Here is a 57,671-nt window from a genome sequence, read left to right as displayed (position 1 = left end):
GCTACGCCGCTTTAACCTACGTTTTTCCGTGTTTGATGAAGACCGCTGTGTTGAAGCTTATGCCGATAACGACAACCCATTCTATACTGAACAGTTGGTGATTTGTTCACTTGAGCTACTGCGTAAAAAGCGTCGTTTAGAGCAAGCCTTAGATGCCGATTGGGATCTTATGGTAGTCGACGAAGCGCACCATTTAGAGTGGGCAGAAGATAAGCCGAGCCGCGCTTACCAAATTGTTGAAGCACTAAGTGAAGAAGTGCCGGGCGTGTTGTTATTAACAGCAACCCCAGATCAACTTGGTCACCAAAGCCACTTTGCGCGTTTACGTTTGCTTGATCCTAACCGCTTCTTTGATTATGAAAGCTTTATCAAAGAAGAAGACAGCTATAAAGCCGTAGCAGAAGCTGCTGAAGCACTAAGTTCAGGCGAAAAACTGCCTGACAGTGCGATTCAATGCTTAACTGAACTATTGGCAGAAAAAGACATTATGCCAAGCATCAATATTATCCAAGCTGATGATATTGATGATGAATTAAAACAGCAAGCTAGCCAAGAATTACTGCAAGAACTATTAGACCGTCATGGTACTGGCCGCGTGCTATACCGTAACAGTCGTGCATCAGTAAAAGGCTTCCCACAGCGTATATTCACTAGCTACCCACAAGCAGTACCTGAGCAGTATCGTACCGCTGCGCGTGTAAATGCGATGATGAGTAACTATAAAACACCAGCGCAAAAGCTGACTGAAGCCCTAAACCCTGAAAAAATCTATCAAGAATTTGAAGAGTCTGGTGCCAGTTGGTGGAAGTTTGATCCACGCGTTGATTGGCTAATTGAATTCCTAAAGAATAACCGCAGTAAGAAAGTCCTGATTATTGCTAGCCGCGCTGAAACCGCGCTGAGTCTTGAAGAAGCATTGCGTACCCGCGAAGGTATTCAAGCAACAGTGTTCCATGAAGGCATGTCAATTATTGAGCGAGATAAAGCGGGTGCTTACTTTGCTCAAGAAGAAGGCGGAGCACAGGCACTTATCTGTTCTGAAATTGGTTCAGAAGGTCGTAACTTCCAGTTTGCTAGCCATTTAGTATTATTTGACCTACCACTTAACCCAGATCTACTTGAGCAACGTATTGGTCGTTTAGATCGTATTGGTCAAAAGAATGATGTGCAAATTCATTTGCCATACCTAGCTGGAACCGCGCAAGAGCGTCTACTACAGTGGTTTGAGCAAGGTCTAAATGCATTTGAGCTAACTTGTCCGGGTGGTCATATTCTGTTTAACGAATTTGTGGAGCCATTAACCAATGTGTTAATGACTGGCGATGAAGACGAGCAAACAGAGCTATTGAATCAAACTCAGGCACGTTATAACGAGCTTAAGCAAGCGATGGAACAAGGTCGCGATAAGTTGCTAGAACTTAACTCTAATGGTGGTGCTCGCGCAGCAGCATTAGTGAAAAAGCTTGCCGACTTAGATAACGATACTCACCTAATTGGCTCTGTTATCCGTTTATGGGACATCATTGGCGTTGACCAAGAAGATCGTGGTGAGAACTCGATCATTCTACGTCCAAGTGAACATATGATGTACCCGACATATCCTGGCTTACCTGAAGATGGTATTACGGTAACTTTTGATCGCGAAACGGCATTATCTCGTGACGATATTGCACTAATTACCCAAGAACATCCGATTGTACAAACAGGTTTGGACTTAATTACGGGCTCTGAAACGGGTACGACCAGTGTTGCTATTCTAAAGAATAAAGCCCTGCCAGCAGGTACAATTTTCTTAGAGCTAATCTACATGGCCGACGCTTCTGCACCACGAGCTAGCCAGCTATACCGTTACTTACCACCTACACCAATCCGTGTGTTATTAGATAAGAATGGTACTAACTTAGCCGCTAACGTGACTTATGAAAGCTTCGATAAGCAGTTAAGTGCCGTTAACCGTCATATTGGTAGTAAGCTCGTGACGGCATCACAACCAATGTTGCATCCATTATTTGCTAAGGGTGAAGAATTTGCCCAGCAAGACTTGGATAAGCTCGTGGTTGAAGCACGTGAAAAGATGACGACTCAATTGACTGCTGAACTTGCACGTTTAGAGTCATTAAAAGCGGTCAATCCGAATATTCGTGATGAAGAGCTCGACTATTTACGTCAGCAAATGACTGAACTCAATGGTTATATGGATCAAAGCCTACTGCAATTAGATGCGGTACGTTTAATTCTAGTCAGTCACGCTTAATTGATATCTGATTATAGCTAAGCAAAGCCCTGTTTTTAACAGGGCTTTTTTGTATACTGAACACACAATCTACTTTATTGATATCAGCCTATGAATGGACTCTACAGACTGCTATTGCTAACGCTATTTAGCGGCATTAGTTTTATAGCTCAAGCACAAACCAATCCTGAACTTCAAGTCTCACCTTGGCAGGGCAAACAACAGTTTGGCAGCGTATTTATTATTAGCGCGCCCAAACAGCCTATTTTAAGCCAGAGTATGTTAGGTCATATTCAGCAACAACTGCCCACTAAAGGCTGGGCTAGTATCGCAATAACGCCGCCACTGAATATCAATAGTGAACCTGCAGCACAACAATCATGGCTCCAACAAGCACTGACACAAATGCAGCAAGCAAGTCACGAATATACGGGTAAAAAGGTGTTAATCATTGCGAATCAAAGTGCGGCAATGGCGGTTGAGTATTTTACCAAGCAACAAGACAGCGATATTGATTTACTGGTATTAATCGATCCATTTGATACACGCACTGAACATAATCGCACCCTGCTTAGTCAACTTGATCAGCTAACACTTCCGGTATTAGATATCGCCAATATTGATGCCCACCCGATTGCCCAAAATAACTATCCAAGCCGTTATCGAACCAGTAGCTCTGCAGACACAGCAAACTATCGATTAATGACGCTAACATTACAACAGCAGCAAATGGCATCATGGCAAACCGCTGTTGAGTGGATTAATAGTTATAGCCGCAAGCAACTCGGATTATTGAGTCAATAATAAAAAACCCAGCTCACTGAGCTGGGTTTCATTAATATTCTATAAATATTAATTAGTGCTGACGAGGAAAGCCATCTTCATCCATATCATCGTCATCATAATCTTCGTCGTCAAACTCGTCATCGTCACCCATAAAGAAGGTGCCCCAACCGTCATATTCAACTTTTTGCTTCTGTGCTAGCAGTAACATTTGCTCAGTTGCTTGATCTAGCAACTCAACCTCAAGCTTATGGTAAGCGACAGCATCAAAACAGCAAACAACGGTACCGTCGTCTAACTCCATCTCTTCTGCATCATTTACTTCAAAACCTAACTTGAACGCCTCAACTGCGGCTTTTTCTAAGCGATCAAAGCTTTCAGAAGAAAAGTGATGTTCAATAATATATTCAGCATCAGCTGCAGAACCATCATCAAGCAAAGCTTTAACGATTTCACGGTTTTCTTGTTGCTGTGCTTTAAATTGGCGTTCAAACGACATTGACTGTCTCCGTAACAAATAATCGACTTACTATCAGTAGTGATTATACGTGATTATCGTGCAGAGGTTTAGCCATTAATGCTTGTGCCTCTTCATTTAATTGATTCCAGCGAGTTTCCATCTGCGTATGGACCTCTGCAGCAAATGCTTTAATTTCTGACTTCTCAATACCTTGAGTTGGAATTGGGTCCATCATTTCAACAATCACCACGCCATTATCCCAGCGATTTAGATTGATGTTAGCTTGGCATGACGCCAATACTGGCACCATAGGCACACCGGCCTCAATCGCGGTATGGAACGCGCCTAATTTGAACGGTAATAAACCACGACCGCGTGAACGAGTACCTTCTGGGAAAATCCATACAGATAAGCACTTTTCTTTAATCTTTTTAGCTGTTTGCGCCATGGTGGCAAATGCGCGACGACGGTTAGTCCGATCGATTAAAATATTGCCAGATAACCAATATAGTTGACCGAATAATGGGATCCACACCAAGCTTTTTTTGCCTAAACTCACCGTACTTTTAGGCACCATACCGGTATGGGTAAACATGTCGTAAGTATTTTGATGGTTAGCAATATAAATATAAGGTTGCTGCACTGCTTGTGCTGATGGTCGTAATATGACTTTAATCCCTAAAATTGGGGCAACCCATGAAAACCATTTAGCAAACATATGTACATTATTGCGATGGCGAGGACGTAAAATACACAGTAATCCACCACACACAAAAGCCAAAATTAACAAAATAGCCAATATTATTGACCTTAAAACTAACAGCACAACAGACTCCGACAAGCTAATAGGCGGCCAGTATAGCGACAGCTAATAAAGAGCTCAATCTAATGTTTACAGCTGTAAGCTGTTTATTTATCAAGCTCACACTATAGGCTGCTATTTCATTAATACCTTACCTGTTAGCGTGTTGTATTCAATCAGAATTTGTTGATCAGCCATCAAAGCATAAGTACATAAGCCATTCACCGCGCTGACCACTTTAAATACACCGGAGGCTGTTGAATAATAAAATTGGTGAGAACCATCAGCAAGCTTATTGCCTGCTCCTGAATAATCGAGCGTTTGGTTATAGCCTAATAAACCATTCCACAGTCGACCACACATATTAGTATTAGGATTAGTGACAACAGAATGGCCGGGACTTTTTTTATCTTGAGACTCTATAGGGTAGCCATTTGCATTGAAATTAACACTGTCATCAAGAAAGCCTGGCATATCACCAACCGCTTGACCTTTTGCTTTTAATTGCCAAACCATATGGGCCTGCAAGACTGAAGTTTGCAAAGTTGCAGCAGTCATTTTTACTGAGGTATGCAGCGCTTCCTCTGAAATAAAGATCACTCTAGGCACCGCAATAACCGCGGCAATGCTAGAATAATCATCACTACAACTAACTCAATCAGTGTAAATCCTTTTACTGACACAATGTCATCCTAACATCGGTGTATTTATCAATTATTAAACTAAAATTAGCGTTAAATTTGTATTAGCTTAAAGCGTTAATCTTGCTTCTTTATTGATATTACTGACACCATTCGATAGACAATGGCATAAGCTGCTAAACACATTACAATCATGGCTCCACTTGGAAGATCAAATAATGCGGACAGCAATAACCCAGTAAAGTACCCTAGCAAACCAATAATATAGGCATAAAGCAGCGACCATTTATGCGACTGCCTTGCAACTGCTAATGCAGGGAAAATCAAGCTACTAAAAACGAGATAGACGCCAACTAACTGCACACTAATGGTTATCACAATGGCAAATATCACATAAAAGCCAATACCGCTGAGCAGTGTTGGTAGCATAAATAGCAGTATCAATATCAATGTATAGACCAATACCGGCAGCACTAATTGCGACCAACTGACCCATAAAATTTGACCTGACATTAGCTGTTTAATAATTTCACTGCCATGGGGATCATTAGCGAGTAACAGCACGGCTAATACCGCAGCAATCACATATAGCCCACCAATTAACGCTTCTAAATCTTGCTTAAAATAATGAGCTAACAACGCAATTAAACCTGCACCGGCCAATGCAAATAGCGTAGGTAGCCACCACAATACATAGGGCAAGTGACTAAGCTCATGATTCAGCTGTACCACCACAGTACCCAGTGCGGCAATTTGAGCAATGGCTAAATCAATAAAGATAATGCCGCGCGTCAGCACCTGCCGCCCTAACAACACATGGGTAGATAGCACGATGCTGCCAGCAACAAGTGCTGGCAACAAAATAGACCATAACGAACTATCAATCATGACTGGCTATCCAGTAAGAGCGCTATCACACTGTCATACAAACTGAACAGATCTTGACTTTGCTCATTACCACCCACTGACATCGGTAATACTACAACCGGTAAACCAGTTCGTTCAGCTAGCCAATTGGCACCACGATTATCTTGATACGAAGCCAATACAATCGCAGTTGGCGCCTGCTGTTCAACCACAGCTAACAATGTTGCTAAGTGACTACTACTTGGTGGTAAACCCGGCTTAGGTTCTAAATCCGCCACTTGCTCAATACCAAGCCAGTTATACAAATAACGAAAGCTAGAGTGATAACCGACGACTTTACGACCTTGTAGCGGTTTTGCTTGCGTTAGCCAACGATCGATAGCTTGCTGCCAACGCTGACTAAAATCCATAAATGCAGCTTGGTAATTAGCTTGTTGTTCAGGATCTAATTGGCTTAATTTTACAGTTAATGCCTGCGCAACCTGCAGTAATCGCTGAGGATCAAAATGAAGGTGTGGGTTACCTAATGCATGCACATCCCCCATACTGGCATCGACCTTGTCGAGTTTATCTAAAGTCTCGACCTGCATCGCCGCATAAAACAATCCCTGTTCGGTACTACGCACCTTAGCGTTAGCAGATTTCATCATTAACATGGGTAACCAGCCAATCTCTAAATCGGCCCCAGCACAAACCACTAAATCTGCTTGACGCATTTTAGCGATTAAGCTTGGGCGAGCTTGGATCATATGCGGATCTTGATAAGCTGTTGTCGCACTAAACACTTTTGCATTAGGCGCTAACTCTTTAACTAACGCAGCATATTCAGGCTCGCAACTAAATACATTTAATTGTGCTGCTGCTGGCATAGCAGCTAGTGCCATTGTCGCCGCAAATATTGACGCTATAAATTTAGAATTGATGCGCACCGTGAGCCCCCAGAGTCATAACATATTGTAGTGTCACGATATGATCGTCAGTGATATCAGCATACTGGTTACCTTGTTGATAACTGTATTGCAAACGTACCGTTGAAAAATGGCTATGATGCCAAGCCAGCATCACATCAGTTTCTTTAAACTCCTGCTGGTGTAAATGATCACCATGAGCTTGCCATACGTCAGCTTGACCATAGCGAACACCAGCACTCCATTGCGGCAAGAATTGATAAACACCACTGACATACCAAGCACGGTTTTGCTCTGATAATGTTTGTTCTATATGGCCGTCATGCTCAAGTGCAAACAGATCTTGTTGTAAGAAATACTCAGCGGAAAGGGTTAAGTTTTGGTACTTATAATTCCCCTCTGGCGCCCACTTAAATACGGCATCAGCAATATAGGTATTTTTCCCCGTATAAGCCGCATTATGACTGTGTCCCGAATGTTCATCATGGCCTGCTTCATGAATTTCAGCCTCATGCTCTTCGTGACCTTCATGTTCAGCGTGTTCTTCATGGATCATTTGAGTACCGGCTTCATTACGCAGATAACTCAGGCCAAACTGCCATGAACTACTTAAACCAATATCGCCGCCCCACTTACTGTATGCCGTCATCGCCCCAACCGTTTTATAATCAGGTAAGGCCTCTCCCTCATGAACATGCGCTTCACTACGCAATGATTTACCCGTGAATGCTTCAACACCTAATAACCAATAAATATCAGTGGGTGCCACATAATTAATCCGTAGACCATCATCAAAATAGTGACCGCCAACAAAAGCACGGTAAGCAAGTGGTCGCTGCACAAAACTATCACTGTGAGTATGTTGGTTATTTAAATAACCGATATCAGATAAAAATCGACCCGCTCGTAAACTGAAACCTGCAGGCAGTGCGAGTGTTTGAATAAACGCTTCTTCTAAACCTACTTCAATATCACCATCATGCTGTTCTATAACTGTAGTCAACTTACCAAAAAAGTAGTCATCGATATTGGCACTCATTGCCAACTCTGTATGCCCAAGCCCAAAGCCCTTTTCAGTTTCAGATAATGGACGTTCGCCCTCTTGATAATACCCCTCAAGCACACCACTAATGGCTGGATTAGAGATCATTGAAGATTGCGCAAATAATGGTGTTGAAAAAAATATAGCCGTTGTCATCCCAGCTAGATATGCAGGATATTTAATCATTTTCATAAAAACTCCGTATAACAAAACGCAGCTCGATGAATTTATCGAACTGTAATTATTTAAAATTTAATGTTTGTTAATACGGCGGGGCGCGGCTTTGATAATAACGACTAACAGTAGCAACATAGCTCAGTAATAATGGTGTTTCACTGATAAAAGTCTGTTTGTTAATCGCTAAGTTAAATTCAGCTGTACTGATAGCATGGCTAAAATTATGGTGATGAAAACATAATGAACAGTGCTGATTCACACCGTCACTGGTGTGCTGATGAGCTTCAACTACAAACGACGAAAACACTAGCATGAATGCTAGTAAAATCGTAATCATCTTGTAGCGAGAAGTTAGCACAGAGAATCAACCCATAGAGAAATGTGATTTAAGTGTAAATTTAACTTATGCAAGATGCAACTAAAGTAATGATAATCGTTATCTTATAGCAAGATTTAACTTATACCAATTTGATTAAAGATGTGACTGATTCAGAGCTTGTCAGCCTTTTCAGTTCTAGGCGCATTGACGCAGTAATGGCTATTCCCTTTCAAATCAATGCAACATCGAAATGGAAAGGCCTGAAAAGCTCACTTCGTGCGGGTTTCAAGGCACTTTATACTGCGTTGAACTTTTTCAAAATAGAATCACTATTCCGTTCAAATGTCCGCCTTGTCTACAGCACCTTGAACTCCCGCTGAATGATCACCTTCTTAATCAAGTTGGTATTACCCCTTAAAATTTAAGATTAACTTAAGCTGATATCGGTATGCTGTAGATATCAGGATATAAGATCCGGCGTTAATGCCCCAATGGAGATAAGAAAAATGTTAGCATTTCTTCGCGCAAATATTGGCTTAATTATTGGCACAATTCTATTTTTTGGATTTGTATTAGGCGGTATTTATTACGTTGAACACTCATTGGCGAGCCAAGTACAAGTAATTGAATAATTAATTTAAGAAATTAAGCCACTCGCAACGCATGCTAAGTGGCTTGAGCTTATAGCAATTCTATCGATTGATATGAATTAACGATATTTCTGTCGCTGCTCACTATCATCAGGTCGCTCTGGGGCTTCAACAACCCGTAGCTGATCCATCATATGACTCACAAATACTGTAATACCGGCAAAAATAGCCACCGGAATCGCCCAAGCTTTGCTTGTAGGCACAAAATAACAGTAAGCAATTGCTGCTACCGCAATATAAAATCCAATCAGTTTTAATTTAGATAAAGTCGGACTTTTAGCTAACCATGCCTCACAATGAGGACACTGAATTTGAGCACTAAAGCCCTTACCTCTTTGATGAGTTACCGCACCCGCTGCAAATGAACGACTACAATGAGGACAAATCACAATACTACCTCTACATAATTTTCCTACTTGAAGATACTATTTCAGACATTGGAAAAATTCCCGCTGAACCTCTGTAACTTCAAGCAGCTTAGAGACATAGTTTAGCAGAAAGCCTTATCTACATCTTTAATTTATCACGCGATAAATGACTCATATCAGCCAATTCCCTTAACCGATGCTACCACTTAAATCTGATTTACAGCATTAAGGGATAGCGCTAAAATCGCGCCCTAGGCAACTTTAGGGAAACCAATATGCATCGTTCGATAAGCGCAGCTGTACTCGTGCTGCTATCGTTATTTTCAACTGTTTCAATGGCGCAAACTGCACCCGTTACAGAACAAATTACACAACTTTCCAATATTATTGAAAAAGACATCGCCCAATTACCAATGGCTAAGGGTGAGCTAAAAGCATTAACTGAATATCGCATCAATCAAAAAACAGATGAGATGCGTGTATTAATTAAAGAGTTAATGGCGAAACCAGAAGCAAACAAAGCCTTTTTAACAAACTTAATCAGTAATCAAATCAAATTCACCGATCAAGCTTTGCAATATATCCGTCAAGATATTAAGCAGCTACAAGCTCAACTTGGTCAGAAAAATGATAATGAACTGATGATCCGCATCGCGAATCGCGAGCATCAGAATATTGATTACCAGCAAGAGCAATTGCAGAATATTCAATGGGCTGACAAATTAGGTATTGATACTAGTGCTGAAAAAACAGCATTAATTAATCAGTTAACTTATCGTGCCGATCGCTTAGCATCATTACTGACATTCAGCCAATCACAACTTAAAGCCGCCATTGTTGCTGCAACTGAAGCCGGTAAAGCGGTGACGTCAGCACAAACGGATAAAGTGGCACAGCTAAAAGTATTGATGACTACATCAAGTGACAACTTAGCAAAAACCATCGACTTACTTGATGTCTTAAAGCAAAACACTGCGGAATTAAAACAGACGCTATTCCAAGTTTCTGGTGATATTACTCACGACGTACTTAATTTTGCAGTGGCTTCAAGCCTAATTGAGCAGTGGTTCAATGTGGCACAAAAGCAGTTAGTAGAAAATGGCCCTGGACTGATGTTCAAAACCTTTATCTTCTTACTGATTTTATTCACAGCAAGTCTATTGTCTAAGGTCGCACAACGCATTGTGGCTAAGGCTGTAAGCAACTCAAAACTCAAGTTCAGCAAACTATTACAAGACTTCTTTATCTCATTGTCAGGTAAAGCGGTATTTACCATTGGTTTACTGGTTGCGTTATCACAACTAGGTATTGAATTAGGCCCATTACTGGCAGGTTTCGGTATCGCCGGTGTGATTATTGGTTTTGCTTTACAAGATACTTTATCAAACTTTGCATCAGGCATGATGATCCTTATCTACCGTCCATACGACGTAGGCGATCTGATCAATGCTGCGGGTGTCACTGGTAAAGTAAGCCATATGAGCTTAGTTTCAACGACCATTAAAACTCTTGATAACCAACGTTTAATTGTGCCAAATAATAAAATTTGGGGTGACACAATCAACAACATTACCGCTGAATTCCAACGCCGTGTAGATATGACATTTGGCATTGGTTATAGCGATGATATTGAGCACGCTGAAAAAGTACTAAATGAGATTGTACATAACCACCCTAAAGTACTTAAAGATCCTGAAGTGACCGTTAAGCTTCATAATCTTGGTGAGTCATCTGTTGATTTCGTGGTTCGTCCATGGACTAAACCTGAAGATTATTGGGATGTGTACTGGGATATTACTCGCGAAGTTAAAATGCGCTTCGATGCCGAAGGTATCAGCATTCCATTCCCACAACGCGATGTTCATATTTACCAAACTAAAGCCGAATAATGTTAATTTGATTCGAGCTATCAAAAAAGGCGCCACTGGCGCCTTTTTTATTTAATATCAATTAATTACTGATTAAGATAAACCGTAAATATTACCTTCAGCATCAATATCAATATTTAAGTAGCTTGGTTTAATGCCTAAGCCTGGCATGGTCATGACTTTACCAATCAATGCAGTAACAAAACCCGCACCCGCATTCACCTTTAATGAAGTAATTGGCACGATAAAGTTAGTCGGCACGCCTTTTAAAGCGGGGTCATGACTAATAGATAGTGGCGTTTTAGCAATACACACTGGTAAGTCACCAAAACCTAATTCATTCAAGCGCTGTAACTGGGTTTTAGCAAGCTCAGACAGCTCCACACCATCGGCACCATAACCCACTTCAGCAAGTGTCATTAATTTAGACTCAAGGCTTTGTTCATTTTTATATAACAGCTTAAATTCACTTGCTTGCTCAGTCGCTTTTAATACTGCAGCAGCTAGTGCCGTTGCACCTTGTGCGCCCTTAGCAAACGCCTCACTCACTTCACAACCAAATGCACCACTTTGCATCACTTGCTGTTGTAGCCATTCAATTTCGGCATCAGTATCGGTTGGGAATTTATTGATTGCGACCACGGCAGGTACGCCATAACGACGAACGTTATTAATATGCCACTCTAGGTTAGCAAAACCTGCTTCTAAACGCGTCATATCAGGGTCAGTAATCGCTAGCTCTGACTTTAAACCGCTATTTGCTTTTAATGCTTTTAAGGTCGTCACTAAGACTACAGCACTAGGTGCTTGACCTGATTGGCGCGCCTTAATATTACAGAACTTTTCAAAGCCCATATCAGAGCCAAAGCCAGCTTCAGTCACGACAAAATCAGCTAAGCGTAGTGCCATTTCATCAGCAATAATTGATGAGTTACCGTGTGCAATATTGGCAAATGGGCCTGCATGCACTAAACAAGGCGCGGCAGAGACAGTTTGCATTAGGGTAGGTTGAATTGAATCAGCCATAATGACCGTCATCGCACCAGCCACACCTAACATTTCTGCTGTAATAGGTTGGCCTGATGTATCTAACGCTAAAATGACTCGACCAATACGCTGGCGCATATCAGCAAGATCACGGCTTAATGCCAAAATTGCCATTAACTCAGATGCAGCTGTAATATCAAAACTTGATTCATGCTCTGGGCCATTACCCGCACCACGACCCACAATCACACTGCGCAAACTACGCTCGTTATGATCCATCACTCGCTGCCATAAGATTTGAGTCGGATCGATATTTAACGGAGTTAAGCCTGATTGCTTAGTAAACGCTTCTGCACCTAGACGAGTCTCATGATGCAATCTTGAGTCAATTGCAGCAGTTGCTAAGTTATGGGCACTTGTTACCGCATGGATGTCACCCGTTAAATGTAAATTTAACTCTTCCATTGGAATAACTTGCGCGTAGCCACCACCCGCAGCCCCACCTTTAACACCAAAAACAGGTCCCATACTTGGCTGACGAATACAAGCACATACTTTTTGATTAAGCGCTTGTAAACCTTGAGTCAAACCAATAGTCGTTACTGTTTTACCTTCACCAAATGGCGTTGGTGTAACCGCGGTCACTAATACTAATTTGCCTTTAGGGGCATCTTGTAAACGCTTTAATAGGCTTAAATTAACTTTAGCTTTGGCATTACCGTACGAAGTTAACTCTGAAGACTCAATCCCTAAATCTGCCGCAATTTGGCTAATAGGTTGGCGCTGAGTTTGGCGTGAAATTTCAATATCATCAAGCATGCAGGGTTCCTAGCAATATAGTTATTAGTTAGAACATCATAGGACAGCGGCATAGTAGGCGATTAAAGCAGCTTGCAAAAGCACTACTATGCTAGAAACAGTGTTTTTATTTAACACATCCCCATTTTGTGATCCTACCCACAAATCATTGTTTAATTTAACAAACAATGAATACTCATCTTCTCTCCAATTAAGAGATAAAAGTCACTTGGCCAGTTAAATGAGGCCGGCGGCCACGTTGATCTCTTAATTCAAAATGCCAGCCTTCAGTTTCAACTTGAGCACCAAACTGAACCGTTGCAGGCATAAATACGGGCAACTTAAACTCCACATCAATACGACAAGGTTTATCACCAATATGTGGCATTAATTGCGCAACACAACGCGCTTTAGACCACATACCATGGGCAAGAACCCGGTCAAAACCAAACCGTTTTGACAGTAATGGGTGCAGATGGATCAAGTTATAATCACCAGATGCCTTAGCATAGCGGCGACCAGTATCTTCATCTAGCTGCCAACATAGAGGTGATGACCAATCCATTTCAGCGGCTTTAGGTGGTCTAACACGACTTTTTTGCCCTTCAATCCGATATAGATAAGTAGAGCAAGCCTGCCATACAAGCTCACCATCAATGGTCGCTTCTGAAATAATGTCAAACTCTAACCCGGCAGATGCCATCCGACTTGTCTTAATACGACATTTCAGATCAAAAACATCATTAATTGTGAGTGGTCGATATTGGCTAATACTGTTCTTTAAATGGATCATTCCTAATAACGGAAAAGTGATCTGTTCATCAGTAAAAATAGTCGCATGCAAGCGAAATGCTTTAACATAAAGATAAGTTAGCGGCAAATTAATACCGTCAAATTGAAAACCGCATACTTTGGCGTATTGGGTAACTTTATCTGCATGAACTTTAACTTGCGGAACCTGTACCTGAATATGAGGTAGTGGTTGCTGATCCCAACCAGGTTTACGCACAAAGAAAATCTTGCGATATAATGACATTAATGAAGGCAAATTCTTCAATTCAATGCTAGCTTCTTTACTCAACAGACCACCCCGTAAATTCAATAAGCCGAATATTATATACTAGTAGCGCTATTTAAGTGTATATCAAACATTAAACTATGTTGTTTTTACGCCACGCGCGCGCGTCACTAAGTAATAAATAGCCATGTTAATTCACTATAATATTCGTGTTTAAACATCCCATATTGCTAATGCATAACAGCCATAGTTATGCCAAAATGACCGCCATTTTGGTCTAACTTGAATACTGCAGTGCACGACAAAAACTTTGACAAATTGGCACAAAAATTTGCCAAAAATATCTATGGCACCCCCAAGGGTGAAATTAGAGCCGCTATTTTATGGCGTGATCTACAGCAAACCTTAGCGCAATTTGGTAACAAAAAATTACGCATTTTAGATGCGGGTGGTGGTTTTGGCTTCTTTAGCCAAAAATTAGCGGCATTAGGCCATCAAGTTATTTTGTGTGATATTTCAGAGCAGATGCTCACTCAAGCACAAATGCATATTGATGCTTCTGATGTTCCACTTGATATCACCTTGGTGCATGCACCTATTCAAGATCTTAACCAAACAGAACATGGCAGCTTTGATTTGATCATGTGTCACGCAGTCGCAGAATGGCTCAGTAATGCGCAATCAGCGATCTACGGCTTAACTCAATTGTTAAAGCCAGATGGTCAGTTATCATTGATGTTTTTTAATAAAGAAGCGATGCGTTTTCATTCTTTAGTTTCAGGCAATTTCGATTACGTTCAAGCAGATTTCAAGGTGAAAAAGAAAGTGGGTTTAACCCCCACACATCCACTGTATATCGATGATGTAAGAGCATGGTTTAACGACTGGGAGATGACCATTAATTGTGAGTCTGGAGTACGAGTGATTAACGATTATCTGAAAACTAGCCTACCGCTGAACTTCGACTTTAATCAGCTATTAGAGATGGAACTTATCTATTCTAAGTTAGAGCCTTATTTATCATTAGGGCGTTACATTCATTTTGTTTGCCAACATAAGTCTCAATAAGGAAGGACTGTCATAATGAAGCGTATCATCTTATTACTCAGTTTATGTTTAACTTCAACGGTTGCGTTAGCGACCGAATTTACCACGCCAACGGCATTGGCAAAGCTTTTTAGCGCCAACTACCTTAACGGTACCATGGTGGTATTGGATGTCACTAAACAGCAGTACTTGGCGGTTAATCCACAACGTGCGCAGCAACCTTTTATACCTGCTTCTACATTTAAAATCCCTAACAGCCTGATTGGCTTAGCAACCGGGGCCGCTAAAGATGTTGATCAAATAATTTATCGCTATGACGGTACGCCGCTTTATCTTAAATCTTGGCAACAGGATATGAGTTTACGGCAGGCAATAAAAGTATCAAACGTACCTGCATACCAAGCATTAGCCCGTGAAATAGGCTTAAAAGCCATGCAGCAAAATATCGATAAACTGCATTATGGTAATCAAAAAATTGGTCATCAAGTCGATGATTTCTGGTTAAAAGGTCCATTAACAATCAGCGCGGTTGCGCAAACTCAATTTCTGGCAAAATTAGCACTTGGACAATTGAGTTACCCACAAAAATTACAGGCTGATGTTCGTGAGATCTGCTTATTAGAGCAAGGAACAAACTGGGCATTATATGGCAAGACTGGGTTAGCAAGTGCCTATACCCCTCGTCTAGGTTGGTTTGTCGGTTGGTTAACTGTCAAGCAACAAGGTAAGCAATCTGTCTATAGTTTTGCACTGAATATGGATATGACTAAAGGGACTGAATTTAACGACCGTATCACGCTCGCTAAAGAGGGATTGATGAATTTGGGTTTACTGCCTAAAACATAAATAGTGCCATCAACAATTCGCGCGCCAATAGGCGCGCTAATACAATATAAACAATTAATTAATCTTACAATCACTGTGCCAGCAATCCTGCACTTTCACCCGCTGCTGCTCTAGATAGTCAACCACACTGCGCTCCCCCACTAAGTGTCCCGCGCCAATCACAACAAATAGAGGTGATGACTGAGTTGTCATTAATTGCTTAATGCCTTGAGCCATAGTGATATTACGTTCAAATAAAATTTTATCATTGATAATTAACTGCTGTGGATCTGAAGTATCACCGAGCATCGCTTTAAATAGCGCCTGATGATCGCCACCGCGCCAAGCATCCACTAATTGCAGCATTAATTCATCCTCAGCCACCATTGACTCTTTTAACATGGCAAACTGTACAGCAAGTGGAAATTCAGCTAATAGTTTGAATTGTTGCTGCATCGATTCTAACTGATAAATCGTTTTATGCTGAGCTTGTGTCATAAAATACTGATCAACGCCATAGGCACTCGAATAGCCCAAATCAGCATAACGACTCATCGCAATTTGGGTCGCTTGTAACCAAGGTGCAAATGCAGCAATGGCTTGGCATGGTTGCTTGTGCTGCAAACAAAACTGCTGTTTTGCTAATACAATATCTGCAGGGAGCGGTGGTGATTGATAGCCGTACTGTTTGACTAAAGCCATCACATCAGCTTTAGTCGGATCAACTTCAACCACTAAACCTTTACTCGAATCAAAAGCTTGCTCAATTAAACTTGGTAGAGGATAAAAATCAGCCTTCCCTACATGCACAGAGCCTAATAGATAAACCGATTGCCCCTTAAAACTGGCTTTAAAAAACGGCGGTTTGTCAGTTGTGGCAGCTTGCACAGTCATCAGAACACTGGCACCCATTAAGACCGTTAACGCTACTTTAGTCAGGGTTTGGTAAATACTCATTGCGTTATATTCCTTTATTGAGTCAATCAATTGCCACAGGCTTAGCCTCTGGGCTGCATTTTAGAGTGAATATCCGTATAATATTACCCATTAAACAAGATTATAGGGGCAGTTATGCCATACGTTAAAGTTATTGAGCAGCTAAAAGACAACTTGCAAACGGCATACCGCCAAGCTATCGATGCTGATGCTAAGCTTAATGAATTACAAAAATCGGGTCACGCTAAATTTAGTGCCATTTTCACTGAAAATGAAGGATTTAATGGCCGCCACAATCGCTTTTTACCCTATGTACAAGAGCTAGCAGACGACTTAAATCTACTGCAACCTGAGCAGATGGATAAAGCCCAATTAGAGCTGTTTGTCAAAAAGCTGGGCTTGTTACTGCAAACCTTGCAAGTGTTCAAGCAACAAGCTCGCGATTAACATAAAAAAAGCTGGCCATCTAAAATGAGCCAGCTTTTTTATATTTACCCCTAAACAACCTAAAGTTGGGGGTTTTAAAACAGCTTAATAAACGGTTTTAACCATCTGCTCAAGCCACTTATCTAACATTTTAGCTTCATAATGAAATGCTTTTTGATGACCAGACTGAATGCCACCTAAAAAATTCATATCCGATAAATTCTCAGTGCCAGCGACCATCACCTTACCATCGCTCAATAATTTATAGCTAAAACTAATTCGCGGAGGGTAGATATTCTTAACCACTCTAAGATCATTTGCCGTTGCACCAAATGTCGGGCGCATATCACCAGCTAAATCAAGATTAGTCACAGTCAATTCAAGAGATTGACCTGTTTTAAGGACTTGTTCGGCTTGCTTATTCAAACTTGCAGTTAAAGCGTTGAATAAACGTTTTTCAAACCGTGATTGGATATCTGAGCCCGCTTTAATATCACGGTAACTATCAGGCTGCTGCCAAGTAATATTGACCATGCCATCTTTAGTTAATATATCTTGCGGCTCTGAGACATCAGCTTGCGCCATTGCCGCACTACTCGCTAATACACCTACTAACAATAGGTATCTCATTTTCATATTTGCCTCCTTAAGCAATACAACAACCTTTGCTAAATCAACAGCATAATCAACTGACAAATATGCTATTTAGCGAATACGAGAATTAGACCTTATGCACAACAAATAGTTTAATAAACCACCACCGAATCCAACAAAGGGTTGAATTGGTATTAAAAAGGAAAGCGTTGACTCAATTTAGGGTAAGTTAATTTAAGTTGCTTAGGCTTATCATTAAATTTCTTACCCGCAGGTTGGTGATGTCCAGACGGTATAAATGGTAATTCATCACCGGTTCTATCTTCAAAAATCTGCCCCGCAATTAAATCGTATTCATCAACAAATGGGTAAGCATAACCATTAACCATCGGCCATACTTCAATATCACCTAAACTATCAGCATCAACTAATGCGGCTTCAAAACGCTGCTGGCCTAAAGAGATTAGAAAACTACGGAACTCAGCAAATGCATACTCAGAATCACAACCAGCAATTACGTGTGCAGCCCCCCATAATGGCCATTGATAAGCACGGCGCATCTGCTGTCCGAAATGTTTATCAAACTCAGTTAACTCTTCAGCACTCAATGAAGAGAGTTTGCTGCGTAATACTTCTGAAAGTGATTGTTGATCTTGGTCGGCACTGGTGCGGCTCACGAGTTGCCAAAATTGTTCAATAGTCATAATAAATAAAGGCTCAATATTTTTGCGTAAATATTTTTGCGTATTATATACCCAAACAGCTTATTGGTGTGATATTCAGGTTATTTGGCTATCTACACCTTCTCGCTCAATGGTAAGCATAGACGGCTAAGAACAATTTTTTTACACTAGCCAATATAATGGATTAATACCTAGGCCAATGATGAACAGTTCAATGACGAACCCTCGCCCGCTATCACTCAACATTTTGATCATATTTTATATCCTCGCCACTACCCTAGCGATTTGGCGTGCCATCAGTGTGCAAACCTTAGATATATTTTCAATTGCCAGCATATTGGTACTCATTGGATTATTAAAGCCGATGAGTTGGAGCTATTTAGTGTTAAAGGTTTATGTCATTTTACAAACACTCGTTGTCGTCGCGTATGGGATAGTGGCGATTATTGCTTGGCAAGTTACCCCGGATAAACTCACAGATTCACTCAATGCCTTACCCATCTCGGCTAGCCTAGGCGTGACATTGCTCATCAGTTGGTTAATTTTGCAGTATGTCATTACTTTTAAAAGCTCCACAAAAAGTTACCTATCTCAGTAAATAAAACCCGCACACAAATAATTAACAAAAATCTGACCTAGAGCAAATTTTGAGTAATTTAGTTGTATTTTAGGTGGGTTTTCAACACGATTTTCTTTCAAATGTTAAAATCATGTGGCATGTTTAGCCAGTCAACAATGACCATCTACGGAAAGAAGAGATAACAATATGAATAAGAGTGAATTAGTTGCACAAATGGCAACCAAATCTGGCTTAACTAAAGCAGAATCAGCTCGTGCACTACAGTCTTTCGAACAAACAATTGCTGAAGCAATGAAAGACGGTCAAAAAGTATCTATTATCGGTTTTGGCTCATTTGAAACAAGCCAGCGAGCTGCTCGCACTGGTCGCAACCCACAAACAGGCAAAGAGATCCAAATCCCTGCGGCAACTGTGCCAAAATTCAAAGCAGGTAAACAACTTAAAGATTGCGTTAATCCGTAAATACAATCGACTGGTTACATTAAGCAGCCTTTGGGCTGCTTTTTTATTGCACATTTTTCGACCTTCACTGCACTTTAATCACTCATCATGACTTTTTAATATTCATAACCATTTGTAATACAATAATTAAATTATTGGCACTGTTTTAGCAACTCCTTATTTTAGCGAAACAAAGTCACTTAAAAAGGTGACGACTTATAATTTAAGGAGAATAAAATGAACCCCCTACTCGTCAGTTTAATCGGTACACTCGTCATATTACCCACCTCAAGTTATGCACAATGGAGCGCCAATATAGGAGCAAGCTCCAATTATTTATGGCGTGGTGTCAGTCAAACCCAAGATGCAGCCGCAATACAAGGCGGTATTGATTACCAACATCAATCAGGATTCTACCTAGGAAGTTGGGCTTCAAATATTGATTTTGGCGATGACACCAGCTACGAACTTGATTTTTATACGGGCTACAGCGGTCAAATAACTCAACAAATTAGTTATGATTTCAGCTATCTCCATTATGGTTACCCTGACGCAGATGCCAATATTGATTTTGGAGAGTTAAAAGCAGCACTTGAATGGCATTGGTTATGGCTACAGTACTCTTATGTAATAAATGCAGGCGATAACGTTACCGCGCCAACACTTGATAATCGTGACCTTAGATATGTAGAGGCGCTTATTCGCTACCCGATATCAGACACCTTAACTTTAAGTGCTCATTACGGCTATTCCAGCGGTGATGTAGTGCAAGCTTGGTATAACACCAACAATTATAGCGACTATCGGCTTTCTCTGAGTAAAAGCACGGCAATAGGCGATGTCAGCTTTACCTTGGCAGATACCGATTTAGCTGACGATGATGGCAAATTTATTATTAGCTGGAGTTATAGTTTCGATATGTAATAGGTATAGCAGTAATAAAAAACGCCACTGAAAAGTGGCGTTTTTTATCAATGAGCGAAGCAATAAATTAACGTTGACGCTTACTTAAAGCATTACGTTCAATTAACTCAATAATCGGTGTAGCAACGTCAATACCAGTGGTTTTCTCAATGCCTTCTAGACCAGGGGCAGAGTTTACCTCAAGCACTAATGGACCACGCTCAGAACGTAGGATATCAACACCACCAACCACTAATCCCATCGCTTTAACCGCCGCTACAGCAGTTTTACGTTCTAATGGGGTGATTTTAATGGTTTCGCCATGTCCACCTAAATGTAGGTTAGAGCGGAAATCGCCTTCAGGACCTTGGCGCTTCATTGCGGCAACAACTTTGTCGCCCACTACAAAGCAACGAATATCCGAGCCATTCGCTTCTTTAATAAATTCTTGCACCATAATGTTGGCTTTAAGACCAAAGAAAGCCTCAATCACGCTTTCAGCCGCCTTTTTGGTATCTGCTAATACCACGCCGATGCCTTGGGTACCTTCCAATAATTTAATCACTAATGGTGCGCCACCCACCATATTGATCAAATCAGGAATATCGCCCGGTTTGCTTGCAAAGCCCGTCACAGGCATACCAATACCTTTACGTGACAGTAACTGTAATGCCGTTAATTTATCGCGAGAGCGTGAAATGGCAATAGAATCATTGGCAGCATACACTCCCATCATCTCAAATTGACGCACCACAGAGCAGCCATAAAAAGTCACTTTCGCATGAATACGAGGAATGACAGCATCAAAACCTGTCAGCTCCACGCCTTCTTGATGAATAGTTGGCTTAACGGAATTGATATTCATATAACAATTCGCAATATTAATTATCTCAGCCTCATGTCCCCTTGCGATACATGCTTCCTGCAAGCGCTTAGTAGAGTACAACTCTGGAAATTGGGACAAAATACCTATTTTCATTGGGGTTATTCCAAATAACGACAAAAAATACACTCAATAAAATCCATCGAGTGCCATACAGAAGCCAAAAAGCTCTTGGCCAATTTTAGCCTAACATAAATAAAAAAATGCTACTTAGATCTCACATTTTTTCAAAGCTAACCGTTACATTAATGTTGCACAAATGTTTAGCGAACCATTAGCCAAATGAATATCAATTTAGGGACGAGGTATTTATTGTGAGTCGAATCATTGAAACCGCTAATAACGACATCGAAATTGAAACAATGACGAGTAGCAAGAGTAGACCATCTGAGCAAGCCTTACGCAACAAAAGGGAAGTCAAACGACGCTTAGATGACTACTTCGAACAAAAACAACTCAAACAATTAATGGGAGACGATTTTTAATTAACTCACTGTTTCAAAATCGACAATGTTAATGCCCAGTTTACGACTGGGCATTTTTTTAATCTTATCGGCGACTCTCATCCGCTTTACGATCGGCAAAATACTGCTTTGTTAGCGCAAATACAACAGGGCTAAGCAAAATCAATGCAATTAAATTTGGAATTGCCATCATCGCGTTCAAAGTATCGGCAAGCAACCAAATAAAATCAAGCGAACTAATCGCACCAATAGGAACCACTAAAGTCCAAATTAATCGAAATGGCTTCACGGCTTTAATACCAAACAGATACTGCACACACTTCTCACAGTAAAAACTCCAGCCAAGTATGGTAGTAAAAGCAAAAATAGCCAATGCAATAGCAACGATATAATGCCCAAAGGGAATCGCATGTGAGAAAGCAAATGAGGTCAATGCCGCACCGTTCTCACCAGAGGTCCAAGCGCCAGAAACTATAATCGCTAACCCTGTAATACTACAAACGATAATGGTATCAATAAAGGTGCCTAACATTGCCACTAAACCTTGCGCGACGGGATTATTGGTTTGCGCCGCGGCATGAGCAATTGGCGCACTACCTAAACCCGCTTCGTTCGAAAATACGCCCCGAGCCACACCAAAACGAATTGCCGCCCAAACGGCTGCCCCGGCAAAACCGCCCTGCGCTGCGACTGGATTAAAAGCACTTTCAATCACAAGTGCAAATGCGGCAGGTACTTGATCGGCATAAACAATTAATACCGCAATGCCCGCAGTTAAATAGAATAACGTCATCAACGGCACTAATTTACCTGCAACTTCAGCGATGCGCTTAATTCCCCCCATTAACACGGCACCGACCAAGACCATTAAGATCACGCCAGTCACCCAAAATGGGATACCAAAATTACTCTCTAATGCATCAGCAACCGAGTTAGATTGCACCGTATTACCAATACCAAAGCCAGCTAAGGCACCAAATAGCGCAAATGCCGTTCCCAGCCAAGTCCATTTGCTACCGAGACCATTTTTAATGTAATACATAGGGCCACCAACATGGTTGCCATCAGCATCCGTCTCACGATATTTAACCGCCAACACGGCTTCGGCGAACTTAGTTGCCATGCCGACTAATGCGGTACACCACATCCAAAAAAGCGCGCCAGGACCACCCATAAAAATAGCCGTAGCAACACCTGCAATATTACCTGTACCAATGGTGGCAGAAAGAGACGTCATTAATGCGTTAAATGGACTAATTTCACCTTTTAGTTTTTTATCAGGATCTGGGATACGCCCCGTCCACAGTAACTTAAAGCCAGTACCCAACTTCAAAATAGGCATAAGCTTTAAACCAATAGACAAGAATAAGCCAACCCCTAGAATTAGGATGAGCATGGGGGTGCCCCACACAACACCATTTATCGCACTAATAAAATTAGTAATGGTTTCCATCTTCACCTCATTAATAATGATTGTTGTTGCATTATTAAACAGGCTACAACAAATAATTAACATAGTGAAATTTTAGAAGATATATTTTACGGCGATACAGGTTTGGCTAATTTGTCTATTTGCGCGAGAGTCTGCCAACAAGTGGCACACAAACAACCTTGCTCGATATCAGGAAGTAACAACTTGGTTGATGAGGATAATTGAGGTAATGCAGTATGCATACACCAGCATTGCTCAATGGTTTGCCCTTTGGCAGTGGCACACTGATTAGATGTATGACAACGAGGACAATGATTTTTAGTTTGCATAAATTGATAACTTAATTTGATGAGTATCGCGCTCGATACTCATCAAATGAGCATCACTGCGCAGCAACTTGCGGGCGAACCCCTAAAGTATGACAAATCGCATAAGTTAATTCAGCACGATTTAAGGTATAAAAATGAAAATCTTTCACTCCCTCACGGGCAAGCACTTTGACCATATCAATCGCCACATTAGCGCCCACTAGCTGACGGGTCGCGGGATCATCATCTAAACCTTCAAATTGACGATGCAACCATGCTGGAATGGCGACATTGGTCATGCCAGCAAATCGTTTTAACTGATTAAAGTTAGTCACAGGTAAAATACCCGGAATGATTTCAGCTTCAATACCAGCGACCACACAACGGTCACGAAAACGTAGGTAAGATTCAATATCAAAAAAGAATTGGGTGATCGCACTGTTAGCGCCAGCGTCAATTTTGCGCTTTAAATTGATTAAATCAGCTTGTGCATTGGCCGCATCAGGATGCACTTCTGGATAAGCCGCCACCGAGATATCAAAATCAGCAACTGAGCGCAATAACTTGACTAAATCACAGGCAAAGCGAGTCGGTTTAGCGCTGCCTGCAGGTAAATCCCCCCGCAATGCCACGATATTACGAATACCTGATTGCCAATATTGCTGAGCTAATGCAATTAACTCCTCGTCACTGGCATCCACTAAAGTCAGATGTGGCGCTGCCACTAAGTCAGTTTGTTGTTGGATCCGCTCAATTACATTATGAGTACGATCTCGTACCCCAGAATTAGCACCATAAGTCACTGACACAAATTTAGGTGCCAATGGCGCTAAGCGCTGCACAGAACTCCATAACAGACTTTCCATCTCTGGCGTCGCTGGCGGAAAAAACTCAAATGATACGTTAATGTCGCCATTTAGCTCAGACAGACTTTGGTTCAAAATCTGCGCATGTTGTGCATGATGAAAAGCCATACTTACTCCCTATGATACTGCCTATGACAACCGGACGTTTAGACGTCTACATGTCCAAATACTATCTTAGTCATCAATCAAGTCAAGTCCTATTTTCATTTATTTAACAATCAACGATTTTGCATTAACAAAAAGCCAGCGCGAGGCTGGCTTTATTAGTTCTTTAATCAAATTGGTATAATCAAAGATTATTCTTGCAATAAGTCCCGACAAATATGGGCTAAATCTGATTGCACTGCGGCGGCAGTAACTTCACGCCCCGCCCCTGGACCACGAATGATTAATGGATTATCTCGATAAAAACCACTACGAATCACAAACACATTATCGCCCGGTGTTAAATTGGCATAAGGGTGATCTAATGCCACCGCTTCTACCGCCACTTTTGCACTCACTTTATCGTCAGTTAAATCCAGTGATGCCACATACCTTAATACTTTATTATCTGACTGCGCTTGCCTAAATTGAGCCAACATCGTTTCATCCAAGCGACTGATATTGGCTAAAAACTCAGTCACAGAAACTTGAGCTAATTCACAGGGCACTAACGACTCAAGCTCAATATCATTAAGCTCTATATTTAAGCCAATTTCACGGGCAAGAATAAGCAACTTACGCTGCATATCTTTACCTGAAAGGTCGTCACGCGGATCTGGCTCGGTAATGCCTAACGCTTTCGCTTGTAACACCAGTTGCGAAAACGGCACATGCCCATCATAGTGTTCAAACAGCCAACACAGTGTACCTGAGAAAATCCCCCCCACAGCGGCGACTTTATCACCACTATTATGCAGATCATTGAGTGCATGTTGTACAGGTAAGCCCGCACCACAACTGGCGTTATAACGCCAAAATAAACGTCTGTTCGCTAATCGCTGTAATAAACTATTATAAAAATCTAACGGGCCAGAACCCGCTAGTTTATTCGCACTGACGATATGAATACCATGTTTAAAAAATGCAGGGTATTGAGCACTTAACTGCTCACTGGCACTGATATCTAGCACCACTAACTCATCTGCTGATAGCTGCGACAATTGCGTTAATAATGTCGGATATTGCCATGCTTGCGCTTGCTGCTTAAATTGCGATTGCCAATGGCCTAGATCGATAGCTTGATCACTGAGCAATGCTTGTCTGGAATTCACCAATCCCACCAGCTCCACCGAGGCTTCTAATTCATGGTTGAGTGACGTAACAGCTTGTTCAAATAAGCTTAACCACGCTTGACCTATATTCCCCAAGCCAAACAACACCACGCCAATACGTTTACGTGGCCCAGCGCAGCGGCGATGTACTTTTTGGGTCAGTACATTAACTTGTTTGATTGGCACTAAGGTCACTAAACTCAAAGGATCTTGATATAAAGGTAATGCTTCTCGACTCAATAATCGTGCAAAGCTACGGCGATACAGATTAGCATCCGCACTCACTAATGCCACCAGACCATAATTGTCTTGCTGACTAAAATAGTTAATACCTAACGTTTGATGATGTTGATTTAAAAAATCGCTGTACTGCTGCTGAGACTCCATAGTGCAGGCAAATGACACATCATTAGCACCGTATTGCCAGTAGCCTAACGGTAACATCTCGGCATCGCTAAATGCCCGTTTTAGCTCATCAATATTACCCGCTAATTGTAATGAAAATAGACACACTTGACCGAGATTGGTCACAACTGGAGCACTCGCTGCGTCAGTTTGTGGTGAAATTAAACTAAATTCAGTTTGCGGCGCATAACTGGAGCGAACCGCTAAGCTCACTTGGGTATCAAACAGTGGTTTTAAGGTGCGACTATGCAGCACGGGTGAACCTAGATGAGCTAGTTTATCCGCTTCATTAAGGGATAAATTATGCAGTAATTTAGCATCCGTGATTTTATTGGGATCAGCATTAAAGATACCTTCCACATCGGTCCAAATGGTGACACGGCCAATATTGGCTAAACTCGCTAATAGCGTGGCACTATAATCGGAACCATTACGGCCTAACAATAAAGTATCACCTTGTTCATTGGCACAAATAAAACCGGTAATAACGATGCGTTGCTCTGGATACTCTGTTAAAAACTGCTGTAATTTTTGGCGTGAAATATCGGTTTTAATTTGCGGCACGGGGCCATCTTCAGCCACTAATACCTGACATGCATCTAAATGACGCGCAGCCACACCAGATTCGCGCAATAGTGCCGCCATTAATTGTGCCGACCATCGTTCACCAAAACTGAGTAACTGATTTTGTCGATACTGACTAATGTTACTCAGTTTTAAGATACTAATTAGCTGAGATTTATCACTTGATAGTCGTTCGCGCAGTGATTGCGCTTGCTCATGACTTAATAGCTGTTCAATCAATTCTTGCTGGTAACTGCATAGTTCATCGAGCGATTGCTGCCATAATTCACCCGTTTGTTTAAGCTAATAACCGATACAAAGCATTGGTCGTTTTGCCTGCCGCAGATACCACCACTAAATCGTCACTGTGACCATGAGTCAGTAATATATGTACCACTCGACGGTAGCAATCTGCATCAGCTAAGCTTGAACCACCAAATTTATGTAGATGTATCCGCCCCATTAAGAGTTCTCCTGTTGTGCCAGTATTGCCACGGCACGTAAGCCAGCATTAATGTCATTAGCTAAATCGGCAATATCTTCAATTCCTACAGATAATCGTAGTAAACCTGCGGTCACTCCCGCAGCTAGCCGAGCTTCTTCAGCCATGGCGCGATGTGTCATCGTTGCCGGCACCGCAATTAAACTCTCTACGCCACCTAGGCTTTCCGCTAATGAAAAATGTTGTAACTCACCAATAAACGCAGCAACTTCATTGTCACCGCCCACTAATTCAAAACTTATCATGCCACCAAAACCCTGCTGCTGTCTTGTAGCTATGTCATGTCCTGGATGTGAACTTAAACCGGGATAATAAACTTTGGCGACCACATCACTATGAATTAATAACTCAACAATAGCAGCTGCGTTTGCTTGATGCTGTTTTATCCGCACCGCCAATGTCCGCAGCCCTCTTAAGGTGAGATAACTATCAAAAGCTGAGCCTGTTAGTCCCAATGTATTTGACCACCAATGTAACTGCTCCGATAACGGCTCATCTTTTGCAATCACCACACCACCAACCACATCGCTATGGCCATTGATATATTTGGTCGATGAATGCATCACGATATCTGCACCTAATGTTAACGGTTGCTGTAAGGCGGGTGATAAAAAGGTGTTATCGACCACGCATAGACCACCAACCGCATGGGTCTGCTTAGCAATGGCTGTAATATCAACAATACGTAGTAGCGGATTAGAAGGCGTTTCAAGCCAAACCATCTTAGGCTTCTGCGCAATTGCAGCGGCCAACGCTTGGCGATCAGTTTGATCAACGATGGCTAACTTAAATGCCCCTTTGGCGGCAAGGTGGGTAAATAAACGGAAACTGCCACCGTAACAATCATGTGGCACAATCAATAGATCATTGGGCGTTAATAAACTGGTGATCAAGGTAATCGCAGCCATTCCCGTACTGGTAATCACAGCACTGTGACCCTGCTCTAATTGTGCGAGTGTCGCCGCTAATTGATCTCGGGTTGGATTGCCACTACGGCTATAATCGTAATCTCGCGGAGTTGCATGACCGTCAAACGAATAATTGGTCGACAAATATATTGGCGGCACCACTGCGCCATATTGACTGTCCGATTCGATTCCTTGGCGTACAGCGGTTGTGGCAAATTGACGTGTTGACATAATTTCTCCAGCTCCTGCATTTGAGATTTATATTAACTAAAAATCTATGATAAGATGTCTAGACGTCTAAATGTACCTAACCATTTTCATAGGGTCAATAGATGTTTGGATGTTTAGACGTCTAAATGTAAAGAAATCTGTAATACTGGTATCGAAAATGTGGTCATTTATTTGACTGCGACCAGAAACCCTTTAAAATCTGCTGCGTATTTAAGTATAAACAGGTGAGTCAATGACTGAATGGAATGGCGATTACATCAGCCCTTACGCTGAACACGGTAAAAAGAATGAACAGGTAAAAAAAGTTACCGTATCAATTCCGTTAAAAGTGCTAAAAGTATTAACTGACGAGCGCACCCGCCGCCAAGTCAATAATTTACGCCATGCCACCAATAGCGAATTATTATGTGAAGCATTTTTACATGCTTACACAGGTCAGCCGCTGCCTAACGATCAAGATTTATCAAAAGATAAACCTGATTGTATCCCTGCGGATGCCAAACGTATTATGGATGAGCTGGGCATCGAGTGGGAAGAGCTAGACTAGCTTCCTCATCACCGTTATCGATACGATTAATTAAGACACAAGTTCACGCTTGTGTCTTTTTATTTGCAGCCAAAATAAAAAAGGCGAACCCATTAGGTTCGCCAATCATCAACAACAAATCATTGCTTCATTATTAGCTGATATAGCTTTGACCTGCATAGATAATGAAGTGACGTAGTGCAAGTACACCTGCAAGACTTGCACAAGCTACCGTCACCATTGCACCTTTGGTATGACGACTGTGCGCAGGCATTAGCATTGACAGTAATGGAATACCAAAACCAATCGCGACTACACCAACCCAGAATACAACCGCCCATACCCCCGTCGTTAACGATGCTAATGCCATCGCTGCTGCGCCACCTTTAAAATAAAGCGCGCAGAACAACATAAAGATAAAGGTCATTTCAGCAAATACCACTGGCAGTTCCATACCATGCATGGTTTTCATGTGTGGCTCATGACCGTTTGAATTAAACATCAATAGTGCCACTAATGTATTTGCTGCTGCACCTGCTGATAAACCTGAAACAAGGAATAACGCAGGTAGTACGGCAGTGTTTAGCATCGGATAAGCATTCATTGCTGACAATAAGAAGCCAGTATAAGCGCCCACACCTAATGCCAATACAAACATCACCAATTCAATCGGTTTGCGCCATGGTAGTAACATAGTTGCAATCGGCGTAAGGAAGCCTAACTTCCACTGTGCTAATTCATCACGTAATACCATTAATGCATAAGCAAATGTTAGCGGAATATAGAACAGTAGTACCGCCACACCAATAGCCATCACGGATTCAAAATTATAGTTAATTAGAATCAACCAAAAATGGAATGGTTTGGTTAAGTCAAACACCAAACAAGCAAGACCAATACAGATGGCAACTGGTGCTATCAGTGCTGCCGCCTTTAAAATAGCTGACTCTGATTTATCATCAGTGTTTGACCACCAACGCAAACCTAAGCCAATCAATAAACTGCCCGCAGACAAACCGGCCATAAATAGATAAATTGCAATAATCCAATTCCATGTGACCGGATCATATTGTGCTACATCGCCCCAAGTATTGTTCATGACACAATGCCCCCTTTCTTAGTTGGGATACGATAAACTCTTGGTTTGGTACCAAGATGAGTACTGTCTTGATAATTTGCACGTTGCAACAACATTTTCGCCACTTGGCTGTTGTTGTCATTGGTATCGCCGAACACCAAAGCATCGGTAGGACATACGTCCACACATGCAGGCTGCTCACCGCGAGCTAAACGCGTGTCTTTACAGAAATTACACTTGTCAGCCACTTTCGTTTCTGGGTTCATAAAGCGCACTTTGTACGGACAGGCCGCCACGCAATACATACAACCCACACACTTTTCAGGTTTAATCGATACGATACCATCATCGCCAATATAAGCTGCGCCCGTTGGACATACCGTCACACAAGGTGCATTTTCACATTGCTGACATGACATACGGTGGTATTTAAAGTGTAAATTTGGTGCTTCACCAAATGGCCCTTGAATATGCACCTGTAGGCGTGACACGCCATCTGGTACATTATTTTCACTGCGACAAGCAACACTACATGCTTGGCAGCCTATACATTTGTTTTCATCATGAACGATGACATAACGTTGACTCATGAATATTCTCCCTAAGCTTTAGCTAACTTAACGCCAGTGGTGTGGACGTTCATACCCGTAACAGGTGAGGTCTTATGTGGTAGCAAGTTGCCACAATGCACGCCTTTGCCTACGGCACGAGCCAATTCTTTGTTCTTTGAACCAAAGCCCATGTACGCAAATACGGTGTCTTGACGAATACCTGGCGTCACTAACGCCTGACCTTTTTCAGTACCGACACTGCTGGTTAGCGTAATAGCATCACCATGTTGAATGCCTAACGCACCGGCCGTAACTGGATGGATCCAAACCGCGTTATCAGACATTAACTGACTCAACATAGGCACATTTTGTGAGCCTGCATTGGTATGCACAGCAACTTTACCTTGGATGAAATAAAGCTCATCAGCTTGCTTTAATTCAACCGGTCGATAGCGGATAACACCACGACCCGGCGCCATTTTTTCAACCTTGGTTGATGACAATTCAATCTTGCCAGAAGGGGTTTTGAAGCTTAACGCGCTGCCATAAGTGCCATCTTCGTCCATCTCACGCGCATTGCTGTAAGTCGCGGCGAACTTAGACACCATACTAGGCTCACGTAACATCAATGGCTGACCATAAGTGACAAAGCCTAAGTCTTTAATCTGTTTCAATAATTGATGATCTTTATTGACCTGCATTAACTGCAAGGTTTCCATGTTTTGCCATGGGAAATACTGACCTAAGCCCATCGCCTCGCCAGCTTCTTTAAAGATCTGCCATGACGGTTTAGTATCACCAATCACTTCCACTACGCGTTGACGCACATAGTAGCCAGGATTTTTACCTGACTTATCGGCAATCTCTTCATCACGCTCAAGGTAGGTTGATTCAGGTAGGATCAAATCGGCATAAGCAGCAGTTTCACTGATATAAACATCGCATACCGCAATGAAATCAAGCTTCAACATTGCTTCAACCACGCGATTACGATCGGTCATGGTTTGCATAGGGTTAGTACGGCTCATTACCCAGCCACGTAACTGATATGGCACAGCTTCAAGGGTGGCATCGAGAATCGACTGATATACGCCACCTGATGACCACACCATAGAGAACTGTTCGTCCACTTGGTCGATACGTTTAGCAGTAATCTTAGGCAGATTTTTCACGCCCGGTTTGGCTAAAACAGGGGCAACCGCTTCACCAGCAAACTTGTTGTAAGCAGGTGCTTTTTTACCGAGGTAAATACCACCTTTACGCTCAATGTTACCAATCAGAATATTGGCAGCATACAAGGCACGACGCATTTCAAATTCTTCAGTGGTGAAAGTCGCACGATGGCCAAAGTCAACACAAGCGTGCGGCGCACATGCAGCATATTCATGAGTAATACGACGAATATCAGCAGCAGGCACATCAGAAATAGTTTCAGCCCACTCAGGCGTATAAGCCTTCACTTCTTTGGCAAATTCATCAAAGCCTTCAACGTATTGCGCCACAAACGCTTTATCGTACAGGTTGTCTTCAATCAATACATGACACATGGCTAACGCAACGGCCACATCGGTGCCCGGACGGATGGCGTACCATTCATCAGCTTTATCGGCCACAATTGAGAAGCGTGGTTCAAATACCACAAGTTTGGCGCCTTTATCCATTTGTGCTTTCATCATGCCACGTGTTTCTGACATGTTGATGCCTTCATAAAGGTTATGACCAAAGTTGATAATATACTTTGAGTTACCTAAATCACGCTTAAGCTTGGTACCAAAAATTGCCTTAGCAGCAATGACATATGCACCCGGACAAGTTGTCGCATGGGTAAATGTATTTGGGCTACCAAATGCTTTAGCTAAATGGAACAGGTGCCCTGAAAGCGAACCTGATTTTGACGAGAAAGCAACGGCTTCAGCACCATGCTTTTGTTTAATGTCATTTAAGTTAGTCGCCATCATCTCATAGGCTTCATCCCATGAAATCTCCTGCCACTTACCTTCGCCACGTTCACCCACTCGACGTAAAGGCTTAACAATACGCTGCGGATCATAAAGCATGCTATGGCCTGCACCACCACGAGCACACACTTTACCACCAAACGCTTTGGCTTCTTTGTTACCACCAATGAATACGTTCTTGCCATCAACAACACGAGCTGAGATCGGACATCTGGTCGAACACATTTCACAAATACTAGCAACGTAGTCGGCAGACACGCCCTTTAAATCGCCTTTTTCTAATGCGGCTAATGAACCCGGCATTAAACTGGCTAAGGCACATGTTGCACCACTGGCACCGGCTCCTTTTAAAAAGCTGCGCTATTTAGATTGATCATGGTGACCTCCATCACTCACTCTGGATGATGCCGTTCTTAGATGACGACATATTTTTAGTTATTAAAAAATATAAATTTAATATCTAAATTATTTATCCATACATAGTGAAGGGGTATTGTGGTAAACCACATCGTCAAAGTGACTGTGATCCAGCACAATAAAAAAAAGCGAAATAGCCTCAGAAGTGGAATCTAGATCATGGCCGTCAATATTTAATAATAATTGAGGATTTTTAATATAAAACTGACTAAAAAAATGTTAAAAACAATATAATTCAATATGTTACAAAATAGATTAATAATTATCAAAAACAACACCTGATAATTATTAATCTATAAAACTACTGAGCTAAGCCGCTAATTAATCGTGCTAAAGCAGGTTGAGAGGTTTGATGAGATGGGTAACAAAGGCCAATTCGGCGGAACATTCTCGGGCCATCAAAAGCCACTTGCGCCAATCTTGGCTCATCTTCAATTAAGCCATCTGGCAAAAAACTGATGCCAAAGCCAGCCAATACTAACGACATAACTAACGATTTTGACTCAGCTTTGGCCACTAAATTTAATGACATATTATCGCAAGCTAATAAACCAATCGTTTGTTGATGAGCCTCGCAAGGAGGACATTCAATAAAATCGTAGCCATTTAATTGCGCAGGAGTAATTTTTTCTGCTTGTGCTAATGAGTGCTCCTTAGGCACACAAAGTACATAATCTTCTTCCCATAAGGGTAAGAAAATCTCCTCACTAAACTTAAGCGAATCCAAAGTTAAACGACAATCAGCAGGACTTTGATAATCCACTAACTCCAAGTCTAAATGGGGAATAAGTTGTTGCACTTGTTTTAAAAACAGTGCCAATCTAAATTGACTTAAATCAGGCATTACTGCTATTCGTAGCTTTTGCTTAGCCGCTTTAGCTTGGAATAAACTCGGTAATTGTTTGGCTTCTTCCACTAATTTAACCGCTAATGGATAGAGATAATGAGCATTATCTAAAGGCGTTACCCCTTTTTTACCTCGGCTAAATAACTCGCCCCCTAATTCTTGCTCTAATTGGCGTAATCCAGCTGACAATGAGGGTTGACTAACATGACAGCGATTAGCCGCAGCGGTAATATTTTTCTCTTCAAAAATAGCGATAAAAAAACGCAATAAGCGCAAATCAATCATGGGGGAACTCCTATCCATAGCTTTTAGCTATTACATCTAGCGGAAATAAGTATTTTAACCGAAAAAAATGCTGTTCTATACTGAATCCCATCGAAACAAGACAGTTATTAATAGGATTTAATTATGAATAAGCAGTTAGTTGTTATTACAGGTGCATCAGCAGGTATTGGTGCAGCAATGGCACGTGCATTTAGCCAAGCAGGTCATCCATTATTATTATTGGCTCGCCGCGTTGAGCCAATGCAAGCACTCGCTTTACCTAATAGCCTATGTATTAGTGTTGATGTGACCGATACAGAGGCGGTGCAACAAGCCATTGCGACAGGTGTGGCACAATATGGCCCTGTTGGCTGCTTAATCAACAACGCAGGTGTGATGTTACTTGGTCAGGCTGATGTGCAAAACCCTGCTGAATGGGCACAAATGCTTAATATCAACGTCATGGGTGTATTGAATGGTATTCACGCTGTGCTTGCTGATATGAAAGCGCGTAAAACAGGTACCATTATCAACATCAGCTCAATTGCTGGTCGTAAAACATTCCCTAATCACGCTGCTTATTGTGCGACTAAGTTTGCAGTACACGCGCTAACTGAAAACATTCGTGAAGAAGTGGCAATGGATGATGTACGTTTAATTACTATTGCACCAGGCGCAGTAGAAACCGAACTACTAAGCCATACCACTAATGATCAAATCAAAGCTGATTACCATGACTGGAAAGAACATATGGGCGGTGTAATTGCACCAGAAACGATTGCAGAGGCTGCACTATTTGCTTGGCAGCAGCCACAAAGCGTTTGCGTACGTGAAATCGTGCTAGCAGCAACACGCCAACAGCCGTAATCCCCTATCATCAGATTAAAGGCAGCCGTTAATGGCTGCCTTAGACTTTTCGACCACTCCTCGCTAGCCACTGTATAACTTTGTCCTCTTTTCTTTTTTACAACACAACCAGAACAATAAAATACAATTAAAAACAACAGCTTAACTATTGGCATGATTTTTGCTAAAACGCATTGTTCAATGGTTATGGCAAACTCTATGGCAGTTCAAAACGCTAAATATAAATTTAATCAATATTGTGGTGAAATCAGTGGTGCTTTCGCCGATTTAGGTACATTTCTACCGTTAGTATTAGGCTTAATTGCGCTTAATCAATTCTCACCACAAGGTATCTTTCTTGGTTTTGGCATTTTTGCGATTGCCACGGCACTTTTTTATAAAAGACCGATACCAGTACAACCTATGAAAGTGATTACTGCACTCGTCATCAGCCAAGGTCTTAGCCCTGCAATGCTGCAAGCAAGTGGCATGTTAATGGGGGTTATTTTGATTGTATTGGCCCTAAGCGGTGCAATCTCTTGGATGTCAAAACAGTTATCGCCGGCAGTGAGTATCGGTATTCAATTGGCTATTGGTATTCAACTAATGCTAATGGGCTTTAACATGATGTCAGAATCATGGATTATCGGCTTTGGCGCCTTTATTTTATTGTTTTTAAGTCGTTTTTTACCGATGCAATACTTAGCAATGCCGTTAGTCATCGGCTTGGGCATGCTATGGCAATTTAGCCTTAACGAAAATGCCGTGCTATTTGATAATTATCAACCGTGGCAACTTGGCTGGCCGACCATTGATGAATGGAGCCAAGCGGCAGTGCTATTAGTATTACCGCAATTAGCGCTGACATTAACCAATGCCGTTATTGCAACATCAGCCATGGCGACTGAAAAGTTTCCTGAAGATAAGCAAAAACTGACACCAAAACATCTCGCGTTAAGTTCAGGTATCGCTAACTTCTGCCTTGCGCCTTTTGGCGCAACCGCAATGTGTCATGGCGCAGGCGGACTCGCAGTGCAATACCACTTTGGTGCGCGTCATATGTGGGCACCACTAATATTTGGTATCACTTGTTTATTAATTGCTATTTGCTGGGGCAATGATGTGGCTTGGCTGTTAGGGTTGATCCCTATGGCGATTTTAGGCAGCCTATTATCCATTGCAGGTTACCAACTGGCTTACAATAAAAATATTTTACGCGCCAAGCCTTACTGCATTGCCGTTATCTTATTTACCGCCTTATTCTGCTTACTGGTCAATACTGCGGTGGGACTATTGGTCGGAGTATTAATGGAGCTAAGCCGCCGTTATATTGCGCCTCGCTTTAAACAAAATTGACCCTGTATAACACTAAAAAGGAGCCTTAACGGCTCCTTTTTATGCTCTATCAATCGGTATGACTGTATGGCAACTCTAAGGTAACAATACAACCTTCTTGCCACGGTAATTTAAGCTGCTTAGCCACCGCATTGCAATTACGTAAACTCAGCTGCCCATGATGCTGCTTCGCCACATCTTTACAAATGGCTAAACCTAAGCCTAGGCCAGTCTCCTTAGTTGAGGTAAAGGTGCTGAGTAACTGCTCGGCCTCTCCCATCAAGCCTGAACCATTATCAAAAATATGAATGACCACTTGTTGATCTTGATAAATTAACCGTACCTGAATCTGCCTATTGGCAGTACGCTCTTGCAATGCATCGATACTGTTTTTAACCGCATTGGCCAATAATTGACTTAATCCAACTCCATCAGCATAAATCTCTCGTTTAGTACCACTAATTTCTATCTGTGTCGTGATCTGCTGTTTAATCAGCTCATGCCTAAATAAGACTAAGGTTTCAGACACTAATGCGGCTAAATCAACTTGACTAAATTCACCTTGGCGCTTTTTAAGTAAGCTATGGATACGATGTACCACAGAACCAGCTCGTATCGATTGCGCATTAATTTTACCTAAAATGTCATAGAACTCATCGTTGTCATGCCCTTGGCGGCTTAGCTGTAACATCGCACCTTCGGTATACTGAGTAATTGCAGCAATAGGTTGATTCATTTCATGGGCAAGTCCGGCCCCAAGCTCACCTAAAATGGCCGCGCTTTGCATCCGCTCAAGCGCTACTGCTTTGACTTTCAGCTCTCGTTCAACCGCTAATAAGTTATCACTTTTTTGCTTAAACTTAAGCTGTAACCAAAAATGATAAATGGTAGATAATAATATAATAAGCAAAATGGCCAAACCGAGTTCTTTATTACGTTCGCCCCAATCTAACAGACTTTGAAACAAGGTTGGCGGACTCGTTGGAGTACTTAATTCTTTAAAGAGTTTAATCACATTTAGATGACTAATTGGTGCCGTCCAACCTTGATTATCAGCACGAATTGCCGCTTGATGATCTGGCGATAGCTCAAACAAGGCTTTAGTCACCGCTTTACTGACTTCATGAGGCACTTTATCTGACGCCGCAAAAGACCAGTTTGGGTATAACGCGGTACTGAGTTTACAACCTATATTAGTCGACTTAATCGGATGCACCACTCTAAAGTCAGCTTTATTGACTAACCCTTTTTTAATCATATCTTCTAAGGTACAAAACGGTGCGATTGCAGCATCTGCAGTCCCGTCACGCACTTGGTAAATAAGAGGCTCTAGCGGGAATCCCAAGAAGTTTACATGCTTAAAAAATTGTTCAGGCCGATAACCTAAGCGCTTTAATAAACCAATCGTAGCCTGATACCCCCCGAGTGCTTGCGGATCACTGGCAACAATGTTCTTATCACGTAAGTCTTCAATTTCAGTAATCGGACTGTCTGCTCGAACAATAATGGTTGAACCAATCGCAAAGGTAGCACCATTGTGCTGGCGACTGCGCATGGTGGCCAACCATGACAAGGGCACATAATGGCTTAATTCAAGATATTGCCCCGGATTAGTAATAATAAATGATAGCTGACGCGACCGTAATTCATGGCTCATCTGCTTAAAATTAAGTGGAATGACTTCAAATTTGGCATCGGCCACATGCTGTGACAAATAATCCATGGTGGGTTGCCATCTATGCTGCGCTTGTTCAATACCATAATTGCTAACACGCCGATACGATAAACGTTGACCCCTTTAGTATCATTAGCCATTACGGCATGAGAAAAAAAACAAACTATCAATAAAAGTAAGCGGAACCAATTAGCCAATCAAAATGACCTCATCACTATAAAGCTAATTATTTTAAACCAGTTTTCAGTGGCTTAGTATTAATCCTTAACGTTATTAGTGATAACTCATGCTCAATTATCTAAATTAGTGAGCAAGTTCAAAAATTCACCACACTAATTTTGTTTAATTGATATTTTATTCATAATTAACACCACCTCCCATTATTAGCCAGTACTCTCATGCAGCAACTTCCTTTATTTTTAGTCGACGATGATGCCGCAGTATTGGACTCATTAAGCTTTATGTTGACCCAATATGGCTATCAAGTTCAGACCTTTAATAGCGCCATCAACTTCTGCCAACAGGTTGATAGTCAGCAAGCTGGTTGCGTTATTTTAGATAGCAAAATGCCTGAAGTAAGCGGTCAGATGTTGCAGCAAAATTTACTTGAGCAACATAGTCCCTTAGCCATTATCTTTATGACGGGTCATGGTGATCTACCGATGGCATTAGATGCCTTTAGAAAAGGGGCCAGTGACTTTTTTCAAAAACCCGTCGTCGGTAAAGAGTTAGTGGCTGCAATCGAAAAAGCCATGTTACATAGCCAACAACAGTTACAACAAGTGAATCTACAACAAAAACTGGCACTATTAAGCGAACGCGAAACCCAAGTATTAAGCTTAGTTATCTCTGGCAAAACTAATAAACAGATGGCTGAATTTTTATATGTCAGTTTGCGTACCATTGAAGTACATAGAGCCAAGATAATGAAAAAACTGGAGGTGCATAATATGGCGGAATTGGTAAAATTCTCTAGCTTAATTGTCCCCGCAACCACGTTATGAGCATTGTCACTAACGGGGATATTTGGGCTATGACACGGAACGGGTTTCGGCCTTAGGTCGTGTCATACGTAACACCACCCAAAAAAAGAGTTCAAAGCCCAGTGCAACAGCAATAAATACACCAAGCCCATGAATACTACCGAGTCCATAAGATAATATTGCGCCAGTAATCAACATCGCCAGTAGTAACCAACGTAAGGATGCCAACATAAACCTCTCCTATTATCAGACAAAAGTTTTACCAATCATTTAAGCTAACAGATATCGCTTAATTAGCAACCAGCAAATACATATTCCCAAACGACTAGATGTCGTTTGAGGATTTACTAACAATTATTCATTGGTGTTTAAAAAAGCAGTTGGTTATGCTGATAATAATTTCAGTTAATAGTGAATATCATGACTCGTTCTTCCCTCTTACCTTTACTGCTGACAGGTCCTATATTACGTCACTGTGACAGCCACCATTTCACCCTTAACTTTGTAACTAGCCAAGCATTATCACTCGAATCAGTGGTATTTAATGACGCAAGTAATCACCCACTAACAAGGTTAAATACGTTTGAATTGGCTTTAGGTAAACAGGCATTTTTTTATCAAATAGAACTGGCACAAACTGACTTATTCACAGATAACCAAGTGGTCAGTTACCAAATTATTGATGCGGTTCATGGCGATCTATTTAGCCAGATAGACCAGCTGACCTACCATCAACAAGCCCAACCTCAGTTTATTGTCAAAAGCAAAATAGATAAGCTATTACATGGCTCCTGCCGTAACCCACACCATCACAGTGATGATGCCCTTGTTACGGCCGATAATAATATTGCCAGCTTAACGGATATTCAGCAGCGGCCAGCATTAATCATGATGTCAGGAGATCAAGTCTACGTTGATGATATCGCTGCGCCGATGCTCAGTGCTATCGGCCAAGTGATTAACTTATTAGGCTTGCGCGATGAACAATTTATGCAAGCGCCAATCGCGTCTAGTCATGATATTCCTTACCAAGCAGCTACGATGATTAATCGAGCCAGCAACTTACTGCCGCGTACTGAATATCCCGCTAAATTGCCCTTATATCGTTGGTATATCAATCACCCAATTTTCACCTCTTCAGCGGCGCAAAATCACCTAGTCAGCGTGGCAGAGGTCATTGCGCTATATCTATTAATATGGTCACCTGAATTGTGGCGCTTAATTGAAATAGATCCACAACCACAAGGGCTTAATCAAAAGCAACTTGAGTTATGGCAAAAACAACTCACGTATATCAATCGCTTTGTTGCAGGCTTAACTCAAGTAAGGCGTTTACTGGCACATATTCCCAGTTATATGATTTTTGATGATCACGATGTCACCGATGATTGGAATTTAACGGCTAAATGGGAATATGCCGCCTACGAACATCCATTTTCAAAACAGATTATTGGTAATGCGCTAATTGGCTACACCTTATTTCAAGGTTTAGGTAATCAACCGCAGAATTTTAGTCAGATAAAACCTTTGCTAAGTCAATTTTTTGAGTCTGGTCAACCACAAGAACAACTGCAACTGATTGAGCAACTGTTTAAATTTGAGCAGTGGCATTATCACTTAGATACCAGTCCTAAATTGATAGTACTTGATACACGTACTCGACGTTGGCGCAGTGAAGCAAACTTAGCGAAACCATCAGGCTTAATGGATTGGGAAGCCTTGATGGATTTACAACATGAGTTAATCGGTCAGGATAAAATCATCATCGTATCACCTTCACCCATTTTTGGTGTTAAGGCTATTGAAGCGATTCAGCGTTTTGCCACATTCTGGGGCGCATCACTGTTTGTCGATGCAGAAAACTGGATGGCGCATCCCGGCGCGGCTGAAGCATTATTGAGTATTTTCTTACACCGCAAAACACCACAACAATTTGTGATTTTATCTGGCGATGTGCATTACTCATTTAGTTACGATATCCAAATCCGTTTTCGTAACCAGAGTCCTCATATTTACCAAATCACTTGCAGCGGTATTAAAAATCAATTTCCTGAAAAATTACTGCCTATTTTTGAAAGACTTAATCGATATTTATATGCAAGAAAGTCACCATTAAACTGGTTTACTAAACGCAAACGTATGTCGATTAGAACGAGATTACCTAATGGTCATAAGAAACCACAGTTAGTCAATAACAGCGGTATAGGTGAAGTCAGTTTTGCAGAGAATGGAGCGCCCAAGCAAATACTCGTGCGCCATGGTGATGGCAGTGTGACAGAATTTATAGCGAACAAGTCTTAAACAACAAAACCGTTAGCGACGATGTCGGTAACGGTTTTTATTAAGCGCCGATAAAGGCTTTATAGCAGGATTAAGCCAAAAATTTATTTAGCCGTCGCCATACGGGTTTCACTAATGCTATTACTGATATCGTATGACGGCATTGTTTGAGTAATCACCAGCTGCGGTTCATTTTCAGGGCTATAACTCACTGATGGTAATGTCATTTGAATAGTGCGACCTTTAGACGCCATAGAATCAAGTAATGCCGCAGATAAACCGACTTTTGCTTCTTTTACTGAAGTCACATCAGTATTCATTAGCAATAAGGTTGCTACAAATGCAGCTGCGATAAGTAAAAAACTGACAGGTTTCATGTTGGCTCCTTCAACTTGACTAAATTGGGACAACTTAGCCACAAATATCCATGTATGCGTAAAGTTTAGCCTGCCTAATCATTAACCTCAAGCTGATTGTAGCGATTTTGTTAAACCGTCAACTTCAAAAAATGGGGTTGATTTGTCATCGGGTCAGTAAACTCAAGCTTCTAGCCATTAATTGTAAAGGCCGCTCAAAATCATCTTCAGTCTTTGGTTGTAGTTCAGGATAGAAGCGATCATTGATTAAAGGCATGCCTAAACTCAACATATGCATTCGTAATTGATGAGTTTTGCCTGTAATCGGGCTTAATTCGAACAAACCAATATCCCCTTTTACGGCAACTAAGCTGATTTCAGAGTGGCTATTGTTTTCACCCTCTACAATTTGCATTAAAAAGCTAGGGGTAGACTTTTGTAATCGATTCTTAACCGTAACCGAGTAAGGGAGCACTAACTCGCCCTGTTGGTACTGCTGTAATAATGGTGGCGTTAATTTAGCTAACGCATGATAACGTTTATGAATGCGTCCCTTGGCAAATAACTCATGGTAACGATGACGAGTCTCAGGTTGAACGGTCATTAACATCACTCCTGCCGTATCTCGATCTAATCGATGAGCGGGTGCGATAGTCTCTATTCCAGTCGCAATACGTAGCCGATGCACTAAACACTCATTAACAAAATGACCGCTTGGCGTAACCGGTAAGAAATGGGGCTTCACCACAATAATTTTATATTCATCCTGATATAAAATCTGTTCTGCAAAAGGGATTTTCTTTTCATGGCTGACCTCACGGTAATAATAAACCCGTGTAGCAGGTCGATATGGCGTCGTTAACTCAATTAATTGACCATCTTGCCAATGCACTTTGCCATCAATAATACGCTGCTGCCATTGTTCAGCAGTCACTTGAGTAAAATGGCCAACCAAGAATTCAAAAACCGTTGCAGGAGCATCAGCTTGACGGGGTAACACGATATATGACGCTGCGCCGCACAGGCAGGAGAACTCATAACTTTAACCAAGCACAAAAGCGCCTATGTTAACGTTTTTACTATTGGACGCCAAATTCATTAAGCATGGGATTTTATCAAACTCAATACAAAATCCATGGTTTTATGGCAATCAGGTTGGCTCAATAACTTTTGTTTATCATGATTATAAAGTGGTAACACTTCTAACCAGCGCTGACTGACCCAGGTTGCATCATCAAGATATAAGGTGCCATATAACTCTTTAATAGCAGGGTTAACTTGATAGAACTGGGCTAATGCCACACTAATCAGTTCAAATTCTGCTGCTATGGGCTCCTCTTGCCAATTAGGTTTAGCCAGAGTACGAACCTGCCATAAACCATCCTGCTGCTGACCTGCTGATAAAATTTTTACCCGTTGTAAGCCCTCTAACACAACCGTTAAGCAGCCATCTTCTAATTGATTAAAATCGATAATTTTGCATTCAGTCGCAATGGGATAACAAGGAGGACTCGCTTTAGGTTTCAACATTCCAAAAGCTAATGGGTAATGGCCTTTTAGCGCCTCTGCGACCATGCGCAAATAACACGGTTCAGCAATTGCCACTTCAATTCGCCCTTGAGGTAGCAATAGATCATCAACAGCAAGTAAGCCCATTTGTACGGTACGCATATGCCCTCCTTAAACGAAAGGTCACATTAACCAGTGATAGCTTAATTGTAGCAGGTGGTAATAAGCTTTCGTTTATTTAGCATTAGCAATCCCCAAATGTTCTGATATTGCATGGGGATATAAGTATTATAATTTTAGACCATAATTGTGCACTGAAATTCCGTTAAATTGGCACTAACTTGGCGCCGAAGTCTTGCTGATGCAATAACTCATTAAACTCATCAGCAAGGTGCTCGCTTAACGATGACACTTGATTCCAATTATTAATGCGAGTCTCAGTATCCATCTTAGCAAAATCACTACGATCAGGAATTTTGCCATAAGGTAAGCGGGCAACAAACTCAGCGCTAGGCGCTAACACTAATGCATTATGGTAATTTGCGCGGGCTCTACGCCACGGCAAACTCTTATCAAACCAACCGGGACTAATATACTGGTTAAAGTGTGGGTAAATCACCATTCCCTTAGATTCTGGCAGGGCTAAATCAAAATGGTAATCAGTAATACCGCCATCATAATACACCCCAGCAGGAGCACCCGATATTTGCTTAACTGGCGCCATTAATAGTGGAATAGAGCCACTTGCACGTAATACATCGGCAATATTAGCTTCAGTCAAACTGATATGTTGCGTCGGTAAATCCGTTAATGAAAAGGCTGAACTTATTTTTTTTGTTGAAAACAGAAATCGTTCAAAATATGTGGCTAAGCTACCGCGACTCAATAAATTACTTAAGCCAGTCACAGCCAAACCAGTACTCAATAATATAGGAGACTGGCTGCGATTCAGTCCTTTAGCGCGACATGCAATAAACTGACTATTAATATAGGGATGGCTGACGATATCACGCCCCAATTCAGTCCCCAGAATGTAGCTCAATATCGTCGCAACATTATCACTAACTTGCTGCGGTTTAGGCTTCACCTCATAACGCTGTTCAATATAAGCTTGCTGAAAACGTTGATAAGCGGCCAATGGTTGCTGCTGTGCAAAACAAGCTAATCGCCATGCGCCTGATGAGGTGCCCAACGTATCTAATGGCGTTTGTCTCTCTTTAAAAAACTCACTAAACAGATATTTATCAAGCCCTGCAACTGCCAACCACTTAGGCCCACCAGAAGCAGCTAACATCACACCAAAGTCAGCTTGATTAATGCCTTGCTCGGTTATGGTCTTTATTGCAGTCGAGCCCGCAAGTAGTTGTAATCCACCCATTAAAAACCCTTCTAAATTATCAGATAAATGCTAGCATTGCTTATCACAGCAGGAGAACCCTATGATTTTAGATACCTTAGCAAACCGCCACTTATACCAACATCTTGGCGAACGAATTCAAATGGCTTTAGCCTACCTTGCCAATACTGATATTGATGCATTAGCACGCGGCACCTATCATATTGATGGCGATAATATATTTGCTATTGTTAACGATTACCAAACCCAGCAGCCACAATCATCCCCTTTTGAGGCTCACCAACGCTATATTGATGTGCAATATGTGGCTCAAGGCCAAGAGCTATGTGGCTACTTACCATTAGCGGCACAGACGCCAAGCCAAGCATACAATACTGAACGTGACTTTTGTCAATTTGACTATTCCAGCAATGCTGCAGATGCTTCTTTTGTGCAATTAAAAGCTGGCATGTTTGCTATTTTCTTCCCAACAGATATTCATATGCCTGGAGTCAGTGAGCAACCTCAGCAAGTACGTAAAGTTGTGGTTAAAGTGAAAGTAGCAGAGTAAAAAATACTAATTCAGAATTAGTGTGCGACTTATCACAAACCATCAATTCAAACGCAACTCATTATCGTCTTTGAGTTAACATGCACGGTTTCTGTTATTAGCTAAATCAAGAGACCCTGATGTTAACCTTAGGCGAACGCTGTAAAACACATGGCTGGTTTATTTTACTAAATGGGTTCCTATTTAGCCTGCTTGCTACCAGCTATTTTCATTATTTACCAGACAATCAAGCTCTATCAACTTGGGCTTATGTCGCCGTGGCAACTATCGGTCAAATGTGTTTATTAGCCGCATTAGTCGGCTTAGTCACCTTACCGCTAGTACTGATCCGTAAACAAGTTATACGCGCCTTACTCACCGCGCTCATCTTTACGATGGCACTGATTACGCTATACGTTGATACCCAAGTCTTTGCCCAATATCGCTTCCATATCAGATTAGTCTTAGTTGAAATGATCTTATCGGGCGGTATTGTTGAGTTTTCAAAAATGACTTATGCCATTGTCACTGCTGCTGTTATTGCTACTCTAGCGGTGCAATATGGACTGTATATCGGCATAGATAACCGAGCTTCTCAATATAAAATCAAACTGGGTCGCCGCGTCTCATACTTGGTATTACTCGCGCTTATTAGCACCCATATTAGCCATATTTGGGCCAATGCTAACGCTATCTTACCGATTACCAACATTAGTCGTTTCCTACCCCTGTTTTACCCTGCCACAGCCAATAGTCTGTTACAAAAATATGGCTTAGTGGATGAACAAGCATTAGCGGAGCAAAAAACACTAAAACGGAAACAAAAAAGCACGCTAAATTACCCACTTACACCACTGGAATATCAAGCTGTTAAGCCTAAAAACATTGTATTTATTGTGATTGACTCATGGCGCGCAGACAGCTTTAGCCAAGCCATTACCCCCAATATGTGGCAATTTGCGCAGCAAGGCGAAATTTACCAAAACCACTATTCGACAGGTAATGCGACTAGAGCGGGTATTTTTGGACTATTTTATGGTTTACCCGCAACTTACTGGCATAGTTTTTACAGTAATCGCCAAGCACCAATCTTAATGGACCGATTACAGCAACTGGATTACCAACTCGGTATTTTTGCTTCAGCGCATCTGCTTAAGCCCGAATTCCATCAAACTGTATTTGTTAATGTGCCAGATTTACGGGTGCGCTCAAAAAGTGAAACTATGGCAGGCCGTGATATTGAAATTACCGATGAGTGGCTAGCATGGGATAAACAACGCGATCAGCATCAGCCTGCGTTCTCGTTTCTATTTTATGATTCACCACACGGCTATACTTTCCCAAAGGATTATCCGTATCGCATAGAACCTCAAGTGACTGAAGTTAACTACTTAGCCTTGAATGAAAAGACGGACCCACAACCGATTATTAATCGCTATAACAACAGCGTACACTTTAATGATTCATTGATTGGTAAGGTACTGAAACAGATCAAGGATAAAGGCGAACTCGACAATACCTTAGTGGTTATTACTGGCGACCATGGCCAAGAGATTAATGACAATAAGTTAAATTTCTGGGGTCATAATAGCAACTTTACTGATGCTCAAATTAAAGTACCATTTATCGCCTTAGGGGCAGGTATCAAACCCGCTCACAACCAACATATCAGCAGCCATATGGATGTTGCTCCAGGCATATTGAAACAATATTTAGGGCTATCAAATCCCATTAAACAATACAGTACCGGTGAAGATATCTTTAATATAAGCCGCAGCGCCGATGACTGGTTAATTTTAGCCAGTTATAACGAATATGCGATTGTCGATGATAAAGGCATTTTGCAAGTGTCAGGCTACAATGGTAACTATCAATTAATGGATCGCTACAATCAACCTAAGCAAGGGCGACCTGATTTTACCGAGCTTAATCAGGCTTACAGCCAGATGAATCGATACTTAAAGTAGCTTTGTTATAACAAAAAGCCGTCATGATGACGGCTTTTTGTATTGGTCAATATCAAAAATCTAAGCACCAAAGGCTTTCATATTCAATACTAGTTTACCCTCTTTAACTTCAACAGATTGCAGCATTGCACGTGCTAACTTTTGTTTGAGATCATCATCTTTTAGCTTATACACTGGCTGCTGTGGCAACACGCTAGCAATCACTAATTGCGCTAAATCTTGCACCATAGGTAATACTTTTTGATCCATATTCGCAATCTGTAACTCAGTCAGCTTGGGATCAACCAGATAGAAAGCCCCAGTTTGATTATCGTAACGTAACGCACCACTAATATCAGCTTTCCCCTGTACAGAACCTGTACCCGGCACACTTGCAGCTAAATCAACAGCCATACTCATTTCATTACTATTGAGTGATAAATTCACTTCGGGATTGCTGACTTTGACCTTAAAGAATAATTCCTGACGCTCAATTGGCATCATCTTAGCCACTTTCTGCTGAATCTCAGCTTGAGTTAACTCGATAGTGTAATTAAAAGCCCAAGCTTGCACTGAGCTAAACGTTAATAGCAGTAATAATAAGACACGTAACATAAACAAATCTCAGAAAAAATAGTCGAATATGCTATCAAAAAATCGGTAATTTAACAGCGAGTAAACTTACTATTTTGATGCATAACCTAAAAAAGCACGGTCACTTAAATTAGCTAGTGACCACCCTCATTATCGACTAAAATCAACTTATCTCACTTCAACTTATTACTCTCATGATAGAAACCTTAAATCATATAGTTGCTCAACTCACTCCTTGGTTAGAGCAATATGGCTATTTTGTTTTAATTGCGGCCATTGCAGTTGAAGGATTTGGCATTCCCGCACCGGGACAATCATTACTGATTGTCGCCAGTATTTTGGCAGCATCAGGCTCAATGTCATTACCATTAGTGCTAACCGTCGGCTTTGCCAGTGCCTTTATTGGCAATAGCATAGGTTATTTTATCGGCCTAAAATTTGGCGATGTATTACTTAAGAAGCAATGGATAAAACCTGCAACAGAGCAAAGACTTACGGGGTTTATTGATAAATACGGCTTAGTTGCATTAATACTCAGTCGTTTTATCGAAGGCTTAAAGCAGTTTATGTTTATTGGCTGTGGTATTGCCAAAATGCCGCTAAAAATGTTTGTGCTAGGCAACTTTTTAGCTACCAGCCTTTGGGTTATCTTATTTGGACTAGGGCCTGTTTTACTTAAGCATGAACTGACCCCTATGCTGAACTTCTACCATCACCATCAAATAACTTCATGGTTAATTGCACTAGCAACCATCATCATTTTGGCGAGCATTAGCGTGTTTATTAAAAGCCGCAAGCAGTAATCTTATACAATAACGAGAACGAGGATGGACTAGTACCCTCGTTCTCGTTAGTTTTTAGCTTATACCAATTCCACTAAATAAGTGATCAATTCAGAGCCACTCAGATTTTTCAATTCAAGGCGCATTGATGAAGAAATGGTTATTCCCTTTTAAGTCAATGCAAAGCAGAAGTGGAAAGTCTGAGAGACTCACGTAATGCGGGTTTCAAAGCCCTTCATGCTACGTTGGAGGCTCCTCGATATAGAATAACTATTAGCTTCAAGCCTCTGCCTTGCCTACAGGGCTTTGAATTCCCGCTGAAATATCACATTATTAGTGGAATTGGTATTAATAACACAAACTCTCAAGCTTAAACCAATCCAAATTTATGTCGTGGTTATAATTTGCTAAGTCAGTAATTCGCAAGTTTCTAAAATAAAAAATATCACCGTTTTTACCACTAACTTTGACCTCTACGCCCATCAACGCACTGTTAATCTTGATATCTATATCTGGTATATAGAATCGTTTGCATACTAAAAAACTACTACGCAAATCGGTAACAATCTCTTGAACATGCTGGTCATATCGTAAAAAACCATCTGAAGTATAAATATCTAACACACTGCCATTTGCTTTAGTGGTATCAATCAAATCATAATGTTGAGCAACATCAACTGTCTCACTTAATTGATTAACTTGTTGCCAAATCCCTATTGCCGCCACCATCAATACTGCGATAACGACTACTGGCACGGCTCGCGCTAATGAATAAACAAACTTAGACAACCCATTACTAGCAGGCTTTTGTTTACGTTTCATACCAACGTACAACCTAAAACCTCTGCCTTTTACGGTTTCAATAAGATAATTATTCTTAGGGCCTAAAAATGAACGTAATCTAAAAATAGCACTGCGAACGGCTTCTTCACTCAGCTCGGCCTGTTCAGGTGATAATGACTTTGCTAATAATGCAGTGGGGACAATATTGCCTTTATGTCGAATTAAGTGCGTTAGCACTGTCTTCTCTTCAATAGAAAGCTGCCATACAACACGGGTCACTTGGTTAACCAATTCCCCTTGACTTAAATTAACCCAATAATTACCTAATATCATATTATTCTCAATAGCACACAGGAAGTGAACTCAATAACTGTTACAATTAAATAATCATTACCTAATTTACTAATGACTTTTTGTTGCCTAAGAATTAATTATCATTAGTACCATCCATTGGAATTAAAGATTAATAAAGACAAGAACTTTAAGTTTTTCAGTATTGCGAAGAAATGATTAATAACAATTACTAATTATGGGTAATATACTCAAAAGTCAACAGCAGGAGAATAATCATTAAGATTGAACTAGCCACACTAGTAACTATACCAAGTAGCTACATTTTTCATCCAACAAACTTTTATCAATATAATTAAGGAGTTTAAATTAAAGCACAACATTTCAATTAGACTTTAATTAACTGACAACCACAGACTGTATTACTTGGTTGGAATAATATAACAGCATAATCTTTCGATTTATCATAATCTAATACCTCAAAATTTAGTGCGGGTAAGTTATCTTCATTCATACTCAATCCATTGACATAAGCTAAATATTTTAGGTGTGCTGGAGTACTGCCTTCATCATTTAAACGAACATCTTTATCAGTAATCAATAATCGAAAATGTCGATTATCATCACTTATGTCATCGACTTTTGCTTGCATGATAATATTACCAGCACTGCTGCCATCTAAATTAAAGTATCGATAATTCACTTGAGCTTTACTGCCTTTTACACTGATATCAGCAACTAAAGTATGTCTGGAATCAATTGCCTGTATAGCATTCCGATCAAATAACTCAGAATGACAGCTCAACATCATTGAATGATCTGTTCTAATCCAAAAAAGATATGTCACCAACAAACCACAAAGCAATACCAACATTGGTATGATTAATAGTTTTAGATATTGATTACGCACAGATATCAACCTCTTCAAACCAAGTTGGGTAAACAAACTTCTTATACATACTCAAATCGCTTACTTTGAGGTTCCGCATATAAGACAGGCCATTTTTTTCACCTCGCAAGGTTATATTTAATACTTGCTGATCATAGGTCATAGACACATAAATGTCAGACCAATAAGTTGATTTACAATGAAAAAAACCATCAACAAGACTTTTAGAAATGATATCTATTTGTTGATTATTAATTTTAGAATTAGCAAATAGATTAATCGTTACCACGGTGCCATCAATTAATGTTGCTTCGACTTGTTTAGACTGCTTAACGATGGGATTATTTTGTTGGTTGAAATCAATACTATCCCAAAAAAAAGCTAATATACTTAGGCTTAACGCTGCTGCAAGCGTAATCAATAAACGACTATTCTCTTGGTTTATGCCAATTTTTTTTATGTTATTCTTACGAACATAAAGCCGATAACCTTTACCTTTTACAGTCTCAATTAAATACTCATGCTGCGGTTCTAAAAATGTTCGAATCATAAAAATAGCACGCACAACAGATGAATCAGTTAAATCATTACCATTATCTATTGCCTTGCCTAACTCAAGTTTAGATATCACCACACCATTTTTATCAACCAATTTACTGAGTACTTGGCGCTCAGCTCTGGGTAAAATCCACACTTCATGGGTTGTTTCATTTATTAATTCGCCCTTATCAGCGTCGAATTTGCAATTCCCAAGTATCACTATAATGATCACTTTAATGAGTTCTTATTATTACTATTAAAAGTAATCAATTTAGCTTGAAATTACTGTGATCCTTATTTGTTATTTTAAATGAAAAATATTTACTATAAGTTTACAAATAGTGAACTACATCACTTTATTTATTAGTGAAAATTACTCAACCTTTCTTGTCATACATGATAAATATTAAATAATAAGCATAAATAAAGTGATTTAAATCACCTTGCAATCAAAATGCAATATTAATAACTATCTTATTAATCGCAGAAACTGTTTACATTTTAATTAACTTATTCTCATATATGCTCGTCAAATTCATCCAAACTAAATCACATTCTTTATATTTTTAGATTCATAAACTGATGTTATCGCTCAGTCTTTAAAATACTGACTTAAGCAAATCTATAAGTTGCGGAGAAAAATATAATGGATAGACGTAAAGCATTAACTCAAATCATAGGCTTAAGCACTGCTGCAGGAGCAACATTAGTTGCCGCCCCTTTACTTGCCGCAACGGATAATCAAGGCAACTATAAATTAGGCATAGGTGAGAAATTAAAATATGTACCATTAGATCCAGCTGCCACGGCGAAACTTGCATACAACACAGGAAGTGGCTGTATGCACCAAGTTTTTTATGCCATTGTTACTATGCTCGCTCAATCTAATAGCCCTGATGCAGCTAAATTTGACTCAATCCCAACAGCGTTATCAGCCTATGGTTTTGCCGGGGTTATGGGGCAAGGCACCTTATGCGGTAACCTCAATGCTGCCGCAATGGTCGTTAACTTCTTAGATGATATTGGTAAACAAAACAGCGCGGTAGTACAAGCCATTTACCGTTATTACGAGACGCAAGAACTACCAAGATCGGATGCAGCCTTTATTGCAGCAATTGGTTCAACAGATGAAAAAACATTGGAAGTCGGTAAGTCTTCGGTTGCCAATAGCGTCTTATGTCATCCATCCATCAGCAACTGGTCAAAAGCATCTGGTAAACCTTTCTCTGCAAAAAAAGAGCGCTGCTATCGTTTATCTGGTGATATTACTTATCGATTAGTTGAACTACTTAATGATGCTCATGCTGGCAAAATTATTGGAGATCATCATGTCATTACGCCTACAGAACAAGCGCAAGAATGTAAGAGCTGTCATGGAGTTTCAGACACAGTAGCCAGCGCGGCAAGTGTAAAAACAGACATGGAATGTACTGTCTGCCACACAGGACACATGTATTAAGGAGTATATAATGAAACTACGTCAATTAACCTTAATGCTTGCGACCAGCTTATTGATTACAGCCTGCGGTAGTGATGATGATAACTCCCCATCAATACCTTCCATTGCAGTAGATCAAGTCACCAGCATTGATCTCAAGATGACCCAATTTGACAAGTTAACGGGCGAGCTGAATTTTAGTCTAGCTGATGATAAGAATATGGCGATTAGCGGCGCAACCGCTTACCATATTTTTTATATAGGTAAAGCCGACCCAGAAGCGACACCAACCTATGCCAGATCATGGAAACGTTGGCATGGAACATTGCAGTATCATTGCCAAATAGATGATGCCAAAGCCTGTAGTGGACAATTACTTGAAACAAGTCCCGGACAATACTCGTTTACACCAGAGAATTATGACTGGGCTGAGCAAGCAAACTCTAATCGAGTAGCACATTATCAAGTTGCGGTTAAAATTATTGGCAAGCAAACCCACAATGAGCCCGTACTCCACAACCCGCTCTAATAGCACTGTCATTAAAAAGGCGCTAATGCGCCTTTTTAAGTATTACTTTTAATAAAAGTTAAAACGACCAAGGTATATCTAAATATAACCGCACTAAAGTATCTCTATCCCACGGCAATACAGGAGCAGCATCAGGCTTCTCAACCGATTGTTGGTATAAATCCAAATTATATTGATGATGCTCAATAGAGAGCACTAATAAGCTATCAGCTTTAAATTGACTCACATCATAATCAAGATGCATGCCGAATTTGTTTTCCAACCACTGATCGCCATCATGCCATTGTTGCGCCATCGCAGACAGACTCAACTTAGGCGTAAAATAGATACTAGTACGCATCGCTAACGAAAATGCTTGTGAACTAAACTTTAAGTCATCACGTTTATAGCCAAATGATTTCGGTACATCATCATCTAATTCAATTTGGTAATAACCCGCGGAAGCCTTAAATCTCGCACTAAAATGCGGCTGTTGATAATTTAAAGCCAAGCCCGGGAAAAATTTAAACTGCTGCTCAATCGAACTCACAGTATTACGACGTCCAGCAACATCTACCTGCCAATCTAAGCTCATTTGAGGGCTGAAATGATATAAATTTCCGCGCGCTAAATAAGCTGATTGAAACCAAACGGGAATATGGTCAGGATCCAATTTATCATGGTCAATATCGACCAATACATCCGCTTTACCTGCTAACAAAATATTATTATCTGTAAAATGGGTAAAGGCTAAACCGACATTAAGTCCCGGTGTATGAGAACTCGCTTGATCAACAACAAAGTCATGTGCCCCTATTGCGGCCCGCCACTCTATCGCCTGAGCAGGAATTGACACCACAAAACTCATTAAAGCCACAACACTGAGAATCCGACAGCTTGATTTCACTTGTACACCTCATAAAAAGTTAACGCCCAATAAAGCGACTGCATTAAAGATTTAAACAATTATTAATGCCTACTTAATAGATAAAACAGGGCGAACAGACTATTTTAACCACTTTTGCTAGGTGTAGTCTCCTTTTTTCATCACACTTTGCCCTAACAAAAACGGCACCTTAACGGTGCCGTTTTTGTTTATTTCAGGTTATTTATTACGATATAACCAAGCATATAATGTCGGTAAAACGAGTAATGTCAGTGCAGTAGAACTGAATAGGCCACCAATAATCACTACCGCCAAAGGTTTTTGAATCTCACTACCAATACCTGTTGAGAGTAAAATTGGAATCAAACCTAGTGCTGAAGTTAATGCCGTCATTAATACCGGACGTAAGCGCCCAGTAGTTCCTTCATATACCGCAACAGCCAGTGCTTCACCTTGTTTACGGCGTTGATTAATCGCATCCACCAATACCACCCCGTTTAACACCGCCACACCAAATAAGGTAATAAAACCTATCGAACTGGGTACTGATAAATAAGTGCCGCTGACAAATAAAGCCACCACACCACCAATCAACGCTAATGGTACGTTAGCCATAATCAATCCCACCTGCTTTACTGAGCCAAATGAGAAAAATAGGAGTAACGCGATAAGAGCGATAGAAACAGGCACCACTAGCATTAACTTCTGCTGGGCGCGCTGCTGGTTCTCATATTGACCACCAATAACGACCGTATAGCCCGGAGGTAAATCCGCTTGCGGTACAATCGCATAAATATCGTTTACCACTGAGCCCATATCACGTCCAGAAACGTTGGCTTGAACCACTACTCGGCGCTGCACGTCATCACGGCGAATATTAGGTGGAGCCATCTCAATATCAACGCTAGCCACTTCACCTAAACGCACCTGCGCACCATTAACACCGGTTAATAGCAGATCACGTAATACATCTGGTGAGTTTCTAAATTGCTGATTTAAACGCACATAGATATCGTAGCGGGCATTGCCATCAATCACCTGTCCAGCACTCACGCCGCCAACACCTTGATTAACCAAGGTCATGATTTCGTCAACGCTAATACCATAACGCGCTAACGCATCACGATTAGGACGCACCACTAATTGAGCCTCACCAGTAACTTGCTCTAATGACACATCTACCGCGCCATCAATGGTTTTTACAAGCTCACTTAACTGCTCACCTTTTTGAGATAATACATCAAGATCAGGGCCAAACAGTTTAATCGCAAGCTGTGCTTTTACACCTGACAAGAGCTCATCAACACGAGTCGCAATCGGTTGTGAAAAGGTATAAAGCAAACCTGGATACACATTCAGCTTTTGCTCCATTAAGCGCTGTAAGTCAGGACGATTCGTCGCCGAAGTCCACTCATCAACAGGCTTTAAGCCCAAATAGATTTCGATATTACTCACAGGCTCAGGATCGCCCCCGAGCTCTGCAGCACCAATACGGCTAAGGGCATACTCAACCTCAGGGAACTCCAGCAAAATCGCTTCTAGTTTAGGCGCAACGGCAATCGCAGTATCTAAGCTAGCCGTCGGCGCTAACGTCACTCGTAAGTTAATCGTGCCCTCTTCTAATTCAGGTACAAATTCCGTCCCCAGACGAGGTAACAACGCCATACTCGCAACAAACATAATCAATGCCGCAGAAAGCACCCACTTTGCTTTGCCATCGTCATAGTCAATACCCTGCGGTATAGACGATCAATAGGGGCTAATAATGGACTTTGCTTAGGCACCACGCCTTTATTAAATAGATATACAGCTAACGCAGGCACTACCACTAATGCCACCACCAATGCAGCTATCATCGCCAAAATAATACTGACAGCCATAGGTTGGAATAACTTACCTTCCACCCCTTCAAGCGCAAATAATGGTGCAAATACTACGATAATAATCGCAGTTGCAAAGAAGATAGGCTGACACACCTCTTTAGCAGCTTGTATCACTTGGCTCGCAATAGATTGGCTCTTATCTTGTCGGCTTAAGTGTTTAAAGATGTTCTCCACCATTACCACCGAGCCATCCACCAGCATACCAATTGCAACAGCTAAGCCACCAAGTGACATCAAGTTAGCTGACATGCCAAAGTAGCTCATCACCATCAAGGCCAATACAATCGACACGGGGATAGAAATAAGCACTAAGAGAGTGGCGCGGATATTGACTAAGAACAACGCTAGCACAACCACAATAAACACAAATGCAAGTAACAGTGCATCTGTCACAGTGGTGACCGCTTTCTCAACTAAGTCAGCTTGATCATAAAACACATCAAAAGTGACGCCATCAGGCAAGGCTTGTTGAATCAAAGCAGTACGCTTAGCAATATCATCAATCGTGGCTTTAGTATTCGCGCCCATACGCTTTAACACCACACCAGACACGACTTCACCTAAGTTTTGTGGATTACCCGCAGCATCGCGACGGGTCATGGTTACTGCACCTACGCGAATTTCACTGCCATAATCAACATTGGCAATATCACCCACACGCACAGGCGTACCTGCAACTTCAGTTAATGGAATTTGCTTAATCGCTTGCAGACCCGCATCACCCGCAGGCAATAAACCAAAACCACGCACAACGAGCTGCTCTTGGCCTTGATCCATAAACCAACCACCGGCATTGCGGTTATTACTCTCTAACGCTGCAGATACCTGCGCCATCGATAAGCCATAGCTACGCAGTTTATTGGGATTAACCTGCACTTGGTATTGGCGTACATCACCACCAAAAGACAATACGTCAGTTACGCCTTCAACTGGCATTAGGATTAGCTTAACTAAGTAATCATTAAGACTACGTAATTCATCTGAATCAATATCGGTGCCCGGCTCAACACGCAAGATATACTGATAAATCTGACCTAAACCAGAGGTATTGGGACCGATTTCAGGGGTTCCTACCCCTTGCGGGATCATTTCACGTGCTGCTTGCAGTTGTTCAAATACCTGCTGACGCGCAAAATAGATATCAGTACCTTCTTCAAATACCACGGTCACAATCGACAAGCCGGTACGAGATAAAGAACGAACCTCGGTTACGGCAGGTAATGCATACATCGCCGACTCAACCGGGTAACTGATCAGTTTTTCAACTTCTTCAGCCGCCAAACCTTCAGCCGCAGTATTAACCTGCACCTGTACGTTGGTCACATCAGGGAAAGCATCTAAATTTAATTTAGGTAGCATGGCTAAACTACCTAACATGGCACCAATTAATGCCAGTAACACTAATAGACGCTGGCGCACCGCCGCATCAATTAACTTCTGTAACATGCGCTTGCTCCTTAGTGATTATGAATATCAAAGCCAGATTTAGCTTGTTCAGAGGCTAAGAAAAATGCCCCAGACACCACCACATTGGCGGACTCATCTAAACCTTGAATTAAGTTCATACCACGCTGGCGCTGCACCACATTCACTTCAAGTGCTTCAAACTCACCCGCTTTTTCAATAAAGACCTGCCAATGACCATCACTGCTACGACTCAGTGCAGCATCAGGCAATACCACACCGGCTTGTTTAGCATTATTGAAATACATTTCAGCAAACTGGCCCGCATGCAATACATGACCCGGATTAGCTAAACTCACTAACACTTGTTCAGTACGAGTCACGCTATTTAGCTCATGTGAACGACCAATAATGACGCCAGTAAGCGCATGTTCACCCACTTTAATTAAGGCTTCATCACCAATCACCACTTGTTCAGATTGTACTGGTGTTAATTGCGCCTCAACCCATAATGCAGACTCATCAGTGAGTTGCATTAATGGCGTACCAGCAGCCATCACTTGGCCACGCTGAGCAATATCTTGCTGCACTCGGCCGCTAATTGGCGCCAATAATTGATAGCTGCCAATCGCTTGTGGATTATCCACGAGCGCTTTGATTTGTGCAGGTGTCATCTTCAGCGCCTGTAAAATCGCACGCTTTAGTTCAACATCAACTTGCGCTTGTAAGCGGCGACTATCACTTACTGCGCTGCTATTCATACGTTTAACACGACTCCACTCAGCGGCAGCATTAATATAATCAGCTTGTGCTTGTGCCACTTCACTACCACCTAGTGTCAATACCGCTTGGCCTTGATTAACCTGCTGCCCCGGGATCACATGTCTTGCTAACACCCGAACGTCAAGCTGGGGAGCAAGGGTAACCGTGCGATCACGATCGACTAATAAGGTGGCGGCGGCAAAGCTCTCAAGATTAAAGTTTTGCTGCTTTAGCTGCGCAATTTTAATACCCGCGAGTTGACGCTGTTGCTCTGTCAGA

At 41.3% G+C, this 57,671-nt stretch carries 55 protein-coding genes and 3 pseudogenes (2 of these 58 cut by a window edge); 21 read left to right on the top strand and 37 right to left on the bottom strand.

Annotated elements, in window-relative coordinates; translation table 11 throughout:
• Both rapA and JCM15074_RS08385 read left to right on the top strand, forming a co-directional pair.
• Positions 1-2,254, top strand: the 3' portion of a protein-coding gene (gene rapA / locus JCM15074_RS08390; protein WP_025820795.1) for an RNA polymerase-associated protein RapA. The gene continues 653 nt to the left of window position 1, outside the view; the window shows 2,254 of its 2,907 coding nt (coding positions 654-2,907); the start codon falls outside the window, past its left edge; it ends in the stop codon at positions 2,252-2,254.
• A gap of 90 nt (positions 2,255-2,344) precedes the next feature.
• A complete protein-coding gene (locus JCM15074_RS08385; RefSeq protein ID WP_025820794.1) occupies positions 2,345-3,037 on the top strand; it encodes a DUF3530 family protein in 693 nt (230 codons plus the stop codon).
• A gap of 52 nt (positions 3,038-3,089) precedes the next feature.
• Here JCM15074_RS08385 and rraB read toward each other — a convergent pair whose 3' ends face one another.
• The 8 genes from rraB to JCM15074_RS08350 form a co-directional block, all read right to left on the bottom strand.
• Positions 3,090-3,515, bottom strand: a complete 426-nt coding sequence (rraB, locus tag JCM15074_RS08380) for a ribonuclease E inhibitor RraB (RefSeq protein ID WP_025820793.1) — start codon at positions 3,513-3,515, stop codon at positions 3,090-3,092.
• A 43-nt stretch (positions 3,516-3,558) separates the two neighbouring features.
• The gene (locus JCM15074_RS08375) at positions 3,559-4,302 is read right to left on the bottom strand and encodes a 1-acylglycerol-3-phosphate O-acyltransferase (protein ID WP_025820792.1); all 744 of its coding nucleotides are present in this window, start codon (positions 4,300-4,302) and stop codon (positions 3,559-3,561) included.
• Positions 4,303-4,413: 111 nt separating this feature from the next.
• Positions 4,414-4,878 carry a hypothetical protein gene (locus tag JCM15074_RS08370; RefSeq protein WP_025820791.1) on the bottom strand — a complete coding sequence of 155 codons (465 nt, stop codon included), beginning with the start codon at positions 4,876-4,878 and terminating at the stop codon, positions 4,414-4,416.
• On the bottom strand, positions 4,875-4,961 hold the full coding sequence (locus JCM15074_RS25600) for a prepilin-type N-terminal cleavage/methylation domain-containing protein (protein WP_373278892.1): 87 nt from the start codon (positions 4,959-4,961) through the stop codon (positions 4,875-4,877). The genes JCM15074_RS08370 and JCM15074_RS25600 overlap by 4 nt, the downstream gene beginning before the upstream one ends.
• Positions 4,962-5,036: 75 nt before the next feature.
• Positions 5,037-5,807, bottom strand: a complete 771-nt coding sequence (locus JCM15074_RS08365) for a metal ABC transporter permease (protein WP_025820790.1) — start codon at positions 5,805-5,807, stop codon at positions 5,037-5,039.
• Positions 5,804-6,715 carry a metal ABC transporter solute-binding protein, Zn/Mn family gene (locus JCM15074_RS08360; RefSeq protein WP_025820789.1) on the bottom strand — a complete coding sequence of 304 codons (912 nt, stop codon included), beginning with the start codon at positions 6,713-6,715 and terminating at the stop codon, positions 5,804-5,806. The genes JCM15074_RS08365 and JCM15074_RS08360 overlap by 4 nt, the downstream gene beginning before the upstream one ends.
• Positions 6,699-7,922: a hypothetical protein gene (locus JCM15074_RS08355; RefSeq protein ID WP_025820788.1), complete on the bottom strand. Its 1,224-nt coding sequence runs from the start codon at positions 7,920-7,922 to the stop codon at positions 6,699-6,701. Before JCM15074_RS08355 ends, JCM15074_RS08360 begins: the two co-directional genes overlap by 17 nt.
• 76 nt (positions 7,923-7,998) lie before the next feature.
• Positions 7,999-8,220, bottom strand: coding sequence for a hypothetical protein (locus JCM15074_RS08350; RefSeq protein WP_148300762.1), 222 nt, complete (start codon positions 8,218-8,220; stop codon positions 7,999-8,001).
• A gap of 518 nt (positions 8,221-8,738) precedes the next feature.
• Here JCM15074_RS08350 and JCM15074_RS25245 point away from each other — a divergent pair.
• Positions 8,739-8,864 carry a hypothetical protein gene (locus tag JCM15074_RS25245; protein WP_267880178.1) on the top strand — a complete coding sequence of 42 codons (126 nt, stop codon included), beginning with the start codon at positions 8,739-8,741 and terminating at the stop codon, positions 8,862-8,864.
• A gap of 77 nt (positions 8,865-8,941) precedes the next feature.
• On the opposite strand, the gene JCM15074_RS08340 is transcribed toward JCM15074_RS25245, so the two are convergent.
• Positions 8,942-9,271, bottom strand: a complete 330-nt coding sequence (locus JCM15074_RS08340) for a hypothetical protein (protein ID WP_025820786.1) — start codon at positions 9,269-9,271, stop codon at positions 8,942-8,944.
• Between the two features lie 254 nt (positions 9,272-9,525).
• On the opposite strand from JCM15074_RS08340, the gene JCM15074_RS08335 reads away from it, so the two are divergent.
• Positions 9,526-11,139, top strand: a complete 1,614-nt coding sequence (locus JCM15074_RS08335) for a mechanosensitive ion channel domain-containing protein (RefSeq protein WP_025820785.1) — start codon at positions 9,526-9,528, stop codon at positions 11,137-11,139.
• Positions 11,140-11,211: 72 nt separating this feature from the next.
• Here the strand turns inward: JCM15074_RS08335 and JCM15074_RS08330 are convergent, their stop codons facing one another.
• Positions 11,212-12,924: a formate--tetrahydrofolate ligase gene (locus tag JCM15074_RS08330; RefSeq protein ID WP_025820784.1), complete on the bottom strand. Its 1,713-nt coding sequence runs from the start codon at positions 12,922-12,924 to the stop codon at positions 11,212-11,214.
• A 190-nt stretch (positions 12,925-13,114) separates the two neighbouring features.
• Positions 13,115-13,984: a MaoC family dehydratase gene (locus JCM15074_RS08325; RefSeq protein ID WP_025820783.1), complete on the bottom strand. Its 870-nt coding sequence runs from the start codon at positions 13,982-13,984 to the stop codon at positions 13,115-13,117.
• Positions 13,985-14,215: 231 nt separating this feature from the next.
• On the opposite strand from JCM15074_RS08325, the gene JCM15074_RS08320 reads away from it, so the two are divergent.
• Both JCM15074_RS08320 and blaOXA read left to right on the top strand, forming a co-directional pair.
• Positions 14,216-14,989, top strand: a complete 774-nt coding sequence (locus JCM15074_RS08320) for a methyltransferase domain-containing protein (RefSeq protein WP_025820782.1) — start codon at positions 14,216-14,218, stop codon at positions 14,987-14,989.
• Positions 14,990-15,004: 15 nt separating this feature from the next.
• On the top strand, positions 15,005-15,814 hold the full coding sequence (gene blaOXA / locus JCM15074_RS08315; RefSeq protein ID WP_025820781.1) for a class D beta-lactamase: 810 nt from the start codon (positions 15,005-15,007) through the stop codon (positions 15,812-15,814).
• Between the two features lie 54 nt (positions 15,815-15,868).
• Here the strand turns inward: blaOXA and JCM15074_RS08310 are convergent, their stop codons facing one another.
• The gene (locus tag JCM15074_RS08310) at positions 15,869-16,750 is read right to left on the bottom strand and encodes a TraB/GumN family protein (RefSeq protein WP_025820780.1); all 882 of its coding nucleotides are present in this window, start codon (positions 16,748-16,750) and stop codon (positions 15,869-15,871) included.
• A 114-nt stretch (positions 16,751-16,864) separates the two neighbouring features.
• Here JCM15074_RS08310 and JCM15074_RS08305 point away from each other — a divergent pair, with 114 nt between their 5' ends.
• A complete protein-coding gene (locus JCM15074_RS08305) occupies positions 16,865-17,176 on the top strand; it encodes a hypothetical protein (protein ID WP_025820779.1) in 312 nt (103 codons plus the stop codon).
• A gap of 84 nt (positions 17,177-17,260) precedes the next feature.
• On the opposite strand, the gene JCM15074_RS08300 is transcribed toward JCM15074_RS08305, so the two are convergent.
• Together JCM15074_RS08300 and JCM15074_RS08295 are read right to left on the bottom strand one after the other, a co-directional pair.
• Positions 17,261-17,791 (bottom strand): DUF3016 domain-containing protein, encoded by a 531-nt coding sequence (locus tag JCM15074_RS08300; protein ID WP_025820778.1) that lies wholly within the window; start codon positions 17,789-17,791, stop codon positions 17,261-17,263.
• A 152-nt stretch (positions 17,792-17,943) separates the two neighbouring features.
• Positions 17,944-18,453, bottom strand: coding sequence for a DUF4240 domain-containing protein (locus tag JCM15074_RS08295; protein ID WP_025820777.1), 510 nt, complete (start codon positions 18,451-18,453; stop codon positions 17,944-17,946).
• 193 nt (positions 18,454-18,646) lie between these two features.
• Between JCM15074_RS08295 and JCM15074_RS08290 the strand changes: the two genes are divergently transcribed.
• The 3 genes from JCM15074_RS08290 to JCM15074_RS08280 all read left to right on the top strand — a co-directional run bounded on the left by JCM15074_RS08290 (position 18,647) and on the right by JCM15074_RS08280 (position 20,377).
• Entirely contained in the window at positions 18,647-19,030 is a 384-nt protein-coding gene (locus tag JCM15074_RS08290; RefSeq protein WP_051536861.1) for a hypothetical protein, read from the top strand.
• Positions 19,031-19,198: 168 nt separating this feature from the next.
• Positions 19,199-19,474 (top strand): HU family DNA-binding protein, encoded by a 276-nt coding sequence (locus JCM15074_RS08285; protein ID WP_025820775.1) that lies wholly within the window; start codon positions 19,199-19,201, stop codon positions 19,472-19,474.
• Between the two features lie 216 nt (positions 19,475-19,690).
• Positions 19,691-20,377 carry a TorF family putative porin gene (locus tag JCM15074_RS08280; protein WP_025820774.1) on the top strand — a complete coding sequence of 229 codons (687 nt, stop codon included), beginning with the start codon at positions 19,691-19,693 and terminating at the stop codon, positions 20,375-20,377.
• Positions 20,378-20,444: 67 nt separating this feature from the next.
• Here JCM15074_RS08280 and rimK read toward each other — a convergent pair whose 3' ends face one another.
• Positions 20,445-21,335, bottom strand: a complete 891-nt coding sequence (gene rimK, locus JCM15074_RS21545) for a 30S ribosomal protein S6--L-glutamate ligase (RefSeq protein ID WP_037469384.1) — start codon at positions 21,333-21,335, stop codon at positions 20,445-20,447.
• A 218-nt stretch (positions 21,336-21,553) separates the two neighbouring features.
• Here rimK and JCM15074_RS24335 point away from each other — a divergent pair, with 218 nt between their 5' ends.
• Entirely contained in the window at positions 21,554-21,724 is a 171-nt protein-coding gene (locus tag JCM15074_RS24335) for a PA3496 family putative envelope integrity protein (protein ID WP_159105277.1), read from the top strand.
• A gap of 64 nt (positions 21,725-21,788) precedes the next feature.
• Here the strand turns inward: JCM15074_RS24335 and JCM15074_RS08265 are convergent, their stop codons facing one another.
• From JCM15074_RS08265 to metB, 5 genes and pseudogenes are all read right to left on the bottom strand, one after another.
• Positions 21,789-23,156: an alanine/glycine:cation symporter family protein gene (locus JCM15074_RS08265; RefSeq protein WP_025820773.1), complete on the bottom strand. Its 1,368-nt coding sequence runs from the start codon at positions 23,154-23,156 to the stop codon at positions 21,789-21,791.
• A gap of 86 nt (positions 23,157-23,242) precedes the next feature.
• Positions 23,243-23,464, bottom strand: a complete 222-nt coding sequence (locus JCM15074_RS08260) for a cysteine-rich CWC family protein (RefSeq protein WP_025820772.1) — start codon at positions 23,462-23,464, stop codon at positions 23,243-23,245.
• 53 nt (positions 23,465-23,517) lie between these two features.
• Positions 23,518-24,417, bottom strand: a complete 900-nt coding sequence (gene metF, locus JCM15074_RS08255; protein ID WP_025820771.1) for a methylenetetrahydrofolate reductase — start codon at positions 24,415-24,417, stop codon at positions 23,518-23,520.
• Between the two features lie 188 nt (positions 24,418-24,605).
• Positions 24,606-26,997, bottom strand: a pseudogene (locus JCM15074_RS21540) (bifunctional aspartate kinase/homoserine dehydrogenase II).
• Positions 26,997-28,175: a cystathionine gamma-synthase gene (gene metB, locus JCM15074_RS08245; protein ID WP_025820770.1), complete on the bottom strand. Its 1,179-nt coding sequence runs from the start codon at positions 28,173-28,175 to the stop codon at positions 26,997-26,999. The pseudogene JCM15074_RS21540 and the gene metB overlap by 1 nt, the downstream one beginning before the upstream one ends.
• A 232-nt stretch (positions 28,176-28,407) precedes the next feature.
• Between metB and metJ the strand changes: the two genes are divergently transcribed.
• The gene (metJ, locus tag JCM15074_RS08240) at positions 28,408-28,722 is read left to right on the top strand and encodes a met regulon transcriptional regulator MetJ (RefSeq protein ID WP_025820769.1); all 315 of its coding nucleotides are present in this window, start codon (positions 28,408-28,410) and stop codon (positions 28,720-28,722) included.
• A gap of 133 nt (positions 28,723-28,855) precedes the next feature.
• Here metJ and nrfD read toward each other — a convergent pair whose 3' ends face one another.
• The 4 genes from nrfD to JCM15074_RS08220 all read right to left on the bottom strand — a co-directional run bounded on the left by nrfD (position 28,856) and on the right by JCM15074_RS08220 (position 33,837).
• The gene (gene nrfD, locus JCM15074_RS08235) at positions 28,856-29,800 is read right to left on the bottom strand and encodes an NrfD/PsrC family molybdoenzyme membrane anchor subunit (RefSeq protein ID WP_025820768.1); all 945 of its coding nucleotides are present in this window, start codon (positions 29,798-29,800) and stop codon (positions 28,856-28,858) included.
• A complete protein-coding gene (locus JCM15074_RS08230) occupies positions 29,797-30,369 on the bottom strand; it encodes a 4Fe-4S dicluster domain-containing protein (protein ID WP_025820767.1) in 573 nt (190 codons plus the stop codon). Before JCM15074_RS08230 ends, nrfD begins: the two co-directional genes overlap by 4 nt.
• Positions 30,370-30,380: 11 nt before the next feature.
• Complete coding sequence (gene phsA / locus JCM15074_RS21535; protein ID WP_234400193.1) at positions 30,381-32,591, bottom strand: thiosulfate reductase PhsA; 2,211 nt, start codon at positions 32,589-32,591, stop codon at positions 30,381-30,383.
• Positions 32,592-33,006: 415 nt separating this feature from the next.
• The gene (locus JCM15074_RS08220; protein ID WP_025820766.1) at positions 33,007-33,837 is read right to left on the bottom strand and encodes a LysR family transcriptional regulator; all 831 of its coding nucleotides are present in this window, start codon (positions 33,835-33,837) and stop codon (positions 33,007-33,009) included.
• A gap of 123 nt (positions 33,838-33,960) precedes the next feature.
• On the opposite strand from JCM15074_RS08220, the gene JCM15074_RS08215 reads away from it, so the two are divergent.
• Both JCM15074_RS08215 and JCM15074_RS08210 read left to right on the top strand, forming a co-directional pair.
• Positions 33,961-34,683: an SDR family oxidoreductase gene (locus JCM15074_RS08215; protein WP_025820765.1), complete on the top strand. Its 723-nt coding sequence runs from the start codon at positions 33,961-33,963 to the stop codon at positions 34,681-34,683.
• 198 nt (positions 34,684-34,881) lie between these two features.
• The gene (locus JCM15074_RS08210; RefSeq protein ID WP_148300761.1) at positions 34,882-36,018 is read left to right on the top strand and encodes a putative sulfate/molybdate transporter; all 1,137 of its coding nucleotides are present in this window, start codon (positions 34,882-34,884) and stop codon (positions 36,016-36,018) included.
• A 49-nt stretch (positions 36,019-36,067) separates the two neighbouring features.
• Here JCM15074_RS08210 and JCM15074_RS21530 read toward each other — a convergent pair whose 3' ends face one another.
• Positions 36,068-37,720 carry a sensor histidine kinase gene (locus JCM15074_RS21530; protein WP_148300760.1) on the bottom strand — a complete coding sequence of 551 codons (1,653 nt, stop codon included), beginning with the start codon at positions 37,718-37,720 and terminating at the stop codon, positions 36,068-36,070.
• Positions 37,721-38,070: 350 nt separating this feature from the next.
• Between JCM15074_RS21530 and JCM15074_RS08200 the strand changes: the two genes are divergently transcribed.
• The gene (locus JCM15074_RS08200; protein ID WP_025820763.1) at positions 38,071-38,676 is read left to right on the top strand and encodes a response regulator transcription factor; all 606 of its coding nucleotides are present in this window, start codon (positions 38,071-38,073) and stop codon (positions 38,674-38,676) included.
• A gap of 27 nt (positions 38,677-38,703) precedes the next feature.
• On the opposite strand, the gene JCM15074_RS08195 is transcribed toward JCM15074_RS08200, so the two are convergent.
• Positions 38,704-38,886 (bottom strand): hypothetical protein, encoded by a 183-nt coding sequence (locus tag JCM15074_RS08195; protein ID WP_025820762.1) that lies wholly within the window; start codon positions 38,884-38,886, stop codon positions 38,704-38,706.
• Positions 38,887-39,075: 189 nt separating this feature from the next.
• Here JCM15074_RS08195 and JCM15074_RS08190 point away from each other — a divergent pair, with 189 nt between their 5' ends.
• Complete coding sequence (locus tag JCM15074_RS08190; protein WP_025820761.1) at positions 39,076-40,956, top strand: alkaline phosphatase D family protein; 1,881 nt, start codon at positions 39,076-39,078, stop codon at positions 40,954-40,956.
• 83 nt (positions 40,957-41,039) lie between these two features.
• On the opposite strand, the gene JCM15074_RS08185 is transcribed toward JCM15074_RS08190, so the two are convergent.
• The 4 genes and pseudogenes from JCM15074_RS08185 to JCM15074_RS08170 all read right to left on the bottom strand — a co-directional run bounded on the left by JCM15074_RS08185 (position 41,040) and on the right by JCM15074_RS08170 (position 44,178).
• On the bottom strand, positions 41,040-41,312 hold the full coding sequence (locus tag JCM15074_RS08185) for a hypothetical protein (RefSeq protein WP_025820760.1): 273 nt from the start codon (positions 41,310-41,312) through the stop codon (positions 41,040-41,042).
• 110 nt (positions 41,313-41,422) lie between these two features.
• Positions 41,423-42,329, bottom strand: a pseudogene (locus JCM15074_RS21525) (pseudouridine synthase).
• A gap of 60 nt (positions 42,330-42,389) precedes the next feature.
• On the bottom strand, positions 42,390-42,962 hold the full coding sequence (locus JCM15074_RS08175; protein ID WP_025820759.1) for an LON peptidase substrate-binding domain-containing protein: 573 nt from the start codon (positions 42,960-42,962) through the stop codon (positions 42,390-42,392).
• 163 nt (positions 42,963-43,125) lie between these two features.
• Positions 43,126-44,178: a patatin-like phospholipase family protein gene (locus tag JCM15074_RS08170; protein ID WP_025820758.1), complete on the bottom strand. Its 1,053-nt coding sequence runs from the start codon at positions 44,176-44,178 to the stop codon at positions 43,126-43,128.
• Positions 44,179-44,239: 61 nt separating this feature from the next.
• Here JCM15074_RS08170 and JCM15074_RS08165 point away from each other — a divergent pair, with 61 nt between their 5' ends.
• Together JCM15074_RS08165 and JCM15074_RS08160 are read left to right on the top strand one after the other, a co-directional pair.
• Complete coding sequence (locus tag JCM15074_RS08165) at positions 44,240-44,707, top strand: NanQ anomerase/TabA/YiaL family protein (RefSeq protein WP_025820757.1); 468 nt, start codon at positions 44,240-44,242, stop codon at positions 44,705-44,707.
• Positions 44,708-44,826: 119 nt separating this feature from the next.
• A complete protein-coding gene (locus tag JCM15074_RS08160) occupies positions 44,827-46,653 on the top strand; it encodes a DUF3413 domain-containing protein (protein WP_025820756.1) in 1,827 nt (608 codons plus the stop codon).
• A gap of 60 nt (positions 46,654-46,713) precedes the next feature.
• On the opposite strand, the gene JCM15074_RS08155 is transcribed toward JCM15074_RS08160, so the two are convergent.
• Positions 46,714-47,247, bottom strand: a complete 534-nt coding sequence (locus JCM15074_RS08155) for a YceB family lipoprotein (RefSeq protein ID WP_025820755.1) — start codon at positions 47,245-47,247, stop codon at positions 46,714-46,716.
• A gap of 173 nt (positions 47,248-47,420) precedes the next feature.
• On the opposite strand from JCM15074_RS08155, the gene JCM15074_RS08150 reads away from it, so the two are divergent.
• Positions 47,421-48,029 (top strand): DedA family protein, encoded by a 609-nt coding sequence (locus tag JCM15074_RS08150; protein WP_025820754.1) that lies wholly within the window; start codon positions 47,421-47,423, stop codon positions 48,027-48,029.
• Between the two features lie 327 nt (positions 48,030-48,356).
• On the opposite strand, the gene JCM15074_RS23545 is transcribed toward JCM15074_RS08150, so the two are convergent.
• The 3 genes from JCM15074_RS23545 to JCM15074_RS08135 form a co-directional block, all read right to left on the bottom strand.
• On the bottom strand, positions 48,357-49,124 hold the full coding sequence (locus tag JCM15074_RS23545) for a winged helix-turn-helix domain-containing protein (RefSeq protein ID WP_025820753.1): 768 nt from the start codon (positions 49,122-49,124) through the stop codon (positions 48,357-48,359).
• A gap of 346 nt (positions 49,125-49,470) precedes the next feature.
• The gene (locus JCM15074_RS08140; RefSeq protein ID WP_025820752.1) at positions 49,471-49,992 is read right to left on the bottom strand and encodes a hypothetical protein; all 522 of its coding nucleotides are present in this window, start codon (positions 49,990-49,992) and stop codon (positions 49,471-49,473) included.
• Positions 49,985-50,665 (bottom strand): winged helix-turn-helix domain-containing protein, encoded by a 681-nt coding sequence (locus JCM15074_RS08135; protein ID WP_267880179.1) that lies wholly within the window; start codon positions 50,663-50,665, stop codon positions 49,985-49,987. Before JCM15074_RS08135 ends, JCM15074_RS08140 begins: the two co-directional genes overlap by 8 nt.
• 492 nt (positions 50,666-51,157) lie before the next feature.
• On the opposite strand from JCM15074_RS08135, the gene JCM15074_RS08130 reads away from it, so the two are divergent.
• Positions 51,158-51,970, top strand: a complete 813-nt coding sequence (locus tag JCM15074_RS08130) for a C-GCAxxG-C-C family (seleno)protein (protein WP_025820750.1) — start codon at positions 51,158-51,160, stop codon at positions 51,968-51,970.
• A 10-nt stretch (positions 51,971-51,980) separates the two neighbouring features.
• A complete protein-coding gene (locus JCM15074_RS08125; RefSeq protein WP_025820749.1) occupies positions 51,981-52,478 on the top strand; it encodes a hypothetical protein in 498 nt (165 codons plus the stop codon).
• Between the two features lie 58 nt (positions 52,479-52,536).
• Here JCM15074_RS08125 and JCM15074_RS08120 read toward each other — a convergent pair whose 3' ends face one another.
• The 3 genes and pseudogenes from JCM15074_RS08120 to JCM15074_RS08110 form a co-directional block, all read right to left on the bottom strand.
• Complete coding sequence (locus JCM15074_RS08120) at positions 52,537-53,364, bottom strand: hypothetical protein (RefSeq protein ID WP_148300757.1); 828 nt, start codon at positions 53,362-53,364, stop codon at positions 52,537-52,539.
• A gap of 198 nt (positions 53,365-53,562) precedes the next feature.
• Positions 53,563-56,672: pseudogene (locus JCM15074_RS21515) on the bottom strand (efflux RND transporter permease subunit).
• A gap of 11 nt (positions 56,673-56,683) precedes the next feature.
• On the bottom strand, positions 56,684-57,671 hold the 3' portion of the coding sequence (locus JCM15074_RS08110; protein WP_025820747.1) for an efflux RND transporter periplasmic adaptor subunit. The gene runs 275 nt beyond the window's last position; only the last 988 of its 1,263 coding nucleotides appear in the window; its start codon lies beyond the right edge, outside the window; its stop codon occupies positions 56,684-56,686.

It is taken from the genome of Shewanella marina JCM 15074 (genome assembly GCF_000614975.1).
GTDB classification, from domain to species: Bacteria; Pseudomonadota; Gammaproteobacteria; order Enterobacterales; family Shewanellaceae; genus Shewanella; species Shewanella marina.
Note: the sequence above shows the minus strand (reverse complement) of the source record. Positions and strands in the feature narration are given on the sequence as shown.

Bases quoted from the DNA above. Each gene is read 5' to 3' on its own strand.
- JCM15074_RS08385 (WP_025820794.1), top strand. From the start codon at position 2,345: ATGAATGGACTCTACAGACTGCTATTGCTAACGCTATTTAGCGGCATT.
- rraB (WP_025820793.1), bottom strand. From the start codon at position 3,515: ATGTCGTTTGAACGCCAATTTAAAGCACAGCAACAAGAAAACCGTGAA.
- JCM15074_RS08365 (WP_025820790.1), bottom strand. From the start codon at position 5,807: ATGATTGATAGTTCGTTATGGTCTATTTTGTTGCCAGCACTTGTTGCT.
- JCM15074_RS08355 (WP_025820788.1), bottom strand. From the start codon at position 7,922: ATGATTAAATATCCTGCATATCTAGCTGGGATGACAACGGCTATATTT.
- JCM15074_RS25245 (WP_267880178.1), top strand. From the start codon at position 8,739: ATGTTAGCATTTCTTCGCGCAAATATTGGCTTAATTATTGGCACAATT.
- JCM15074_RS08335 (WP_025820785.1), top strand. From the start codon at position 9,526: ATGCATCGTTCGATAAGCGCAGCTGTACTCGTGCTGCTATCGTTATTT.
- JCM15074_RS08330 (WP_025820784.1), bottom strand. From the start codon at position 12,924: ATGCTTGATGATATTGAAATTTCACGCCAAACTCAGCGCCAACCTATT.
- blaOXA (WP_025820781.1), top strand. From the start codon at position 15,005: ATGAAGCGTATCATCTTATTACTCAGTTTATGTTTAACTTCAACGGTT.
- JCM15074_RS08310 (WP_025820780.1), bottom strand. From the start codon at position 16,750: ATGAGTATTTACCAAACCCTGACTAAAGTAGCGTTAACGGTCTTAATG.
- JCM15074_RS08305 (WP_025820779.1), top strand. From the start codon at position 16,865: ATGCCATACGTTAAAGTTATTGAGCAGCTAAAAGACAACTTGCAAACG.
- JCM15074_RS08300 (WP_025820778.1), bottom strand. From the start codon at position 17,791: ATGAAAATGAGATACCTATTGTTAGTAGGTGTATTAGCGAGTAGTGCG.
- JCM15074_RS08295 (WP_025820777.1), bottom strand. From the start codon at position 18,453: ATGACTATTGAACAATTTTGGCAACTCGTGAGCCGCACCAGTGCCGAC.
- JCM15074_RS08290 (WP_051536861.1), top strand. From the start codon at position 18,647: ATGACGAACCCTCGCCCGCTATCACTCAACATTTTGATCATATTTTAT.
- JCM15074_RS08285 (WP_025820775.1), top strand. From the start codon at position 19,199: ATGAATAAGAGTGAATTAGTTGCACAAATGGCAACCAAATCTGGCTTA.
- JCM15074_RS08280 (WP_025820774.1), top strand. From the start codon at position 19,691: ATGAACCCCCTACTCGTCAGTTTAATCGGTACACTCGTCATATTACCC.
- rimK (WP_037469384.1), bottom strand. From the start codon at position 21,335: ATGAAAATAGGTATTTTGTCCCAATTTCCAGAGTTGTACTCTACTAAG.
- JCM15074_RS08265 (WP_025820773.1), bottom strand. From the start codon at position 23,156: ATGGAAACCATTACTAATTTTATTAGTGCGATAAATGGTGTTGTGTGG.
- JCM15074_RS08260 (WP_025820772.1), bottom strand. From the start codon at position 23,464: ATGCAAACTAAAAATCATTGTCCTCGTTGTCATACATCTAATCAGTGT.
- metF (WP_025820771.1), bottom strand. From the start codon at position 24,417: ATGGCTTTTCATCATGCACAACATGCGCAGATTTTGAACCAAAGTCTG.
- metB (WP_025820770.1), bottom strand. From the start codon at position 28,175: ATGTCAACACGTCAATTTGCCACAACCGCTGTACGCCAAGGAATCGAA.
- metJ (WP_025820769.1), top strand. From the start codon at position 28,408: ATGACTGAATGGAATGGCGATTACATCAGCCCTTACGCTGAACACGGT.
- nrfD (WP_025820768.1), bottom strand. From the start codon at position 29,800: ATGAACAATACTTGGGGCGATGTAGCACAATATGATCCGGTCACATGG.
- JCM15074_RS08230 (WP_025820767.1), bottom strand. From the start codon at position 30,369: ATGAGTCAACGTTATGTCATCGTTCATGATGAAAACAAATGTATAGGC.
- phsA (WP_234400193.1), bottom strand. From the start codon at position 32,591: ATGCCGGGTTCATTAGCCGCATTAGAAAAAGGCGATTTAAAGGGCGTG.
- JCM15074_RS08220 (WP_025820766.1), bottom strand. From the start codon at position 33,837: ATGATTGATTTGCGCTTATTGCGTTTTTTTATCGCTATTTTTGAAGAG.
- JCM15074_RS08215 (WP_025820765.1), top strand. From the start codon at position 33,961: ATGAATAAGCAGTTAGTTGTTATTACAGGTGCATCAGCAGGTATTGGT.
- JCM15074_RS08210 (WP_148300761.1), top strand. From the start codon at position 34,882: ATGGCAGTTCAAAACGCTAAATATAAATTTAATCAATATTGTGGTGAA.
- JCM15074_RS21530 (WP_148300760.1), bottom strand. From the start codon at position 37,720: ATGGATTATTTGTCACAGCATGTGGCCGATGCCAAATTTGAAGTCATT.
- JCM15074_RS08200 (WP_025820763.1), top strand. From the start codon at position 38,071: ATGCAGCAACTTCCTTTATTTTTAGTCGACGATGATGCCGCAGTATTG.
- JCM15074_RS08195 (WP_025820762.1), bottom strand. From the start codon at position 38,886: ATGTTGGCATCCTTACGTTGGTTACTACTGGCGATGTTGATTACTGGC.
- JCM15074_RS08190 (WP_025820761.1), top strand. From the start codon at position 39,076: ATGACTCGTTCTTCCCTCTTACCTTTACTGCTGACAGGTCCTATATTA.
- JCM15074_RS08185 (WP_025820760.1), bottom strand. From the start codon at position 41,312: ATGAAACCTGTCAGTTTTTTACTTATCGCAGCTGCATTTGTAGCAACC.
- JCM15074_RS08175 (WP_025820759.1), bottom strand. From the start codon at position 42,962: ATGCGTACCGTACAAATGGGCTTACTTGCTGTTGATGATCTATTGCTA.
- JCM15074_RS08170 (WP_025820758.1), bottom strand. From the start codon at position 44,178: ATGGGTGGATTACAACTACTTGCGGGCTCGACTGCAATAAAGACCATA.
- JCM15074_RS08165 (WP_025820757.1), top strand. From the start codon at position 44,240: ATGATTTTAGATACCTTAGCAAACCGCCACTTATACCAACATCTTGGC.
- JCM15074_RS08160 (WP_025820756.1), top strand. From the start codon at position 44,827: ATGTTAACCTTAGGCGAACGCTGTAAAACACATGGCTGGTTTATTTTA.
- JCM15074_RS08155 (WP_025820755.1), bottom strand. From the start codon at position 47,247: ATGTTACGTGTCTTATTATTACTGCTATTAACGTTTAGCTCAGTGCAA.
- JCM15074_RS08150 (WP_025820754.1), top strand. From the start codon at position 47,421: ATGATAGAAACCTTAAATCATATAGTTGCTCAACTCACTCCTTGGTTA.
- JCM15074_RS23545 (WP_025820753.1), bottom strand. From the start codon at position 49,124: ATGATATTAGGTAATTATTGGGTTAATTTAAGTCAAGGGGAATTGGTT.
- JCM15074_RS08130 (WP_025820750.1), top strand. From the start codon at position 51,158: ATGGATAGACGTAAAGCATTAACTCAAATCATAGGCTTAAGCACTGCT.
- JCM15074_RS08125 (WP_025820749.1), top strand. From the start codon at position 51,981: ATGAAACTACGTCAATTAACCTTAATGCTTGCGACCAGCTTATTGATT.